The organism is Micromonospora sp. NPDC023869 (assembly GCF_055559695.1).
In genome coordinates, this window is the sequence record NZ_JBVHKD010000015.1 from 1 (window position 1) to 57,671 (window position 57,671).

General features: G+C 72.2%; 50 protein-coding genes and 1 pseudogene (1 of these 51 running past the window's edge). 45 read left to right on the forward strand and 6 right to left on the reverse strand.

The window, feature by feature from the left end; translation table 11 throughout:
- Positions 1-490: 490 nt before the first annotated feature.
- From ACZ31C_RS28675 to ACZ31C_RS28730, 12 genes are all read left to right on the forward strand, one after another.
- Positions 491-2,053, forward strand: a complete 1,563-nt coding sequence (locus ACZ31C_RS28675; protein WP_465797951.1) for an MFS transporter — start codon at positions 491-493, stop codon at positions 2,051-2,053.
- Positions 2,054-2,072: 19 nt separating this feature from the next.
- Positions 2,073-2,672, forward strand: a complete 600-nt coding sequence (locus ACZ31C_RS28680) for a TetR/AcrR family transcriptional regulator (RefSeq protein ID WP_465797952.1) — start codon at positions 2,073-2,075, stop codon at positions 2,670-2,672.
- A gap of 238 nt (positions 2,673-2,910) precedes the next feature.
- Positions 2,911-3,627 carry a DedA family protein gene (locus ACZ31C_RS28685; protein ID WP_465797953.1) on the forward strand — a complete coding sequence of 239 codons (717 nt, stop codon included), beginning with the start codon at positions 2,911-2,913 and terminating at the stop codon, positions 3,625-3,627.
- A 126-nt stretch (positions 3,628-3,753) separates the two neighbouring features.
- Positions 3,754-4,866 (forward strand): sodium:proton exchanger, encoded by a 1,113-nt coding sequence (locus ACZ31C_RS28690; RefSeq protein WP_396751308.1) that lies wholly within the window; start codon positions 3,754-3,756, stop codon positions 4,864-4,866.
- A 150-nt stretch (positions 4,867-5,016) separates the two neighbouring features.
- Positions 5,017-5,544 (forward strand): crossover junction endodeoxyribonuclease RuvC, encoded by a 528-nt coding sequence (ruvC, locus tag ACZ31C_RS28695; protein WP_465797954.1) that lies wholly within the window; start codon positions 5,017-5,019, stop codon positions 5,542-5,544.
- A complete protein-coding gene (ruvA, locus tag ACZ31C_RS28700) occupies positions 5,541-6,143 on the forward strand; it encodes a Holliday junction branch migration protein RuvA (RefSeq protein ID WP_131057678.1) in 603 nt (200 codons plus the stop codon). The genes ruvC and ruvA overlap by 4 nt, the downstream gene beginning before the upstream one ends.
- Complete coding sequence (ruvB, locus tag ACZ31C_RS28705) at positions 6,140-7,210, forward strand: Holliday junction branch migration DNA helicase RuvB (protein ID WP_350695039.1); 1,071 nt, start codon at positions 6,140-6,142, stop codon at positions 7,208-7,210. The genes ruvA and ruvB overlap by 4 nt, the downstream gene beginning before the upstream one ends.
- 136 nt (positions 7,211-7,346) lie before the next feature.
- Positions 7,347-7,685 carry a preprotein translocase subunit YajC gene (yajC, locus tag ACZ31C_RS28710; RefSeq protein WP_396751312.1) on the forward strand — a complete coding sequence of 113 codons (339 nt, stop codon included), beginning with the start codon at positions 7,347-7,349 and terminating at the stop codon, positions 7,683-7,685.
- 290 nt (positions 7,686-7,975) lie between these two features.
- Positions 7,976-9,859 (forward strand): protein translocase subunit SecD, encoded by a 1,884-nt coding sequence (secD, locus tag ACZ31C_RS28715; protein ID WP_465797955.1) that lies wholly within the window; start codon positions 7,976-7,978, stop codon positions 9,857-9,859.
- Position 9,860: 1 nt separating this feature from the next.
- The gene (gene secF, locus ACZ31C_RS28720) at positions 9,861-11,069 is read left to right on the forward strand and encodes a protein translocase subunit SecF (RefSeq protein ID WP_465797956.1); all 1,209 of its coding nucleotides are present in this window, start codon (positions 9,861-9,863) and stop codon (positions 11,067-11,069) included.
- A gap of 104 nt (positions 11,070-11,173) precedes the next feature.
- Positions 11,174-11,740, forward strand: coding sequence for an adenine phosphoribosyltransferase (locus ACZ31C_RS28725; RefSeq protein ID WP_350695032.1), 567 nt, complete (start codon positions 11,174-11,176; stop codon positions 11,738-11,740).
- A 197-nt stretch (positions 11,741-11,937) separates the two neighbouring features.
- On the forward strand, positions 11,938-14,382 hold the full coding sequence (locus ACZ31C_RS28730) for a RelA/SpoT family protein (protein WP_396751397.1): 2,445 nt from the start codon (positions 11,938-11,940) through the stop codon (positions 14,380-14,382).
- A 66-nt stretch (positions 14,383-14,448) separates the two neighbouring features.
- Here ACZ31C_RS28730 and ACZ31C_RS28735 read toward each other — a convergent pair whose 3' ends face one another.
- Positions 14,449-15,288, reverse strand: coding sequence for a peptidylprolyl isomerase (locus ACZ31C_RS28735; RefSeq protein ID WP_465797957.1), 840 nt, complete (start codon positions 15,286-15,288; stop codon positions 14,449-14,451).
- Between the two features lie 61 nt (positions 15,289-15,349).
- Positions 15,350-16,261, reverse strand: a complete 912-nt coding sequence (locus tag ACZ31C_RS28740) for a peptidylprolyl isomerase (RefSeq protein ID WP_465797958.1) — start codon at positions 16,259-16,261, stop codon at positions 15,350-15,352.
- A gap of 247 nt (positions 16,262-16,508) precedes the next feature.
- On the opposite strand from ACZ31C_RS28740, the gene ACZ31C_RS28745 reads away from it, so the two are divergent.
- Together ACZ31C_RS28745 and hisS are read left to right on the forward strand one after the other, a co-directional pair.
- Positions 16,509-17,228 (forward strand): MBL fold metallo-hydrolase, encoded by a 720-nt coding sequence (locus ACZ31C_RS28745; protein ID WP_465797959.1) that lies wholly within the window; start codon positions 16,509-16,511, stop codon positions 17,226-17,228.
- A gap of 54 nt (positions 17,229-17,282) precedes the next feature.
- Positions 17,283-18,611 (forward strand): histidine--tRNA ligase, encoded by a 1,329-nt coding sequence (gene hisS / locus ACZ31C_RS28750; protein WP_465797960.1) that lies wholly within the window; start codon positions 17,283-17,285, stop codon positions 18,609-18,611.
- A 73-nt stretch (positions 18,612-18,684) separates the two neighbouring features.
- On the opposite strand, the gene ACZ31C_RS28755 is transcribed toward hisS, so the two are convergent.
- A complete protein-coding gene (locus tag ACZ31C_RS28755; protein ID WP_465797961.1) occupies positions 18,685-19,191 on the reverse strand; it encodes a PaaI family thioesterase in 507 nt (168 codons plus the stop codon).
- Positions 19,192-19,246: 55 nt separating this feature from the next.
- Here ACZ31C_RS28755 and ACZ31C_RS28760 point away from each other — a divergent pair, with 55 nt between their 5' ends.
- Positions 19,247-19,717, forward strand: a complete 471-nt coding sequence (locus tag ACZ31C_RS28760; RefSeq protein WP_465797962.1) for a winged helix-turn-helix transcriptional regulator — start codon at positions 19,247-19,249, stop codon at positions 19,715-19,717.
- 129 nt (positions 19,718-19,846) lie between these two features.
- Here ACZ31C_RS28760 and ACZ31C_RS28765 read toward each other — a convergent pair whose 3' ends face one another.
- Positions 19,847-20,677 carry an SGNH/GDSL hydrolase family protein gene (locus ACZ31C_RS28765; RefSeq protein WP_465797963.1) on the reverse strand — a complete coding sequence of 277 codons (831 nt, stop codon included), beginning with the start codon at positions 20,675-20,677 and terminating at the stop codon, positions 19,847-19,849.
- 247 nt (positions 20,678-20,924) lie between these two features.
- Here ACZ31C_RS28765 and ACZ31C_RS28770 point away from each other — a divergent pair, with 247 nt between their 5' ends.
- From ACZ31C_RS28770 to ACZ31C_RS28790, 5 genes are all read left to right on the forward strand, one after another.
- On the forward strand, positions 20,925-21,977 hold the full coding sequence (locus tag ACZ31C_RS28770; RefSeq protein ID WP_465797965.1) for a S1 family peptidase: 1,053 nt from the start codon (positions 20,925-20,927) through the stop codon (positions 21,975-21,977).
- Positions 21,978-22,253: 276 nt separating this feature from the next.
- Positions 22,254-24,059, forward strand: coding sequence for an aspartate--tRNA ligase (gene aspS, locus ACZ31C_RS28775; protein WP_465797966.1), 1,806 nt, complete (start codon positions 22,254-22,256; stop codon positions 24,057-24,059).
- 79 nt (positions 24,060-24,138) lie between these two features.
- Positions 24,139-24,951 (forward strand): SDR family oxidoreductase, encoded by an 813-nt coding sequence (locus ACZ31C_RS28780; RefSeq protein ID WP_465797967.1) that lies wholly within the window; start codon positions 24,139-24,141, stop codon positions 24,949-24,951.
- Positions 24,952-25,039: 88 nt separating this feature from the next.
- Positions 25,040-25,633, forward strand: coding sequence for a helix-turn-helix domain-containing protein (locus tag ACZ31C_RS28785; protein WP_465797968.1), 594 nt, complete (start codon positions 25,040-25,042; stop codon positions 25,631-25,633).
- Positions 25,630-26,928, forward strand: a complete 1,299-nt coding sequence (locus ACZ31C_RS28790) for an MFS transporter (RefSeq protein WP_465797969.1) — start codon at positions 25,630-25,632, stop codon at positions 26,926-26,928. The genes ACZ31C_RS28785 and ACZ31C_RS28790 overlap by 4 nt, the downstream gene beginning before the upstream one ends.
- On the opposite strand, the gene ACZ31C_RS28795 is transcribed toward ACZ31C_RS28790, so the two are convergent.
- On the reverse strand, positions 26,835-27,626 hold the full coding sequence (locus tag ACZ31C_RS28795; protein WP_465797970.1) for a GNAT family N-acetyltransferase: 792 nt from the start codon (positions 27,624-27,626) through the stop codon (positions 26,835-26,837). The genes ACZ31C_RS28790 and ACZ31C_RS28795 overlap by 94 nt on opposite strands.
- Positions 27,627-27,743: 117 nt before the next feature.
- On the opposite strand from ACZ31C_RS28795, the gene ACZ31C_RS28800 reads away from it, so the two are divergent.
- The 9 genes from ACZ31C_RS28800 to ACZ31C_RS28840 all read left to right on the forward strand — a co-directional run bounded on the left by ACZ31C_RS28800 (position 27,744) and on the right by ACZ31C_RS28840 (position 39,918).
- Positions 27,744-27,950 (forward strand): hypothetical protein, encoded by a 207-nt coding sequence (locus ACZ31C_RS28800; RefSeq protein WP_117229288.1) that lies wholly within the window; start codon positions 27,744-27,746, stop codon positions 27,948-27,950.
- 75 nt (positions 27,951-28,025) lie between these two features.
- Positions 28,026-29,561: a replication-associated recombination protein A gene (locus tag ACZ31C_RS28805; RefSeq protein ID WP_465797971.1), complete on the forward strand. Its 1,536-nt coding sequence runs from the start codon at positions 28,026-28,028 to the stop codon at positions 29,559-29,561.
- A 3,539-nt stretch (positions 29,562-33,100) separates the two neighbouring features.
- Positions 33,101-33,727 (forward strand): hypothetical protein, encoded by a 627-nt coding sequence (locus ACZ31C_RS28810; protein WP_465798032.1) that lies wholly within the window; start codon positions 33,101-33,103, stop codon positions 33,725-33,727.
- A gap of 149 nt (positions 33,728-33,876) precedes the next feature.
- Entirely contained in the window at positions 33,877-34,338 is a 462-nt protein-coding gene (locus ACZ31C_RS28815; protein ID WP_131055269.1) for a DUF948 domain-containing protein, read from the forward strand.
- Positions 34,339-34,358: 20 nt separating this feature from the next.
- A complete protein-coding gene (locus ACZ31C_RS28820; protein ID WP_350695007.1) occupies positions 34,359-34,664 on the forward strand; it encodes a hypothetical protein in 306 nt (101 codons plus the stop codon).
- Positions 34,661-37,339, forward strand: coding sequence for an alanine--tRNA ligase (alaS, locus tag ACZ31C_RS28825; protein WP_465797972.1), 2,679 nt, complete (start codon positions 34,661-34,663; stop codon positions 37,337-37,339). The genes ACZ31C_RS28820 and alaS overlap by 4 nt, the downstream gene beginning before the upstream one ends.
- Before the next feature lie 73 nt (positions 37,340-37,412).
- A complete protein-coding gene (gene ruvX, locus ACZ31C_RS28830; protein WP_396751345.1) occupies positions 37,413-37,874 on the forward strand; it encodes a Holliday junction resolvase RuvX in 462 nt (153 codons plus the stop codon).
- A complete protein-coding gene (gene mltG / locus ACZ31C_RS28835; protein WP_465797973.1) occupies positions 37,871-39,067 on the forward strand; it encodes an endolytic transglycosylase MltG in 1,197 nt (398 codons plus the stop codon). Before ruvX ends, mltG begins: the two co-directional genes overlap by 4 nt.
- Positions 39,064-39,918, forward strand: coding sequence for a shikimate dehydrogenase (locus ACZ31C_RS28840; RefSeq protein ID WP_465797974.1), 855 nt, complete (start codon positions 39,064-39,066; stop codon positions 39,916-39,918). The genes mltG and ACZ31C_RS28840 overlap by 4 nt, the downstream gene beginning before the upstream one ends.
- A gap of 181 nt (positions 39,919-40,099) precedes the next feature.
- Here the strand turns inward: ACZ31C_RS28840 and ACZ31C_RS28845 are convergent, their stop codons facing one another.
- On the reverse strand, positions 40,100-40,519 hold the full coding sequence (locus ACZ31C_RS28845) for a hypothetical protein (protein WP_465798033.1): 420 nt from the start codon (positions 40,517-40,519) through the stop codon (positions 40,100-40,102).
- Positions 40,520-40,947: 428 nt separating this feature from the next.
- Here ACZ31C_RS28845 and ACZ31C_RS28850 point away from each other — a divergent pair.
- The 16 genes and pseudogenes from ACZ31C_RS28850 to aroB form a co-directional block, all read left to right on the forward strand.
- Positions 40,948-41,767: pseudogene (locus ACZ31C_RS28850) on the forward strand (helix-turn-helix domain-containing protein).
- Complete coding sequence (locus ACZ31C_RS28855; RefSeq protein WP_465798034.1) at positions 41,764-41,955, forward strand: DUF397 domain-containing protein; 192 nt, start codon at positions 41,764-41,766, stop codon at positions 41,953-41,955. Before ACZ31C_RS28850 ends, ACZ31C_RS28855 begins: the two are co-directional and overlap by 4 nt.
- Before the next feature lie 388 nt (positions 41,956-42,343).
- A complete protein-coding gene (locus ACZ31C_RS28860; protein WP_465797975.1) occupies positions 42,344-44,047 on the forward strand; it encodes a glycosyl hydrolase in 1,704 nt (567 codons plus the stop codon).
- Positions 44,048-44,311: 264 nt separating this feature from the next.
- Positions 44,312-46,213: a hypothetical protein gene (locus ACZ31C_RS28865; protein WP_465797976.1), complete on the forward strand. Its 1,902-nt coding sequence runs from the start codon at positions 44,312-44,314 to the stop codon at positions 46,211-46,213.
- Between the two features lie 93 nt (positions 46,214-46,306).
- Positions 46,307-46,849 carry an acyltransferase gene (locus tag ACZ31C_RS28870; protein ID WP_131054028.1) on the forward strand — a complete coding sequence of 181 codons (543 nt, stop codon included), beginning with the start codon at positions 46,307-46,309 and terminating at the stop codon, positions 46,847-46,849.
- Entirely contained in the window at positions 46,842-48,467 is a 1,626-nt protein-coding gene (locus ACZ31C_RS28875; RefSeq protein ID WP_465797977.1) for a lipopolysaccharide biosynthesis protein, read from the forward strand. Before ACZ31C_RS28870 ends, ACZ31C_RS28875 begins: the two co-directional genes overlap by 8 nt.
- A gap of 4 nt (positions 48,468-48,471) precedes the next feature.
- Positions 48,472-49,824: an O-antigen ligase family protein gene (locus tag ACZ31C_RS28880; RefSeq protein WP_465797978.1), complete on the forward strand. Its 1,353-nt coding sequence runs from the start codon at positions 48,472-48,474 to the stop codon at positions 49,822-49,824.
- Positions 49,821-51,404: a lipopolysaccharide biosynthesis protein gene (locus ACZ31C_RS28885; RefSeq protein WP_465797979.1), complete on the forward strand. Its 1,584-nt coding sequence runs from the start codon at positions 49,821-49,823 to the stop codon at positions 51,402-51,404. The genes ACZ31C_RS28880 and ACZ31C_RS28885 overlap by 4 nt, the downstream gene beginning before the upstream one ends.
- Before the next feature lie 7 nt (positions 51,405-51,411).
- Complete coding sequence (locus ACZ31C_RS28890; protein ID WP_465797980.1) at positions 51,412-52,314, forward strand: sulfotransferase domain-containing protein; 903 nt, start codon at positions 51,412-51,414, stop codon at positions 52,312-52,314.
- Complete coding sequence (locus ACZ31C_RS28895) at positions 52,311-53,573, forward strand: hypothetical protein (RefSeq protein WP_465797981.1); 1,263 nt, start codon at positions 52,311-52,313, stop codon at positions 53,571-53,573. Before ACZ31C_RS28890 ends, ACZ31C_RS28895 begins: the two co-directional genes overlap by 4 nt.
- Before the next feature lie 90 nt (positions 53,574-53,663).
- Entirely contained in the window at positions 53,664-54,140 is a 477-nt protein-coding gene (locus tag ACZ31C_RS28900; protein WP_396751405.1) for a UDP-N-acetylglucosamine--LPS N-acetylglucosamine transferase, read from the forward strand.
- A 110-nt stretch (positions 54,141-54,250) separates the two neighbouring features.
- The gene (locus ACZ31C_RS28905) at positions 54,251-54,826 is read left to right on the forward strand and encodes a glycosyltransferase (RefSeq protein WP_465798035.1); all 576 of its coding nucleotides are present in this window, start codon (positions 54,251-54,253) and stop codon (positions 54,824-54,826) included.
- Positions 54,823-55,743, forward strand: a complete 921-nt coding sequence (locus ACZ31C_RS28910) for a glycosyltransferase family 2 protein (RefSeq protein ID WP_465797982.1) — start codon at positions 54,823-54,825, stop codon at positions 55,741-55,743. The genes ACZ31C_RS28905 and ACZ31C_RS28910 overlap by 4 nt, the downstream gene beginning before the upstream one ends.
- A 96-nt stretch (positions 55,744-55,839) precedes the next feature.
- Positions 55,840-57,018: a chorismate synthase gene (aroC, locus tag ACZ31C_RS28915; RefSeq protein WP_465797983.1), complete on the forward strand. Its 1,179-nt coding sequence runs from the start codon at positions 55,840-55,842 to the stop codon at positions 57,016-57,018.
- Positions 57,015-57,536: a shikimate kinase gene (locus ACZ31C_RS28920; RefSeq protein WP_465797984.1), complete on the forward strand. Its 522-nt coding sequence runs from the start codon at positions 57,015-57,017 to the stop codon at positions 57,534-57,536. Before aroC ends, ACZ31C_RS28920 begins: the two co-directional genes overlap by 4 nt.
- 9 nt (positions 57,537-57,545) lie before the next feature.
- Positions 57,546-57,671, forward strand: the 5' portion of a protein-coding gene (gene aroB / locus ACZ31C_RS28925; protein ID WP_465797985.1) for a 3-dehydroquinate synthase. 951 nt of this gene lie beyond the right edge of the window; only the first 126 of its 1,077 coding nucleotides appear in the window; its start codon is at positions 57,546-57,548; its stop codon lies off the right edge, out of view.

Here is a 57,671-nt window from a genome sequence, read left to right on the forward strand (position 1 = left end):
CGCGGGTTGCGGCGGCGGGCGGGCGCTTGAGGCGGCCGGTCTTCGTTACAACGACGTCCGGCCGCCGAGAATTCCACCACCAAGCAGTGAATAGCAGACAAATAGCCCATATCTGGCCCCTGGTGGAACGGGTCCGGGCGGGCTCACCGGAGGTGGGTGGATTTGTTGCTGCCATAGCGACAACAAATCCACCCACCTCCTCGCTTTCCCCCGGGGCCGCGCGTCGAGATGTTAAGAGGGGACCCCTGCTTGCACGCCGGCCCGGCGGCAGGGGGGTGGGTGCAAGGAGGGGTCCCCTACTAACGCCTGGTGTATAGGAAGGGTCCCTTCCTTGCATGCGGCCGCGAGCTGCTGGAGCGGCAGTCGGGGTGGGTGGTGGCGGTGACGGGGGTCACAATGAATACGGATCGGTCCCGTATCGGAATGGGTCGGCCTAGGCTCGGGGTGATTACGGTACTCAGCCGTATCGAAATGTGAAGGGTGTCGGGGCATGCAGCCGAACGAGAACACCGGACACCCGAGGCGGTGGGCGATCCTCGCAGTGCTGGTCATCAGCCTGCTCGTCGTCGTCCTGGACAACACGATCCTCAACGTCGCCCTGCGTACGCTGGCCGATCCGGTGCACGGGCTCGGGGCCACCCAGGGCGAACTGGAGTGGTCGATCAACTCGTACACGCTGGTCTTCGCCGGGTTGCTGTTCACCTTCGGCGTGTGGGGTGACCGGGCCGGTCGACGGCGGATGCTGCTGGTCGGGCTGGTCCTCTTCGGACTGGCCTCGCTGCTCTCCGCGTACGCGCAGAACCCGGGCCAACTGATCGCGGCCCGCGCGCTGATGGGGGTCGGTGGCGCGGCCATCATGCCGGCGACGCTGTCGATCATCTCCAACGTCTTCGACCCGAGGGAGCGGGGCCGGGCCATCGGCATCTGGGCCGGTGCGGTGGGGCTGGCGGTGGCGATCGGCCCGGTGCTCGGCGGGTTGCTGCTGGAGCACTTCTGGTGGGGCTCGGTCTTCCTGATCAACGTGCCGGTGACGGCGTTCGGCGTGGTCCTGGTGGCGCTGCTGGTGCCCGAGTCGCGGGATCCGGCGCCGGGACGCGTCGACGTGGTCGGTGTCCTGCTCTCGGTGGTCGGTCTGGTGACCCTGACGTACGGCATCATCGACGGCGGTGAGCACGGCTTCGGTCGCCCACTGGTCTGGGCCACGATCCTCGGCGGCCTGGCGGTGCTGGCCTGGTTCGTCGCGTACGAGCGGCGCAGCAGCCACCCGTCACTGGACGTACGCCTGTTCCGGGTGCCGCGTTTCGCCGCGCCGGTGGCGATGATCGGGCTGGTCTTCTTCGCCGCCATGGGCGTGATGTTCTTCAGCTCGTTCTATCTGCAACTGGTACGCGGCTACAGCCCGTTGCAGACCGGCCTGCTCTTCCTGCCGTTCGCGGTGGCCCAACTGGTGTTCGCGCCCCGCAGCGCCACCATGGTCCGCCGGTATGGCGCGCGGGCCGTCTCGGCGGTGGGACTGCTGCTGACCACGGTGTCGCTGGGCGCGTTCGCCTTCGTCGACGCCACCACGCCGATCTGGGTGGTGCTGGTCGTCTTCTTCCTCCAGGGCACCGGGATGGCGAACATCATGCCGCCGGCCACCGAGTCGATCATGTCGGCGCTGCCCCGGGAGAAGGCGGGCGTCGGCTCCGCCGTCAGCAACACCATCCGCCAGGTGGCCGCCGCGCTCGGGGTCGCGGTGATCGGCTCGGTGCTGGCTGCCGGGTACCGCACCGGCATCGCCCCGGTGGTGGCCGACCTGCCGGCCGAGGCGCGGACGGCGGCCGGCGAGTCGATCTCCGGCGCGTACGGCGTGGCGGGTCAACTCGGACCGGCGGCGCCGCAGGTGATCGCGGCGGCCGACGACGCCTTCGTCTCGGCCATGCACCTGTCGGCGGTGCTGGCCGCGCTGGTCGCGGCGGCCGGTGTCGCGGTGGCGCTGCGGTGGATGCCGGGCCGGGCCGATGCCGCAGCGCCGGCACCGGTCGGCGAGCCCGAGTTGGCCGGTACGCCCTGATGTCAGGAACAATGCCGGCATGACGAGCAGCACGGACGCACCGCGACCGCCCGGGCGGCCGCGGAGCGTCCGCGCGGACGAGGCCATCGTCGAGGCGACCCTCGATCTGCTGGCGGAGGGCAGCACGATCGAGGCGATCTCGGTGGAGGCGATCGCGGCCCGGGCCGGCGTCGGCAAGGCCACCATCTACCGCCGGTGGCCGGGCAAGAACGCGTTGCTGAGCGACGCCCTGCGCACGCTCAAGGGCGACCCGCCGCAGCCGACCGGTCGGTCCGTCCGGGACGACCTGATCACCCTGGTCAGCGCCATCGGGGACCACATCGACCCGCGGGCCGCGAAGATCATGCCGTGTCTGGTGCCGGTGGTGAAACGAGACCCCGAGCAGTACGCGCTCTACCAGAACATCATCGAGCCGCGCCGGGCGGTGATGCGGGAGGTGCTGCGGCGGGGCGTACGCGACGGTGAACTCCGCGCCGACCTCGACGTGGAGGTGACGATGGCGATGCTCACCGGCCCGATGCTCATCCAGCGGGTGATGAACTGGAACCCGGACCTCGACACGACGACTCTCCCGGTGAAGGTCGTCGACCAGGTGCTGGAGGGCATCACCGCCCGTTGAGGCGGACGGGACACGACCGCGACCACGGCACGGTGTCGGGACGGACGCGCCCGGCACGGGCGGGACGCGCAAGAGCACGCCACGGCGGTACGAGAGACGGGCTCACGACCCGCCGCAACGCCCGTGACCTGCGCGGATCGGTGTGAGCTGATGTCGGGCACCGGGGCGTTCGGGGGCGGCCTAGACTACGGGCGTCCCGCGGCGGTCGGGACGACTACCGCGGTCTCCGGAGGTCTCCTTGTCGACGCCCATCACCACCACCCTGGCCCTCGGCCCGGACTGGCTCGATCCGGAGTGGTTGATCTCGACCTTCGGGTTGATCGGCATCCTGGTGATCGTCTTCGCCGAGTCGGGCCTGCTGATCGGGTTCTTCCTGCCGGGTGACTCGCTGCTGTTCACCACCGGCCTGCTGGTCGCCGACGGCCAGTACCTCAAGTATCCGCTGTGGCTGGTGTGCCTGCTCATCACCATCGCCGCCATCGCCGGCGACCAGGTGGGCTACCTCTTCGGCCGCAAGGTCGGCCCGGCGCTGTTCCGCCGCCCGAACTCGCGTCTGTTCAAGCAGGAGAACCTGCTCAAGGCGCACGAGTTCTTCGAGAAGTACGGTGCCCGGTCGATCGTGCTGGCGCGCTTCGTGCCGATCGTGCGGACGTTCACCCCGATCGTCGCCGGGGTGAGCCGGATGAACTACCGCACCTTCGTCATCTACAACGTGGTGGGCGGCATCCTCTGGGGCACCGGCGTGACGGTGCTCGGCTACTTCCTCGGCCAGATCCCGTTCGTCAAGACGAACATCGAGTTCATCCTGATCGCCATCGTGGGGCTGTCCGTGCTGCCGATCGTGTTCGAGCTGCTGCGGGCGCGGATGGCCGCCAAGCGGGGCGTCACCCCGCAGGAGCGCGCGGCGGCCGAGGAGGCGATCCGCGAGACCCGGGAGCACTACGGCAAGCACTGATCGTGGCTCGCGGTCGTCGGCGCGCGTACGCCCGCGACCGCTGGCGGTGACCCGGGCGCCGTCGTCCGGGTCACACCGGCCGCCGGAGATGTTGGCGCTGGTGGCCCCGCCCCATAGGGTTCGATCATGCAGACGTCGGCGGCCGAGATCGACCAGCCCCGCCGGGACGTCGGGCGCATCGTGGACATGCTCCTGTGGGGTGCGACCGCACTCGGCGCGATGCTCGCGGCGCTGGCACATCTCACCGGTGCGGCGCCGGTCCTGCGCTTCTTCGTCGCGCTGGTCGCGATCACCCTCGCCTCGGCGGTGCTCGGACGGTCGCTGGACCAGCTCGGTGGCCGGATGCGTCCGGCCGCCATCGGCACCTTCCAGGCCGTGGTCGGCAACCTGCCCGAGCTGATCATCTGCATCTTCGCGCTCCGCGCCGGCCTGGTGGCCGTGGTGCAGGCCGCGTTGATCGGGTCGGTGCTCAACCTGCTGTTGCTGGGCAACGGACTGTCCTACCTGGCCGGTGGGCTGCGCAACGGCACGATGAGCATCGACGGCCGGCACGCCAAGGTCACCCGGGTCATGCTCGTGCTGCTGATGGCCACCCTGATCACCCCGGCGATCGCGGTCAACCTCGGCACTCCCGCCGCCGAACACACCAGTGCGGTCTCCTACGTGGTGGCGATCGCCCTGCTCACCGTGTTCGTGGTGTCCCTGCCGTTCCGCCTCGGCAAGGACGCCGACGCGCCGCCGCCGGTGCACAACGGGGCCGGCGAGGCCAAGGTGGGCACCTGGCCGCTGCCGCGCGTCCTGCTGCTGGTGGCCGTGGCCGGACTGCTCATCGCGTTCGAGGCGGACTGGCTGATGGACGCCCTGCTGCCGGCGACCGAGGCGATGAACCTCAACGCCGCCTTCGTCGGCCTCTTCCTGGTGGCCACCGTCGGCAACCTGTCGCAGCTCGCCCCGGCGGTGCAGCTCAGCCTGCGCGGCGACGCCGACACCGCCACCGCGATCACCATGGAGGGCGCGCTCCAGGTCGCGTTGATGCTGGCCCCGGTGCTCATGCTGATCGCACCGCTGCTCGGCGCCGGTGAGTTCACGCTGATCTTCCCGCCGTTGCAGATCGTCGCGGTCATCGTGGCGGCCCTGCTCGTCGTCTTCGTGACCATCGACGGCACGGTCAACCACCTGGAAGGGCTGGCGCTGGTGGCGCTCTACACCGTGCTCGGCTCGCTGTTCTGGTGGGGCTGAGACCGGTTCGGGTGAGTGTGGGCGGACGATGCGGCCCAGGTGGCGCGGCGGGGCGAGCGGGCGCCGGGCGTGTCCCGGAGCACGGCTCGCAGACGGCATCGGTAGGGTGTCGAACACACGTACTGGCCGGTGGCCGGGGGAGGAGGCGGCGTGCGGGTGCTCGGCGTCGACCCGGGGTTGACCCGATGTGGGGTCGGCGTGGTCGAGGGGATGCCCGGCAGGCCCTGCACGCTGATCGCCTACTACGTCGTCTACACCGATCCCGGTGACGAGCTGCCGGCGCGCCTGCTGCACCTGGACCGTTCGCTGACCGACCTGGTCGCCGAGCACCGGCCGGACAGTGTGGCCGTGGAGCGGGTGTTCAGCCAGCACAACGTGCGTACGGTGATGGGCACCGCGCAGGCCAGCGGGATCGCCGTACTCGCCGGTGCGCGCGCCGGACTGCCGGTGCAGACGTACACCCCGAGCGAGGTGAAGGCGGCGGTGACCGGCTCCGGGAAGGCGGACAAGGCGCAGATCACGGCGATGGTCACCCGACTGTTGCGGCTGCCCGAGCCGCCGCGCCCGGCCGACGCCGCGGACGCCCTCGCGCTGGCCATCTGCCACGTGTGGCGGGGCGGCACCCGGTCCAAACTGGCCGTCGCGGCGGACCGGGCGAGACGAGGAGGAGCGAGATGATCGCCAGTGTGCGCGGCGTGGTGACCGCGACCGGCCCGGCCCACGCGGTGATCGAGGTGGGCGGGGTCGGCCTGGCCGTGCAGTGCGCCCCCGGCACCATCGCCGACCTGCGGGTGGGCCAGTCGGCCCGGTTGGCCACCAGCCTGGTGGTACGGGAGGACTCGCTCACCCTCTACGGCTTCGCCGACGACGACGCGAGGGCGCTGTTCGAGCTGCTCCAGACCGCGAGCGGGGTGGGGCCGCGCCTGGCCCAGGCGGTGCTCGCCGTGCACACCCCCGACGCGGTACGCAAGGCGATCGCCAACGCCGACACGGGCGCGCTGACCCGCGTACCCGGGATCGGCAAGAAGGGTGCCGAGCGCCTCGTGCTGGAGTTGCGCGACCGGATCGGCCCGGTGGCCGTCGGTGCCGACGGCGCGGCCGGGGTGACCGGCGGGGCCTGGCCGGAGCAGGTCCGCCAGGCGCTGATCGGGCTCGGCTGGACGGCCGGTCAGGCCGACCAGGCGGTCACCGCCGTCGCGGAGACCGTCGACGGGCCCACGCCGCCGGTGCCGGTGCTGCTCAAGCAGGCGATCCGGCTGCTGGGCCGGTCCCGGTGACCGCGCCCGACGGCGGGCTGGTCTCGGCGTACGTCAGCGAGGCGGAGCGGGACGCGGAGGTCAGCGTCCGGCCGAAGCGGCTGGACGAGTTCATCGCCCAGCACCGCGTCCGCGACCAGCTCGACCTGCTGTTGCAGGGTGCGATGCGGCGCGGCTCGCCACCGGACCACATCCTGCTCTCCGGGCCGCCCGGCCTCGGCAAGACCACCCTGGCCAACATCGTCGCCGCGGAGCTGGGCACCGGCATCCGGGTGACCAGCGGCCCGGCGATCGAGCGTTCGGGCGACCTGGCCGCGATCCTGACCAGCCTCGCCGAGGGCGATGTGCTCTTCATCGACGAGGTGCACCGGATCGCGCGGCCGGCCGAGGAGCTGCTCTACAGCGCGATGGAGGACTTCCGGGTCGACGTGGTGGTGGGCAAGGGACCCGGCGCCACCGCCATCCCGCTCGACGTCGAGCCGTTCACCCTGGTCGGCGCGACCACCCGGGCCGGGCTGCTGACCAGCCCGATGCGGGACCGCTTCGGCTTCGTGGCCCACCTCGACTTCTACGCCCCCGCCGAGCTGGAGCTGCTGCTGCACCGCTCGGCCCGGATCCTCGGCGTGCCGATCACCGACGACGGTGCGGTGGAGATCGCCGGCCGGTCGCGGGGGACCCCCCGGATCGCCAACCGCCTGCTGCGCCGGGTGCGCGACTTCGCCGAGGTACGCGCCGACGGGGTGGTCACCGTCGAGACCGCCCGCGCGGCGCTGACCGTGTACGACGTGGACGCGCTCGGCCTGGACCGGCTCGACCGGGCGGTGCTGACCGCCCTGGTGGACTCGTTCCGGGGTGGCCCGGTCGGCCTGTCGACCCTGGCCGTGGCGGTGGGGGAGCAGCCGGACACGGTGGAGGAGGTCTGCGAGCCGTTCCTGGTGCGGGCCGGCCTGCTGGCCCGTACGCCGCGCGGCCGGGTGGCGACCGATGCCGCCTGGCACCACCTGGGACGTAACCCCCCGAATGGTACATTTGGGGGCGAGGCTCCTGCCGTGCCCGACTTGTTCTCCGTGGACAGCGACCAGCCGTGATCTGTTCGTGATCTGTGCCGCATTCGGCGTTCCCAGATAGAGCGACTAGACTCGCCGCGGTCCGCACAGGATGTGAAAATCCGCCTCCGCTCTGGTGCCAGCACCGTGACGGAGGCCAATGGGAAGGTCTACAACCGTGCTCTACGCAGCAGAAGGCGGAGGAGCGGCGGGCTTCACGCCGATCCTCATGATCGCGCTGCTCTTCGGCGTCATGTACTTCATGATGATCCGCCCGCAGCAGAAGCGCCGCCGTGAGGCCGAGGCGATGCAGACTGGCCTCTCCGCCGGCGACGAGGTGGTCACCATCGGCGGGCTCTACGGCACGGTGACCGGCGTCGAGGACGACAGCGTCCTGCTCGAGATCGCTCCCGGAGTGCAGACCCGCTACGCCCGCCCGGCGATCGCCCGGGTGGTCACCAAGGCGGAGCGACCGATCGAGTCGCCCGTCGAGGAGAGCGACACCGTCAAGGACTGAACACCGCCCACCCGGTCGACCGCCGCGCGGCGGTCATCACGCCCGGGTGGGAGCCGCCCGCACGCGTCCCCGCGCGGGCGGTCGCCGCACGTGGCGCGAGTGCGACAACTGGATAGATGGCCGACGCCGGGCGTCGGTGCTCCGGCTCGGCCGGTCCACGCGCCCGCGTCGGCCACCCGAGGCGGCGGCACCGGCCCGGGCGCCGTCGGAAGGCAGACCGTGGGCCGGGCAGCCGGCCGACCCGCCGCCGCGCCCGCGGCGGCGCGACCGTACAGGGAGACAGGACAGCCGTGGCACCACCTCAGGGACAGATGCGCCCGGGACGGCAGTTGGCCGTACTCGGGGCCATCTTCGTCGTCCTCTATCTTTTGGTGTTCTTCTCGGCCGGCGCCAGCGGGGGCTGGAAGGATCGGCTCGAGCCTCGTCTCGGTCTTGACCTGGTCGGTGGTACCCGGCTGACGCTGGAGGCCACCAACACCCTCGACGGTCGGGCCCCGACGGCGGAGAACCTCGAGAAGGCCCGCCAGATCATCGAGAACCGGGTCAACGCGTACGGCGTGGCCGAGGCCGAGGTGATCACCGAGGGCGACCGCAACATCGTCATCTCCCTGCCCGGCGAGAACCGCGACCTCACCGAGGTCGGCAGCGCCGCCGAGCTGCGCTTCCGCAAGGTGCTGAAGATCGCCGACGGCAGCGGCACGGTCCGCACGCCGGCGCCGACCCCGACCGGGGCCGTCGAGCCGACGCCGTCCGGCGACGCCGCCGCGAGCCCGTCGCCCACGCCCGAGGCCGAGGTCAACTCCTCGCCGTCGGCCGGCGGCCAGGGCGGTAGCGCGCCGACCCCGACGCCCACCGAGTCGCCCGCCGCGACCCCCTCGCCGTCCCCGAGCGCGGACGAGGACGTGCCGCAGAGCGTCGAGGAGCAGCGGCAGGCCGTCGAGCAAAAGGTCGGCGCCGAGGCGTGGGCCGCCGCCAGCGGCCTCCAGGCCCCGGCGGACCTGGCCGCCGACCCGTCGCTGGCCGAGAAGCTCGCGCCCTTCGCCGAGCTGTCCGGCCGCGAGGCCGCGGTGCTGCCGACGCAGATGCAGTTCAACGTGCCGACCATCAGCTGCCTCCAGCTCGACGACCGTCCGCCGGCCTCGATCTCCGACCCGGAGCAGCAGGCGGTCTCCTGCGAGGCCGGTTCCATCAAGAACCTGCTGGACGTGGCGAAGGTGCTCGGCACCGACGTCAGCAGCGCCACCGCGGTGCGCGACCAGACCAGCCAGTGGGTGGTCAGCCTGGACTTCACCCGCAGCGGCGGGGACAAGTGGACCGCGCTGACCCGCGAGGCGTTCAACAACGAGGGCCAGGCCTGCGACGCCTCCGCGCTCGGTGACGAGGGCCGGTGCCGGGTCGCGGTGGTGCTGGACAACCAGATCATCTCGTCGCCGCAGATCCAGGGCGTGCTCGTCGGCAGCTCGCAGATCACCGGCAACTTCACCAACGCCGAGGCCAGCGAGCTGGCCGGCTACCTCAGCTACGGCGCGCTGCCGGTCACCTTCGAGCCGCAGGAGCAGCAGAACGTCACCGCCACGCTGGGCGCCAGCCACCTGCGGGCCGGTCTGCTCGCGGCCGGCATCGGCATGCTGCTGGTCATCATCTACTCGTTCTTCTACTACCGCCTGCTCGGCTCGGTCATCTTCCTGAGCCTGGTCGCGTCGGCGCTGCTGCTCTTCGGTGCCATGGTGTTCCTCGGCCGGCAGATCGGCTTCACGCTCACCCTCGCCGGCATCGCCGGCATCATCGTCTCGCTCGGTGTGGCGGCGGACTCGTTCGTCATCTACTTCGAACGGCTCAAGGACGAGATCCGCGAGGGCCGCAGCCCGCGCAGCGCGGTGCCCCGAGCCTGGATCCGGGCCCGCCGGACGATCATCTCGGCGAACGCCATCACGATCCTGTCGGCGGTGGTGCTCTACATCGTCTCGGTCGGCACGGTGAAGGGCTTCGCCTTCGCCCTCGGCCTCGCGACGGTGCTCGACCTGCTCGTGGTGTTCCTGTTCCGACACCCGATCATGACGATGCTCGCCAGCACCAAGGCGTTCCTGTCCCCGCGGGTCAGCGGGCTCGGCCGGGTGCTGCCCGCCCGCTCGACGCCGACCCAGCCTCGCAACCAGCGCGCCAAGGAGGCGTGACATGTCCGCTGAGAACGGTCTGGCAGCTCGCCTCTATCGGGGTGAGGCCGGCCTCAACATCGTCGGCAAGCGCAAGATGTGGTTCACCGTCGCCGCGGTGCTGGCGACGATCGCGCTGGCCAGCGTCATCTTCAACGGGTTCAAGCTCGGCATCGAGTTCGCCGGCGGCAACTCGTTCCAGATCCCGACCAGCGTCGGCACGCTCCAGGACGCCGAGACGGCCACGCAGAGTGCACTGTCGGCCCAGGGCGGCACGGTGGTCACCGCGCAGCAGGTCGGCGGTGGCAGCGGCAACTTCTACGAGCTGCGCACCACCGAGCTGGACGGCGAGCAGGTCCAGGCGGTCAAGACCACCCTGGGCCAGCAGTTCAACATCGATCCCGAGTCGATCAGCAGCAACCGGGTCAGCGAGGCGTGGGGCAGCCAGGTGACCAACCGGGCGTTGCTCGGTCTGGTCATCTTCCTCGCGCTGGTCACCGTCTACCTGGTCCTGCGCTTCGAGCTGAAGATGGCCATCGCGGCGATCTTCTCGCTGGTGATGAACCTGATCCTCACCGCCGGCCTCTACTCGATCGTCGGCTTCGAGGTCACGCCCTCGACGATCGTCGGATTCCTCACCATCCTGGGCTTCGCCCTGTACGACGTGGTGGTGGTCTTCGACAAGGTGCAGGAGAACACCAGAGGTATCACCGCGAACAACAACCAGACGTACGGCGAGGCGGCCAACCTGGCCGTCAACCAGAGCCTGATGCGGTCGATCAACACCTCGGTGGTCGCCCTGCTCCCGGTCGGCGGCATCCTGTTCATCGGTGCCGGCCTGCTCGGCGCGGGCACCCTGAAGGACCTCGGTCTGGTGCTGTTCGTCGGTATGGCGATGGCCTTCGTCACCTCGATCACCCTGGCCACGCCGCTGCTGGTCGTGCTCAAGAACCGTGACCCGCGGATCGACGCGCACAACAAGCGGGTCCAGGCCCGTCGGGCCGGGATCACCAAGGGCGAGACGTCCGCCAAGGGCTCCCGCAAGGCGGAGTCGACCGAGGCGGTCGAGACGGACGAGGAGCCGGTGGCCGCCGAGACGGGTGCCGCCCTGGCCGGCGCCGCCGCGCCGAAGGTGGGCGCGCGTCCGGCCGGCAAGCGCTCCGGTGGGGCCCGTGGCGGCCGCCCCGGCGGCGGGGGCGGTAACCGCCCGGGTGGCGCCAAACGGCGCTGACCGGGCCGGGACGGACCCGGTAGGGACGAACACGACGGCGTCCTGCATGCTGTGCGAACAGCGTGCAGGGCGCCGTTGTCTGGTGGAAGGGGACGGGAACCGTCGTGACGGAGACCCACAGCACCGCGGTACGCGGCGACAGCGGCCCGGAGACCGCCCGGCTGGTGGCCAGCCGGGTGCTGGACGTGCCCGACTTCCCGAAGCCGGGCGTCATGTTCAAGGACCTGATGCCGCTCTTCGCCGACGGTGAGACCTTCCGGACGGTGATCGACGGGATCGTCGCGCACCACGGGCGGGACTCCTTCGACACCGTGGTCGGCATCGAGGCGCGTGGCTTCGTGGTCGCCGCCGCGATCGCGTACGCGACCGGGGTCGGTGTGGTGCCGGTGCGCAAGGCCGGCAAGTTGCCCCGTCCCGCGTACGCGGCCTCGTACGAGCTGGAGTACGGCGAGGCGACGCTGGAGGTGCACCAGGACGCGTTCACCGCGGGGCACCGGGTGCTGGTGGTCGACGACGTACTCGCCACCGGCGGCACCGCTGCCGCAACGCTCGACCTGGTGGAACGGGCCGGTGGCACGGTCGCCGGATTCACCGTGCTGCTGGAGCTCTCGTTCCTGGGTGGGCGGGCGAAACTGGCGCCGCGTCCCGTCCATGCCCTGCTGACCGTTTGAACCGACCCGCCCCCGGCGACCGAGGCGGCACGGTACGTCCGGCGGAGCGGCAGGGCACCGTCGGTACGGGTAGCATTGCCCATTGCTGACCGGACGGTGAGTCGTCCGAGAGGCGCGAGACCAGACCGGCCGACGCACGGTCGGTCTTTCCCCGGCGAGCGGTGAGGAGGCCGGTGTCCCACGATGTCGTCCCTCCGGTGGAGGGCACGGTGCACCCGACAGGTGACGCGAACGGCTCGCTGACCGACCCCGACGGTGCCACACCGGCCGTGGCCGGGGCACCCGGTGCGGTACGCCCCACCGGCGACGTGGCGGTCCCCAGCGCGGCCGACGGCGGGTCCGTCGCGGCCACCGGTGACCCGGCGCCGAGCAGCGGGTTCGGGCTCTCCAACGCGCCCACCGGGCGGCGGGTCCGGGCGCGGCTGGCGCGGTTCAACGCGCCATGGCAGTCGTCACAGGTCAGCGAGGTGCTGGAACCGCTGATCTCGTCCCATCGGGAGAACCACCCCAAGGCGGACGCCCGGCTGCTGCAACGTGCCTTCGACACCGCCGCGCGGTGGCACTCGGGTCAGTACCGCAAGTCCGGCGACCCGTACATCACCCATCCGCTGGCGGTGGCCACCATCCTGGCCAACCTGGGCATGGACACCACCACACTGGTCGCCGCGCTGCTGCACGACACCATCGAGGACACCGAATACTCGCTGGACCAGATGCGCACGGACTTCGGTGGCGAGGTCGCGCTGCTGGTCGACGGCGTCACCAAGCTCGACAAGGTCAAGCTCGGCGACGCGGCGAAGGCCGAGACGATCCGCAAGATGGTCGTCGCCATGGCCAAGGACCCGCGCGTCCTGGTGATCAAGCTGGCCGACCGGCTGCACAACATGCGGACGCTCTCCTTCCTGCCCGCGCCCAAGCGGGAGCAGAAGGCCAAGGAGACGCTGGAGATCCTCGCCCCGTTGGCCCACCGCCTGGGTATGAACACCATCAAGTGGGAGCTGGAGGACCTCGCGTTCGGGACGCTGTTCCCGAAGCGGTTCGAGGAGATCAACCGGCTGATCGGGGAGCACCAGCCGCAGCGTGAGGCGTTGCTGCGACAGGTGACGCAGAAGGTGCAGGTGGACCTGAAGGCCGCCAAGATCAAGGCGGAGACGACGGGTCGGCCGAAGCACCTGTACTCGATCTACCAGAAGATGATCGTGCGGGGTCGGGACTTCAACGACATCTACGACCTGGTGGGTGTGCGGATCCTGGTCGACACGGTGCGGGACTGCTATGCGGCGTTGGGTGTGATCCACGCGAACTGGCAGCCGGTGCCGGGGCGGTTCAAGGACTACATCGCGATGCCCAAGTTCAACATGTACCAGTCGCTGCACACGACGGTGATCGGGCCGACCGGCAAGCCGGTGGAGATGCAGATCCGCACGTACGCGATGCACCGTACGGCGGAGTTCGGTATCGCGGCGCACTGGAAGTACAAGGAGAAGGGCACCCAGATCGTCGGGCCGCCGGCGCACATCGACGAGATGACGTGGCTGCGGCAGTTGCTGGACTGGCAGCGGGAGGCGGCGGACCCGAGCGAGTTCCTGGACGCGTTGCGGTTCGACCTGTCCAGCCAGGAGGTGTACGTCTTCACCCCGAAGGGCGACGTGATCCCGTTGCCGACGGGGTCGACGCCGGTGGACTTCGCGTACGCGGTGCACACCGAGGTGGGGCACAAGTGCATCGGGGCGCGGGTCAACGGCAAGTTGGTGCCGTTGGAGTCGACGCTGTCCAACGGCGACGTGATCGAGATCTTCACCTCGAAGTCGGAGACGGCCGGCCCGACGCAGGACTGGTTGGGCTTCGTCAAGAGCCCTCGGGCGCGGACGAAGATCCGGCAGTACTTCAACAAGGAGCGGCGCGAGGAGGCGATCGAGGAGGGCAAGGACGCGATCGTCAAGGCCATGCGCAAGCAGGGCATGCCCTTGCAGCGGATGCTCACCTCGGACGCGTTGATGGCGATCGCCCGGGACCTGCACCTGGCCGACGTGGCGTCGCTGTACGCGGCGGTCGGGGACAGCCAGGTCTCCGCGCAGTCGGTGGTGCAGAAGCTGATGGCCACCTACGGCGGCGAGGAGGGTGCGGCCGAGGACATCGCGGAGACCGCGGTGGCCACCCGGCCGCCGCGCAGCCGGGCCTCCAGCCACGACCCGGGCGTGGTCGTGCGGGGCGTCAGCGACGTCTGGATCAAGCTCGCCCGCTGCTGCACCCCGGTGCCGCCGGACACGGTGTTCGGCTTCGTCACCCGTTCCGGCGGGGTCAGCGTGCACCGCGACGACTGTGCCAACGCCGAGGACCTGCGCGCCCAGGGCGAGCGGGTGGTCGAGGTGAGCTGGAAGCTGACCTCCGCCTCGACGTTCCTGGTCGCCATACAGGTGGAGGCGCTGGACCGGCACAAGCTGCTCGCGGACGTCACCCGGGTGCTCTCCGAGGAGCGGGTCAACATCCTCTCCGCCACCGTCACCACCACCCGGGACCGGGTGGCGGTGAGCCGGTTCAGCTTCGAGATGGCCGACCCGAAGCACCTGGGGCACCTGCTGGCCGCCGTCCGCAAGGTCGACGGGGTCTTCGACGCCTACCGGGTCACCTCCGGCGCCTGAGGCGTACGCGCGACAACGGAAAGCGCCCGCCGGCTCAGCCGGCGGGCGCTTCGTCGTGCGCGGGGATCAGCCCGTCGCCGCGCTCATGGTGAGGTCGGTGATGACGATCTCCTTCTTCGGGTGACCGCCGCCGGCCGACTGGGCGAACGCGCCGTCGTCACCGGCTTTGGCGACGTCGTTGACGATGTCCATCCCGCCGGTGATCGTGCCGAGCACGGTGTAGTTCGGGTCCAGCGGCGAGTCGCCGTAGACGATGAAGAACTGGCTGCCGGTGCTGGACGGCTGGCCCGAGTTGGCCATCGCGATGACGCCGGCCTCGTACGGCGGACGCTTGTCGGTGGGCAGGTTCTCCTCCGGCATGCGGTACGCCGGGCCGCCGGTGCCGTCGGTCTCCCGCCAGCCGTCACCGGTGGAGCTCGGGTCGCCGCACTGGAGCACCTTGATGCCCTCGGTCACCAGGCGGTGGCACTTGGTGTTGTCGAAGAAGTTCTGCTCGGCCAGGTGGGTGAAGCTGCCGGCGGTGCAGGGCACCGCCGCCCGGTCGATCCGCGCGGTGATCGGGCCGAGGTTGGTGGTGATCGTCATGGTCTGGGTGCCGACCCGGCTCTGCTGGGCGTCCGGCAGCCCGACGTCCTTGGTCGTCGGGGTCCGTTCACCCGCCGGGATCTCCACCCAGCCGCACTCCGCGGTGCTGCCGCCCTGGGCCGCGGTGTCGCCGCCGCTGTCGTCGCCGATCAGGTTGGTGGCGAGCCAGGCCGTGCCGGCGACCACCAGCAGCAGGACCACTCCGGCCCCGACCACCGCCTGGGTCTGGCGGCGCTTGCGCGCCCGCGTCGACCGCTCGGCCATCTCCTTCTCGAGCCGGGCGCGGGCCGCCGCGCGCTGCCGCTCTCTGGTGGACGTCACGCCTCGATCCTCCTGGACTGTATGTGGATCCCGCTGCGGTGGGTGAGACCGCCGAGTTCGGTCAGCCGGCGCTCGCGCTGGCCTCGGGTGCGCCGGAGGCCGCCGGGCTTGCCGTGCCCGCCGGCGTCGGCTCTGGCGGGGACGCCGGGTCGAGCCCCGGCTCGCCGACGGTCAGGCTCTGGATGACCACGTCGTCGTCCTTCGGCTTGACCTTCTCGCCAGCCTCATTCTCCACGGTCGGCAGCGCGCCGATCTTCTCCACCACGTCCAGGCCGCCGGTGACCCGGCCGATGACCGGGAAGGCCGGCTCGGCGGTGGTGAAGTCCTCGAAGAAGATCAGGAACTGGCTGCCGTTGGCGCCCGGCGGGTTGCTGATCATCGCCACCGTGCCCTTGGGGTACGTGGGCGGCTGCTCCGGCGACGGGCTGGGCGACGCCTCCGGCGCGGTCGGCACGTTCTCGTTGTAGAACGAGTACGACGGGCCGCCGAGGCCGGTGCCGCTCGGGTCGCCGCAGCGCACCGCGCCGTCGGCGGTGATCTCGTGGCACTTGGTGTCGTTGTAGAAGCCCTGTCCGGCCAGGTGGGCGATGCTCGCGGCGGCGCACGGGGCGTTCGCCAGGTCCAGCTCGACCGAGATCGGGTCGCCCTGGTTGGTGGTGATGGTCATGGGCCGGGTGCCGGTCACCGGCAGGCCGGTGGTGGCCGGCTCGCCGAGCTGGCGGAGGTTCGGGTTGCCCTCGGTGTTCTGCGGGGTCCAGAGGCAGACCTCGTCGTTCGCGGTGTCCCGCGTCGGCTCGCTGTCGAAGGCGCCCAGCGCCCACGCCGAACCGGCGACGACCAGCACGAGGATCAGGGCGGTGCCGACACCGGCTCGAATGCGCCGACGGCGCCTGACGGTGGCGGCCCGGCGGGCCTGTTGCCGGTCGAGCTTGGCCCGCGCCAGTTTGCGCTGCCGGTCCCTGCTGGAAGCCACCCGTGCTCCCCTTTCCTCTACCCTGGTCGTCACCTGGTGGTTGCGTACCCGTCGGGCGGCAGGTGCGCCACGCCACACGCCCGCCAGAGTGTACGGGTACCGGCTGGGAAAGTCGTGTACGAGGTCGTTGCACATCCGCATCGGAATCCGTCACTGCCCCTACGCGCCGGTGGGACCGAGCGGTCCGGGCCCGACCGGAACGCCGGTAGGCTGCTGGCGAGGACGACTCGACGGAAGGGGAGCGGACGTGCTCGTGGCCGGCTTTCCCGCGGACGCCTTCGGCACCAACTGCTATGTGGTCGCCGCCGCGCCGGGGGAGCAGTGCGTGGTGGTCGACCCCGGCATCGGGGTGATCGACCGGCTCGACGCGCTGCTCGCCGAGCACCGCCTGCACCCGGCGGCCGTGCTGCTCACCCACGGGCACCTGGACCACACCTTCTCCGTGGCGCCGGTGTGCGGGGCGCGGGGCATCACCGCGTACGTGCACCCGGCCGACCGGGAGCTGCTGGCCGACCCGACGAAGGCCCTGTCGATGGACCTCACCCAGCTCTTCGGTGGCCGTCTGCCCTACGCCGAGCCGGAGGACGTCGCCGAACTGGCCGACGGCACGACGCTCAGCCTCGCCGGGTTGGAGATCACCGTCGACCACGCACCGGGCCATACCGGCGGGTCGGTGCTGTTCCGGCTGCCCGGCGCCGGCTCGCCCTGGGAGGCGGAGCAGATCTGCCTCTCCGGTGACGTGCTGTTCGCCGGCTCGATCGGCCGCACAGACCTGGCCGGCGGCGACATGCCGACGATGATCAGCAGCCTGCGGGACAAGATCCTCCCGCTCGCCGACGACACCGTCGTGCTGCCCGGCCACGGCCCGACGACCACCATCGGCCGCGAGCGCGCCACCAACCCGTACCTCGTCGAGGTGGCCGGGACGGGCGGCGGACGACCGGCGGCCCCCACCCGCGGCCTGTAGTCGCCGCGGACCAGGACCTCCCCGCGCCTGCCGCGCGGGTGCCGAAGGAGCATCATGAGCAAGCCCACGCCCATCTCCGGCTTCCCGGAGTGGACGCCCGCCCAGCGGATGATCGAGCAGTACGTCCTGGACCGGATCCGGTCCACCTTCGAGCTGTACGGCTTCGCGCCGCTGGAGACCCGCGCCGTCGAGCCGCTGGACCAGTTGCTGCGCAAGGGGGAGACCTCCAAGGAGGTCTACGTGATCCGGCGCCTCCAGGGCGATGCGGAGGGTCCGGCCGGTGACGACGCCCTCGGGCTGCACTTCGACCTGACCGTGCCGTTCGCCCGGTACGTGCTGGAGAACGCCGGCAAGCTCCAGTTCCCGTTCCGCCGCTACCAGATCCAGAAGGTGTGGCGGGGCGAGCGTCCGCAGGAGGGGCGGTACCGCGAGTTCCTCCAGGCCGACATCGACATCGTCGACCGGGACACCCTGGCCCCGCACCACGAGGCGGAGATGCCGCTGGTCATCGGCGACGCGCTGCGGGCGCTGCCGATCCCGCCGGTACGCATCCAGGTCAACAACCGCAAGATCTGCGAGGGGTTCTACCGGGGCATCGGGCTGACCGACCCGGAGGCGACGCTGCGCGCGGTCGACAAGCTCGACAAGATCGGTCCGGCCGGTGTGACGGAGCTGCTCGCGACCACGGCCGGGGCGAGCGAGGCGCAGGCCAAGGCGTGCCTGGCGCTGGCCGAGATCTCCGCGCCGGACGCCTCGTTCGCCGACGCGGTCCGCGCGCTCGGGGTCAGCGACCCGTTGCTCGACGAGGGCGTCGCCGAGCTGACCGCCGTGGTGGAGACCGCCGCCGCGCACTCGCCCGGCCTCTGCGTGGCCGACCTGCGCATCGCCCGGGGCCTGGACTACTACACCGGCACCGTCTACGAGACGCAGATGATCGGGTACGAGAGGTTCGGCTCGATCTGCTCCGGCGGCCGGTACGACAACCTCGCCAGCGCCGGGACCACCCGCTTCCCCGGGGTGGGCATCTCGATCGGGGTGACCCGGCTGCTCGGGCTGCTCTTCGGCACCGAGGCGCTGACCGTGTCCCGGTCCGTGCCGACCTGCGTGCTGGTGGCGGTCACCACCGAGGAGCTGCGGCCCGCCAGCAACCGGGTCGCCGAGGCGCTGCGGTCGCGGGGCGTACCCACCGAGGTGTCGCCGAGCGCGGCCAAGTTCGGCAAGCAGATCCGGTACGCCCAGCGGCGCGGCATCCCGTACGTCTGGTTCCCGGGCGCGGAGGGTGCCCCCGACGAGGTGAAGGACATCCGCTCCGGTGAGCAGGTCGTCGCGGTGGCGGGGGAGTGGACGCCACCTGCGGCGGACCTGCGGCCGCTGGTGAGCTGAACCCCGGGCGGCCTTGGTGTAAGGAAGGGCCCCTTATTAACGCCTGGTGTATAGGAAGGGTCCCTTCCTAACCTCATTCCAGGGGGAGCAGCAGACAGCTCGACGTGGCGTGCGCGACGAGGCGGGACTGCCCGTCGGTGAGCCGGGCCTCGGCCAGGGCGGTCCGCCGACCGCGTTGCAGCACGGTGCCCTCGCAGCGCAGGGTCCCGGAGCGGACGGTCACCGGGCGGAGGAACTTCACGTTCAGGTCCAGCGAGGTGTAGCCCACGCCGATCGGCAGCGTGGTGTGCACGGCGCAGGCGGCGGCGGTGTCCAGCAGCGTGGAGAGCACGCCGCCGTGCACGGTGCCGAGCGGGTTGTAGTGGAACTCCTGCGGCTCCAGCTCGACGACGACCCGGCCCTCCTCGGCCTCCATCCGGGACATGTCGATCAGGTGCATCACCGGTGGGGCTGCCAGTTCTCCGGCGATCATCGCGCGGAGTAGTTCCAGTCCGCTGCGCCGGCCGACCTGGGCGGCGTTGAGACCCGGGTCGGACCAGGTGAAGGTGCGGCTGCGCGTCGCACCCTGCGTCTGCGTCATGGACGCAGCCTTACAGTGCTTGCTGGGTCTGTCAATCAGACCTAGCCTGTCGGGCATGAGACCCGTGGCCCTGGACTGGTCGATCGACAACTGCACGGTCGCCCGCGCCATGGAGATCCTCGGCGAGAAGTGGACCCTGGTGGTGCTCCGCGAGGTGTTCAGCGGGGTCCGCCGCTTCGACGACATGCGAGTACGCACCGGTGTACCCCGGCAGGTGTTGACCAATCGGCTGACCACACTGGTCGCGCAGGGTGTGCTCCGGCGCGAGCCGTACCGTGAGCCGGGCAGTCGGCTGCGGCACGAGTACCGCCTCACCGCCAAGGGGATGGACCTGTGGCCGGTACTGGTCGCCGTCCTGGCCTGGGGGGACCGGTATCTCGCCGACCCGGAGGGGCCGCCGCTGCGCGTCGGACACCGCGACTGCGGCGCCGACATCCGGGCGGAACTGCGCTGCGCGGACGGGCATCACGTCACCGAGCCGCGTGACGTGATGCCGCGTCCGGGGCCGGGCGCCCGTCGACGGTGACGCCCGACCGGTTGCCGGCGGTGAGGCTCGGCAGGCTTCCGGCGGTGACGCCCAGCCGGGTCTCGGCGGTGAGGTCTGGCCGGGTCCCGGTGCCCGGCTCGGCGCTGCCGCCGGACCGGTCTTCGGTGGCTACCAGGCGAAGCCGGCGGGGTAGGAGACGTTCGCCAGAACCTGCTGGCCGGCGGCGTTCGGGTGGAAGTAGTCCCAGCCGGAGAGCTGGGAGAGGGCGAACGGGTAGCCGAAGACGGCGTTGCCGTCGTATCGGCAGTTCGACCCGTACGCGGCGCAGGCCGCAGCGAGCTGGCCGTTGAAGTCGACCACCCGCTGCCGGACCCGATTGCGTCGGTCCACGTCGGCCTGTGCGGTGGAGGTCGGGTTGGCCAGCAACGACTGGCAGATCCCGAACAACGACCAGGCGGTACGCGCGCTGCCGCTGTCCTTGCCGACCGTCCAGAGCCGGTGCACGTCCGGAATGCTGATCACGAAGACACGTGCGTTCGGCAGGCCGGTCCTGAGTCGGTTCAGCGCGGAGTCGATGTTGGCCCGGAAGGTGGCCACCGAGGTCATGCCCGACTCCGAGCCGGTGCAGGCGTCGTTCGCGCCGATCAGGATGGTCACGTACCCGGCTCCCTGGCTGACCGCGGTGCCGGCCTGGCCGGTCAGGTCGGCGGACTTCGCGCCGGTGCGGGCGGCGTTGTGGTTGCGGCCGTTGATCGTCGGCTCGACCCGGCGGATCCGCAGGTAGTGGCTGGTGACGGTGGTGTCGTCGCCGGTACTGAACGACCGGCTGGTGCAGTCGACGTACCACCCGCAGGCGTTGAAGCCCCGGGTGATCGAGTCGCCGAGGCTGGCCATCGAGGTCGGTGGCGGGCCGGGTGCGGCCAGGGCGGGGGCGGTGGTGAGCAGGACGAGGGCGGTGACGCCGGCGAGGGTGGCCAGCGCGCGTCGGACGAGGGTCATGGGTGGCCTCCGGTTCACGGTTGCCGGGTGGCGGCGGTGACCAGAGCGTATAGATGACCGTCTGTGTCCACAATGTTGCGCAGCGATTGCTTGGGGATGGTTGGTCGATTCGGCCGGACTCGGGGGTTGTTGACGATCTTAAATGTGTGAATACTTTCCCTCGCTTGGCCATTTCCCCAGGTGGCTGAGTTGCCCCCGCCCCTGTCGACGTGACAGGGCGCGAAATCCCCTACCGGGAGGCTGTTACATGCGACCCACAAGGTCAATGCTTCGCCGCGTCGTCTCCGTCGCCGCCGCCGGAACCCTGGCCGTCGGCGTACTGGCCGGCGCCCCGGCCCAGGCGGCGCCCGCGTCCGCCACACCCGACGCCGCGGCCGCCCTCGCCGACCGTCTCGGCGACCGCGCGGCCGGCGCCTACGCCGACGCCAGCGGCGCCATGGTCGTCGCGGTGACCGACGCCGTCGCGGCCCGCCAGGTGGCCGCCGCCGGCGCCACCCCGAAGCTGGTCACGCGCGGTGCCACCGAGCTGAACCGGGCCACCGCCGTGCTGGAGCGTTCTGCCGCGATCCCGGGCACCGCCTGGTGGACCGACCCGGCCACCAACCAGGTCGTCGTCTCCGTCGACAGCACCGTCACCGGCGCCAAGCTGGAGCGGGTCAAGGCCGCCGCCGCCCGCACCAACGGCGCCGTCCGCATCGAGGCCCAGGCCGGTGTGCTGAGCACCCGCATCTCCGGTGGCGAGGCGATCTACGCACAGGGCGGCGGACGCTGCTCGCTCGGCTTCAACGTGCGCGCCGGCAGCACCTACTACTTCGTGACCGCCGGCCACTGCACCAACATCGCCGCGAACTGGTACAGCAACTCGGCGCAGACCGCGCTGCTCGGTTCGCGTACCGGCAGCGTCTTCCCGGGCAGCGACTACGGCATCGTCCGCTACGCCAACCAGAGCGTCGTGCAGCCGGGCAACGTCTACCTCCACAACGGCACCTACCGGGAGATCACCGCTTCCGGCAACGCGTACGTCGGCCAGTCGGCGCAGCGTTCCGGCAGCACCACCGGTGTCCGCAGCGGCTCGGTGACCGCCCTCAACGCCACCGTCAACTACGCCGAGGGCCAGGTGCGCGGCCTGATCCGGACCAACATCTGCGCCCAGCCGGGTGACAGTGGCGGCTCGCTGTTCAGTGGCACCATCGCGCTCGGCCTCACCTCCGGCGGCAGCGGCAACTGCAGCATCGGCGGCACCACCTTCTTCCAGCCCATCGGGCCAGTGCTGAGCCGGTACGGCGTCAGCGTCTACTGATCCTCCTTCCGCAAACCTTCTCCTCCGCCAGCGGGCCGCCGGATTCCTCCTCCGGCGGCCCGCCCGGCTTGTAAGCAGGGGTCCCCTGCTAACGCCTGCGGTATAGGAAGGGTCCCCTGCTAACGCCGCCCGGCGCGCTGCTGTTAGCAGGGGACCCCTGCTATGCACGAGGCGTTAACAGGGGGCCCTTCCTTACACCCGGGGAACGAGGGCGGGTGCGGGCTGACAGAATGCCGGGAGCAACGGACGTAGAGCCAGACGAGGGAGACGCACGTCGTGATCCGTACCCATGACGCCGGCAGCCTGCGCGCGACGGACGCCGGCACCACGGTGACGCTCGCCGGGTGGGTGGCCCGCCGGCGCGACCACGGCGGTGTCATCTTCGTCGACCTGCGCGACGCCTCCGGCGTGGTCCAGGTGGTCTTCCGCGAGGAGGACGCGCACGCGTTGCGCAACGAGTACTGCGTGAAGGTCGTCGGTGAGGTCACCCGCCGCCCGGAGGGCAACGAGAACCCGGAGTTGCCCACCGGCGAGATCGAGGTGACCGCCGCCGAGCTGGACGTGCTCTCCGAGGCCGCCCCGTTGCCGCTGCCGATCGACGACCAGGTGGTGGCCGGCGACGACGTCCGCCTGAAGTACCGCTACCTCGACCTGCGCCGGGGCGGTCCGGCCCACGCGATGCGCCTGCGGTCCCGGGCCAACCAGCTCGCCCGTGGCGTGCTGCACGAGCGGGACTTCCTGGAGATCGAGACGCCGACGCTGACCCGGTCCACCCCGGAGGGCGCCCGCGACTTCCTGGTCCCGGTCCGCCTGCAACCCGGCAGCTGGTACGCGCTGCCGCAGTCCCCGCAGCTGTTCAAGCAGCTGCTCATGGTCGGCGGCATGGAGCGGTATTACCAGATCGCCCGCTGCTACCGCGACGAGGACTTCCGGGCCGACCGGCAGCCGGAGTTCACCCAGCTCGACATCGAGATGTCCTTCGTCACCGAGGACGACGTGATCGACCTCGGTGAGGAGATCGCCGCCGCCCTCTGGTCCGACCTGGCCGGGTACGAGATCCCCCGGCCGATCCCGCGGATCACCTGGCACGACGCCATGGCCCGGTACGGCTCAGACAAGCCGGACCTGCGCTACGGCGTGGAGCTGACCGAGCTGACCGACTACCTGCGCGGCACCCAGTTCCGGGTCTTCGCCGGGGCGATCGACGCGGGCGGCTACGTCGGCGCGGTGGTGATGCCCGGCGGCGCGAGCCAGACCCGCAAGGAGCTGGACGGCTGGCAGGACTGGGCCAAGGCGCGCGGCGCCAAGGGACTGGCGTACGTGGTGCTGGACGCCGAGACCGGCGAGCCGCGCGGGCCGGTGGCGAAGAACCTCTCCGCCGAGCACCTGGCCGGGCTGGCCGACGCGGTCGGCGCCAAGCCGGGCGACGCCGTCTTCTTCGCGGCCGGCCCGGAGGCCCGTGAGGCCCAGGAACTGCTCGGCGCGGCCCGTATCGAGATCGCCAAGCGGGCCGGCCTGGTCGACGAGAGCGCCTGGGCGTTCTGCTGGGTGGTGGACGCCCCGATGTTCGAGAAGACGGACGATGGTGGCTGGACGGCCGTGCACCACCCGTTCACCTCGCCGAACGCCGAGTGGATGGACCGCTTCGAGGAGGCGCCGGACCGGGCGCTGGCCTACGCGTACGACATCGTCTGCAACGGCAACGAGATCGGCGGCGGCTCGATCCGTATCCACCGCCGCGACGTGCAGCAGCGGGTCTTCGAGCTGCTCGGCATCACGCCCGAGGAGGCGCAGGACAAGTTCGGCTTCCTGCTGGAGGCGTTCAGCTACGGCCCGCCCCCGCACGGCGGCATCGCGTTCGGCTGGGACCGGGTCTGCATGCTGCTCGCCGGTGTCGACTCGATCCGCGAGGTCATCGCCTTCCCGAAGACGCGGGGCGGTTTCGACCCGCTGACCGGCGCGCCCACCCCGATCACCGGGCAGCAGCGTGCCGAGGCCGGCATCGACGCCAAGCCCAAGCCCGCCCAGGTCCCGCACACCGGCACCGCCGGCCCGGCCGCCCCGGTCGCCGACCCCACCTGACCGACGTCGCGTGAGGTCGGTGGGGCAGCACCCCGCCGACCTCACGACGCGTCGCGGAGCGGTCCAGAGGAGCAGGCCGTTGCGGTTACTGGTGGTGGGTGGCAGCGGGTTCCTCGGCCGTGAGGTGTGCCGCCGGGCGGTCGCTGCCGGGTGGGACGTGGTCGGCACGTACCACTCGGGGCAGGTCGAGGTCCCCGGTGTGGCGTCACACCGGGTCGACGTTACCGACCGGGCCGCCATGCGCGAGCTGGTCACCCGGGTACGCCCGGACGCGGTGGTCGGCACCCCCTACCGGTACGCCGACTGGGCGGTCACCGCCGACGGGGCGGCCCATGTCGCCTGCGCGGCCGTCGAGGTGGGTGCGCGGTTGGTGCACCTGTCCAGCGACGCGCTGCACGCCGGCCGCCCCGAGGCGTACGCCGACGACGACCCGCCCAGCCCGGTCTACCCGTACGGTGCGGCGAAGGCGGCCGCCGAGACGGCGGTACGGGCCGTCGACCCGGGCGCGGTGCTGGTGCGTACCTCGCTGATCCTGGGGGAGGGGAGTCCGCAGATCCGGCTCTGCCGGGACGCGCTGGCCGGGCGGGCCGCCCTGTTCAGTGACGAACTCCGCTGCCCGGTGGACGTCGGCGACCTGGCGGCGGCCGTGCTCGAACTGGTGGAGTCCGACTACGCCGGTCCGTTGAACGTGGCGGGTGCCGATGCGGTCAGCCGGGCCGAGCTGGGTCTGCTGGTGGCCCGGCGGGACGGGCTGGACCCGAGCGCCCTGCGGACCACCACCGGGGCCGCCGCCGGGGTGCTCCGTCCCGGCGAGGTGCGCCTGGACTCCACGCGCGCCGCCACGCTCCTGCGAACGCGGTTGCGTGGCGTCACCGAGCTTCTCGCCGTCTGAGTCGAACCACGAATACCGCTCCGTCTGGATGCACGATCTCTATGCACAATACTTGTGCATAAGAACTGTGCACCGCTACGGTGTGGTCATGGGAGACGTGCAGAAGCCGGCACCGCGACGGGTGCGGATCGACCATCGGCAGGTCCGGGCGTTGGCGCACCCGCTGCGTAACCGGCTGCTCGGTGCGCTGCGGGTGAAGGGGGCGGCGACCGCCACCACCCTCGCCGAGCTGCTGGACACCAACACCGGTGCGACCAGCTACCACCTGCGCCAGTTGGCCGAGGTCGGTCTGGTCGTCGAGGAGCCGGACCGGGGTAGCGGGCGGCAACGCTGGTGGCGGGCCGCGCACGACGTCAGCAGCTTCGAGAGCACCGACTTCGACGACGACCCGGACGCGCGGGCCGCGATCGAGTGGATCCAGGCCGACCAGGTACGCCTCTTCGTCGAGCACGCGGAGCGATGGTTCGCCGTCCGCGACCGGTGGTCGCCCGAGTGGCGCGAAGCCTTCGGCATGAGCGACGTCTTCATGACCATCCCGGCGGCCCGGCTCAAGGAACTCCAGGCGGAACTGTTGCAGATCCTTCAGCGCTACCACGCCGAGGCGGACCCCGAGGTGCCCGACGCCGAGCAGGTGCAGATCGTCCTGGCCAGCCACCCGCTGTTGATGGGTGGGAAGCGGTGACGAGCGACCTGTCCGTACTCCAGATCCGCCGTCGGTTCCTGGTCCTGCACGGGCTCCGGTGGCTGCCGGTCGGTCTGATGATCCCGGTGACCATCCTGCTCATGCAGGAGCGGGGCCTGACCCTGACCCAGATCGGCCTGGCCGTCGCCGCCCAGGGGGCGGTGGTGCTCGCCCTGGAACTGCCGACCGGAGGGTTCGCCGACGCGCTGGGCAGCAGGCCGGTGCTGGTGGTGGCGAACGTGGTCGGGCTGGTGTCGCTGGCCCTGCTGGTGATCGCCGACTCCTTCGCCCTGCTGGCCGCCGTCTGGGCGTTGCAGGGCGTGTTCCGTGCCCTGGACAGCGGCCCGCTGGAGTCCTGGTACGTCAACAGCACGCTCGCCGTCGACCCGGACGCCGCGTACGAGAAGGGGCTCGGTCAGGGGGGCACGGTCCTCGGCCTGTCGATGGCGGCCGGCGCCCTGCTCAGCGGTGGGCTGGTGGCCCTGGGCCCGGTGGGTCCGGTCAGCGCGCTCACCACGCCGATCGTGGTCGCGGTCCTGTTGCAGGCGGTCGCGCTGGTGGCGTTGCTGGCGCTGCTGGTGGAACAGCGACCGGCGGCCGGCGTGGGCGCGCTGCGGTCCTCGGTCCGCGCGGCGCCGCGCATGGTGGGCGAGGCGTTCGGCCTGCTGCGCCGGTCCCGGGTGCTGCTCGCGTTGGTCGCGGTCGAGCTGTTCTGGGGCTTCGGCATGATGACCTTCGAGGGTCTGCTGCCGGTGCGGCTGGCCGAGGTGGTGGGTGACCCCGACCGGGCCGCCGCCCTGCTCGGCCCGGCCAACACCGTGGCCTGGTTGGCCTCGGCCGGTGGTGCGGCGCTCACCCCGCTGCTGATCCGCTGGCTGGGGGCCGCACCCGGTGCCGCCCTGCTGCGGATCGTGCAGGGCGGCACGGTCGTCGGCATGGCCCTGTTCGCCGGTCCGGTCGGCGTGCTGATCGCCTTCTTCGCCTGCTACGCCGTGCACGGCGCGTCCAATCCGCTGCACATGGGACTGCTGCACCGGCAGGTGGACGGTCCCTACCGCAACAGCGTGATCTCGGTGAACTCGATGGTGGCCATGCCGGCGGGGGCGTTGGGCGGGGTCGTGCTCGGCTTCGTCGGCGACCGGGCCGGGGTGGGCACGGCGATGCTGGTCGGCGCGGCGGTGCTGGCCGTGGCCGCGCCGCTCTACCTGCCGGCCTGGCGGGCCACCCAGGCGTCCGGCGGGGGGTCCGCCCCGCCGGCGAGGCGGACCGAGGTGAGCGGGAAGGCGCCGGTGTAGCCGAGCCGCCGGTACAGCCGGATCGCGCCGACGTTGTCCGGATAGACGCCCAGCGCCACCGTGTCGTACCGGGACGACAACGCCCGCGTCATGCCGGCGGTCAGCGCCGCGCCCAGCCCCCGGTTGCGGTGCGTCGGGGCGACCACCAGCCCGGCCAGGAAACCGACCTCCTCGCGGGTGCGGTCGGCCCCGGCGGCGATCAGCCGGTCGCCGTCGCGGACGCCGTACCAGTCGACGATCCCGGTGCCGCCGGGCCGCGCCGTACTGGTGGGGAACGCCTCGTCGATCAGCTCGGCCAGGGCCGGGTGGTCCGCCGCGCGCAGGCGGACCACCCGCTCCTCGCCGGGCTGCGGCGGCGGCGCACCGGTCGTCCAGAGGAAATCCCAGTCCTGGTACGCCGCCACGGCCGCACCGGCGCGGTCGGCGGCCGGATCCAGCCGGGGCAGGTGCACCCACTGGCCCGGGTCGAGCGTCCGCTCCGCGGCGAGCGCGCCGACCAACTCGACGGCGGCGTCCGGCGCCCCGACGGCGGCGCAGATCGTCAACCGGGCGGACGACAGCAGCCAGCACACCGCCCCGTCGTGTCGCCAACCGCGCACCGGGGCGTGGCGCGGCACCGTGTGCCGAAAGAAGGGGTGGTGGTCCACGGCGGCCAGGATCGCCTCCCGGCCGACCAGCGCCTCGGCAGCGATGAGCACGGGAACAGCCTAGGTGGGCACGCTGCGGGGCGGCCGGCATCCACGGTGGAGATTGGCGAGCCGACCGATCGGGTACATCCCGCGCCGAACCTACTGGAACCCCACCGGAGGAACGACATGCTCGCCATCGCCGCCGCCGCGGTCTTCGGCTTCGCCCTGTTGCTCGACCTGCTGGACAGCAAACTGGGAGCACCGGATCTGTTCAACTGGAACACCCTCGTGCTGATCGGCCTGCTGCTGCTCGCGCTCCACCTGGCCGGCTTCGGCAGCCGGGGCGGCGGCGGTGGCCGCTGGTACCGGGGCCGCCGACCCGGGCGCGGCTGACCGAGAACGATCATCCCGGGCTCGGCCGGCAGCGCGATTCCGGCGTTGTCGGCCGAGCCCGGTACTGTTCGGGTGATGGAGTCCGACGCCCTGTTCACCCTCAGTGAACCCACGGCCGCACCCGGTGCGCCGACGGGTTCCGACGGCGTCGGCGGCTTCACCCCGGTCGGTCCGGACGCGCCGCTTCCGGTCCGGATGCGCCCGGCCACCCTGGACGAACTCGTCGGCCAGGACCACCTGCTCGCCCCGGGAGCGCCCCTGCGGCAACTCGTCGCCGGCAGCGCGCCGATGTCGGTCATCCTCTGGGGCCCGCCGGGCAGCGGCAAGACGACTATCGCCCACCTGGTGGCCGCCGCCACCGACCGGCGGTTCGTGGCCATGTCGGCGCTCTCGGCCGGGGTCAAGGACGTCCGGGCCGTGATCGACACCGCCCGGCGTCAGCGGCGTACCGGCGGCCCGCCGACCGTCCTCTTCATCGACGAGGTGCACCGGTTCAGCAAGACCCAGCAGGACTCCCTGCTCGCCGCCGTCGAGGACCGTACGGTCACCCTGCTCGCCGCCACCACGGAGAACCCGTACTTCTCGGTCATCTCCCCGTTGCTGTCCCGGTGCGTGCTGCTCACCCTCCAGCCCCTCGACGACGCGGCGGTCCGCGCACTGCTGCGTCGCGCCCTGACCGACGAGCGTGGCCTCGGCGGCGCGCTCGACTGCGAACCGGAGGCGGAGGACCATCTGGTCCGGCTGGCCGGTGGGGACGTCCGCAAGGCGCTCACCGCGCTGGAGGCGGCGGCCGGGTCGGCGACCGCACTGGGCACCGGCCGGATCGACCTGGCCACCGCCGAGCGGGCGGTGGACACCGCAGCCGTGCGCTACGACCGGGCCGGTGACGCCCACTACGACGTGACCAGCGCGTTCATCAAGAGCATGCGGGGGTCGGACGTGGACGCCGCGCTGCACTGGCTGGCCCGGATGCTGGTCGCCGGTGAGGACGCCCGGTTCATCGCCCGTCGGCTGGTCATCTTCGCCAGCGAGGACGTCGGCATGGCCGATCCGAGCGCCCTCGGCGTCGCCACCGCCGCCGCGCACGCCGTCGAGTACGTCGGGCTGCCCGAGGTCCAGCTCAACCTCGCCCAGGCGGTGATCCACCTGGCCACCGCCCCCAAGTCGAACTCGGCCACCACCGCGATCGGCGCGGCGATCGCCGACGTACGGGCCGGTCGGGGCGGCCCGGTCCCGCGCGGTCTGCGCGACGGCCACTACGCCGGTGCCCGAGGGCTCGGCCACGGCATCGGATACCGCTACCCGCACGACGACCAGCGGGGCGTGCTCACCCAGCAGTACGCGCCGGACGACCTGGTCGGCGCCGACTACTACCAGCCGAGCCAACACGGTGCGGAACGATCGGTGGCCACCCGGCTGCCACTGCTGCGCCGGATCGTCCGCGGGCTGCCCGCGCCCGCCCGCGTACCGGCGGAGACCACGGCCGACCGGGCGACGACGGGTCGGGCCGAGACGCCGCCGTCCGGAGTCGACGGCGGTCCGTCCACGGTCACGGACGCCCACGCGGCGGATGAGGTCGGCCGCAGCGCCGACGGGAAGGGTCAACAGTGAAATCGTCGGAGCGACCGGAGGACGGCCCGGACGAACGGCGTCCCAAGGCCCGCCGCTGGGGCCGGAGCAAACCCGAGGCCGCTCCGGAGGAACCGGCCGCCGGTGAGGACTTCGGCTGGATCGACGACCTGCGCTCGGCCAAGCAGCAGCGCGGCGAACTGGGCCCGGACGGGGTCGCCCCGGTTCCGGACGGCCCCGGCGCCCGCCCCGGCCCGTCCGCGCCGCCGGTCACCGACCGGCCCGGCCAGGTGCCTCCGGTCCGTCCGGGCCAGCCGCCCGCCGGGCGCCCGGCGCCACCGCCCGGGTCCGCCCCGCCGCCACTGTCCGGGTCGGTCCCGCCGCCGCCTCCCGGTGGCCGGGCCCCGATGCCGTCCGGCCCCGGTGGGCCGGATCCGGCCGTCGGACCCCCGGCCACGCCGCCACGCCGGCTGCCGACCGAACCACCACGCTCCCGCCCGGCCGACGGGCCGTGGCCGGGCGCACCGGCCCCCCGGCCGCCCGCCGGCCCGCCGCCGCACGCTGCTCCGCCCGCCGGTCCGCCGTCCCACGCTGGTCCGCCGCCGCACGCTGCTCCGCCCGCTGCCGGGCCCCGGCCTCCTGCCGCTGCGCCGCCGGCCCCCGGCCCCCGGCCGCCCGCTGCGCCGCCGGCCCCCGGCCCCCGGCCGCCCGCTGGGCCGGGCGACCGTGCGCCAGGTGGGCCGCCCTTCACGGGCGGTCCGTCGGCCCCGGGTCCAGGCGGGGGGCCGCCCTTCGCCGCCGGTCCGTCGGCTACGGGTCCCGGCGATCGTGCGCCGAGCGGTCCGCCGTTCGCCGCCGGTCCGACGCCTGCGGGTCCTGGCGACCGTGCTCCGAATCCGCCGCCGTCCGGCGGTCGACGGGAAGCCGGCCCGACGGGCGAGCCGACCGGTGGTTGGTCGGCCGCCGACGCGGGCGGTCCGCCGGGCTGGCGAGGGCGTCCCGGGCCCGCCGAGCCCGTCTCGGGAGCGCCGGGCGGCCCGGTCTCCGGTGCGCCGACCGGCCAGGTCCCGGGTGTGCCGAGCGGCCAGGTCCCGGGTACGTCGACCGGCCAGGTCGCGGGCGGGACCGGTGGACCGACCGGCCCCGCGCCGAACCAGGCCACGCCACGGCGGAACCCCTCCGGTCGGCCCGGCGGGATTCCGGCCAGCGCGCGCCGGACCGTCCCGCGCGGTCCCCAACGGGGCACGACGCCGCCGGAGTCGGGCGCGGGTCCGCGTACCGCTGACCACACCGACCCCGACGTGACCGCCGGCGGCCGGGCGGGACGCTTCGGTGGCCCCGCCGGGCCCCGCCCGACCGCGCCGCACGCGACCGACGGTCCCACCCATCCGGCCGTGCCGCATCAGGTCGGCGCGCCTGCGCCCGACACCACCGGCCCGGTGCCCCGTCGGGGCCGCCGAGCGGCGGACGGGAGCGGGCCGGACACCGACGCGGGTACCCGCCCGTCGCTATCGGGCGTGGCGGGGCCGACCGGTGGTCCCGCCGTCCCCGGTGGGCCCTCCGCCGTGCCGGCGGGCGGCCGTCGGGGTGGACGGCGCCGCGCCGCCGAGCCCGAGGAAGAACAACCGATCGTCCCGCTGTCCGGCAACGCGCCGGCCATCCCCGGAGTGCCGTCCGGCGACCCGTCGGCGATGCCCGTCACCCCGCCGGAGGCTCGCACCGCGACGCCCGAGCGTGCCGACGGCTCGTTCCGGGGCCGCCGCGCCGCGCCGGAGGAACCGGCGACGCCACCGGCCGGCCGCCGGTCCGCCGAGCCGACCGAGACGCCGGTACGCAGCCGCCGCGCGGCCGACACCGAAGAGGCGCCGTCCCAGGGCCGGCGGGCCGCCGACGAATCCGGACGCGCTCCCGCGACCGGCGACACCGGCGAGCGACCGTTCGCGGCCCGGCCCGGCGACACTGGCGAGCGACCGTTCACGGTCCGTCCCGGCGACACCGGTGAACGACCGTTCGCCGCACGGTCGGGTGACACCGGTGAGCGGCCCTTGGCGTCGCGGCCCGGCGACACGGGTGAACGGCCGTTCGCGGCCCGGCCCGGTGACGGTCGGGCCGGGCGTCCGGAACGGCCGGCCGACTGGCTGCGGCAGGCCGGACGCGGACACCACACCGATCCGGCACTACCGACGGTCAAGCGGCGGCCCGGCACCCCGCCCGGTGGTCCGGCTAGGCACACGGGCGGCACCCCGTCCGGCGGTACGGCGATGCTCGGTGGTCGTCGTGACGCGGACGGCTCCGCCCGCGCGATGCCGGACGACCAGACCGAACCGGGCGGGATCCCCGGCTGGCCCGCCGCGGCCATCCCGGGAGCCGGCAACTCCGCGCCGGTACGCCCCGGGGGCGGCCGCCCCGACGCACCGCCGACCGACCGTGGTCGACCTGACGGTGCGCCCACCGATCGCGGTCAACCCGACGGACCACCTGCCGAACGTGGTCGACCCGACGGACCGCCGGCCGAACGTGGCCGACCCGATGGGCCGCCGGCCGGGCGGGGCCGGGCCGAACCGCCCGGCGGGCCCGGCCCGGCGGGCCCAGGGGCGGCAACCGGCCGACCTGGACCCGAGGCGCCCACCGGCCGTTCCCGGCCGACCGGTCACCCGGACGGTGGTCCGGCCGGTCCGCCGCGCGGCACCGCGCCGACGGACGGCATGCCGCCTGGTCCGCCGCGTGGGACCGCCCGCCCCGAGGTCGGTCCTTCGTCGCGTGGACCGCTGCCCCCGGACGCCGGTGCGCCGCGAGGTCCGGTGCCTCCGGACGGCGCGCCCGCGCGTGGTGCCGTACCCCCCGACGTCGGTCCTCCGCCGCGCGGACCGGTGCCTCCGGACGGCGCGCCCCCGCGTGGTGCGGCGGGCCCCGACACGATGGCGGCAGGCCCCGGCGCGGGACCGGTCCGTCCCGGCGGCATGCCACCGGGACCCGCTCGCGGTGCCGCCCGGCCCGCTGGCCCGACCCACCCGGAGGGGGGACCGCGCCGCCCCGACGGCGGCCCGGCGCGCCCCGACGGCGGTCCTCGTCGCCCCGACGGCGCTCCGGCACGGCCCGAGGCCGGTCCGGCACGGCCTGACGCTGGTCCGGGACGACCCGATGGTGGTCCGGGACGACCTGACGCTGGTCCGGGACGATCTGACGGTGGGCAAGGGAGGCCGGACGCCGGCCCGGCGGGCGGTGCTGTTGCCGGCCACCCGTCGCCGCCCGCCGCAGGTCCCGGCGAACCGCCGGCCGCGGTGGCCCGCGCCGCCGCGTCGGCCCCACGCCCCGACGACCGGCCGTCCGGTCGGGCCGCTCCGCCCCAACGGGACCCGGCCCGCCCGGAACCGTCCGGTGCCGCACCGGTGCCCCCGCCACCCCGCGCCGGGGAGGCGCCGGCGGTGGCCCGGGCTGCCGCCGTGGTGCCGTCCGCCGACCCGACCGGGCCCCGGCCCGCACCCGATGCGGCGGTACGGCGACCCACCGACCCGGACGACTCCGACGGTGACCGTCCCGACGACGAGGCAGCGGACGCCGACCCGGAGACTCGTCGGCAGATCGGTGCCGGTCAGCGTCGCCGTACGCTGCTGTTGGCCCTGGTCAGCGTGCTCCTGTTGGCTGGCGTACCGGCCTTCTTCGGCGTGCAGGCGATGAACCGGGACCCGGTCTTCGTCTCGCTCGACGAACTGGAGGTGCCGGAGTGGGCCGCGGCGCAGCCGGAGGACTTCACCAGCGGCAGCCGCTGGTGCCTGCTCGACTGCCGGCTGCGCGAGCGGACCGTCACCTCCGAGCGGTCGCCGGATGAGACCGCCCAGGTGTACGAGGCCGCGCTGAGCCGCGACGGCTGGCAGCCCTGGCGGCCCGCGTACTGCCCGGAGCAGGAGGAGAAGGGCAGCTACACCTGCTGGCGGCGGGACGAGTTGACGCTGGACCTGTGGGTCCGGGAGCCGACCTGCGTACCGCCGCCGGTGGACGGTGAGCCGGCGGTCGTACCCTCGCTCGACCCGTCGACCGCAGCCGAAGAGTGCTCCGGTTCGTTGGTGTCGGTGAAGGTCCGCAACGCGATCGACGACGAGCGGACCAGGCCACAGCCGGAAACCGATCCGTCACTGACCGGTGAGGATCCCTACCCGACGCTGACCGAGGATCCGCTGGGCGAGTTGACGCCGTCACCACCGTCCTGAGCCGATTGTCATCACGGACGGTAGGGTCTGCATCTGGCGGCCCGCCCGCTGCCGAAGGCGCGGGGCGGGCCACCGGTGACGGCGTTGGGCGAGAAGGTCGTACGTCTCGTGGGCCGTGATGTCCCGGGACCGTGTTGAGGAGGACAGGCGTGGGCTTTTTGGAGGTCGCGGCATTGATCGCGGCTATCGCGTTCGCGATGCTGGTGCTGATCCTGACGCTGCCCATCCTGCGGCTGCGGCACACCGTGGACGCGACCACCCAGATGATCAACGACCTCAACGACCGGACCGGCCCGTTGCTCGGTGACGTCAACACCACCGTGCGGAACGTCAACGTCACCCTCGAACAGGTGCAGACGTCACTCGACGGCGTGAACCTCCAGCTCGCCAAGGTCGACACCATGACCAGTCACGCGCAGAACATCAGCGCCAACGTCGCCAACCTGGTCACCGTCGTCTCGGCCGCCGCCGCCAACCCGCTGGTCAAGGTGGCCGCCTTCGGCTACGGCGTGCGCAAGGCCGCCTCGGCCCGGCGCAGCGCCGAGACCGAGCGCGAGGTCCGCGACACCATCAAGTCCCAGCGGCGCGCCGCCCGGCGCGGCAACCGCTGACCGACGGCGGAGGTACGAGCATGAAGCGGCTGTTCTGGCTGGGTATCGGTCTGGCCGTCGGCGTGGTGGTGGTGCGCCAGGCGACCCGTGCCGCGCACGCCTACACTCCGGCGGGCATCGCCGACAACCTGTCACAATCCGCTGGCGGTCTGGTCGAGGAACTGCGTAGCTTCGTGGCGGACGTACGCGCCGGGATGGCCGAGCGGGAACACGAGATCCACGAGGCGTTCGCCCAGGGCGAGGCGTTCGACGACCAGTTCGCCGAGGTGCGCGACGAGCCGCGTATCGGTGACAGAGACATCTTTCCGGAGGAACCCCAGCGATGAAGACGGCGGAGATCAAGCGGCGGTATCTCGCCCACTTCGAGGCGAACGGCCATGCCGTGGTGCCGTCCGCTCCGCTGCCCGCCATCAACGACCCGAACCTGCTGTTCGTCAACGCCGGCATGGTGCAGTTCGTCCCGTACTTCCTGGGCCAGCAGACGCCGCCGTTCTCCCGCGCGGTGAGCGTGCAGAAGTGCATCCGTACGCCGGACATCGACGAGGTCGGCAAGACCAGCCGGCACGGCACGTTCTTCCAGATGAACGGCAACTTCTCCTTCGGCGACTACTTCAAGGACGGGGCGATCCCGTTCGCCTGGGAGTTGGCGACCAAGTCGGTCGAGGCCGGTGGCTTCGGGCTGGATCCGGAGCGGATCTGGGCGACGGTCTACCTGGACGACGACGAGGCGCGGGACATCTGGCTGCGTACCGGCGTGCCGGCGGAGCGGATCGTGCGTCGGGGCAAGAAGGACAACTTCTGGTCGATGGGCATTCCCGGCCCGGCCGGCCCCTGCTCCGAGCTGTACTACGACCGGGGGCCGGAGTACGGCGCCGAGGGCGGCCCGGAGGTCGACGAGGACCGGTTCCTGGAGTTCTGGAATCTCGTCTTCATGCAGTACGAGATCGCGGACGTGCTCAACAAGGAGCAGTTCCGGATCGTCGGTGAGCTGCCGAAGAAGAACATCGACACCGGCATGGGCCTGGAGCGGATGGCCTCCATCCTGCAGGGCGTCGACAACCTGTACGAGATCGACGAGGTCCGGCCGATCCTGGACCGCGCCGCCGAGCTGACCGGCAAGCGGTACGGCGCGCACTCCGGGCACGCGGCGAACCAGTCGCACCCCGACGACGTCCGGCTGCGGGTGGTCGCCGACCACGTGCGTACCGCGTTGATGCTGATCGGTGACGGGGTGACCCCGTCCAACGAGGGCCGTGGCTACGTGCTGCGGCGGATCATGCGCCGGGCGATCCGCGCGGTGCGGCTGCTCGGCTGGCAGGAGCGGGCGTTGCCCGAGCTGCTGCCGGTGGCCCGGGACTGCATGGCCCCGTCGTACCCGGAGCTGGCCGCCGACTTCGACCGGATCTCCGCGTACGCGTACGCGGAGGAGGACGCCTTCCTGGCGACCCTGCGGGCGGGCACCACGATCCTGGACACCGCGATCACCGAGACGAAGTCGGCGGGCCAGCCGGCGCTCACCGGTGACAAGGCGTTCCAACTGCACGACACGTACGGCTTCCCGATCGACCTGACCCTGGAGATCGCGGCCGAGCAGGGCCTCGACGTCGACCAGGAGGGCTTCCGGCGGCTGATGGCCGACCAGCGGTCCCGGGCCAAGGCCGACGCGCTGGCGCGTAAGACCGGGCACACCGACCTGTCGGCGTACCGGTCGGTGCTCGACGCCGGTGGACCGGTGACCTTCACCGGGTACACCGAGGTCTCCCGCGAGTCGACGGTGCGGGCGGTGCTCGGCACCGACGGGCCGCGCGCGGCGGCGGTCGAGGGTGACCTGGTCGAACTGGTCCTGGACACCACGCCGTTCTACGCCGAGGGCGGCGGGCAGCAGCCCGACGTCGGCATGATCACCGTCGGTGGCGGGCAGGTCGAGGTGCTCGACGTGCAGCAGCCGGTGCCGGGGCTGATCGTGCACCGGGCCCGGGTGGTCCGGGGCGAGGTGCGGGCCGGCGAGACCGGGTACGCCGAGATCGACACCAGTCGTCGGCGGGCCATCTCCCGGTCGCACACCGCGACCCACCTGGTGCACCAGACCATGCGGAACTTCCTCGGCGAGTCCGCCACCCAGGCCGGTTCGCTGAACGCCCCGGGTCGGCTGCGGTTCGACTTCAACACCGCCACCGGGGTGGCGCCGAGCGTGCTGCGCGACGTGGAGCAGCAGGTCAACGAGGTGCTCCTGGCAGACCTGGAGGTGCACGCCTTCGTCACCTCGCTGGAGGAGGCGCGCCGGATCGGCGCCATGGCGTTGTTCGGCGAGAAGTACGGCGACCAGGTCCGGGTGGTCGAGGTCGGCGACTACGCCCGGGAGCTGTGCGGCGGTACCCACGTGGCCCGCTCCGGCCAGCTCGGCCTGGTCAAGATCCTCTCGGAGTCGTCCATCGGTTCTGGCGTACGCCGGGTCGAGGCGCTGGTCGGCATGGACGCGTTCAACTTCCTGGCCCGTGAGCACCTGCTGGTGTCCCGGCTCGCCGAGCTGTACCGAGTCCCCTCCGAGCAGGTGGCGGACCGGGTCGAGCAGACGGTGACCCAGCTCCGCGACGCGGAGAAGGAGTTGGAGAAGCTGCGCGCCCAGCTCGTACTCGGCGGTGCGGCGGCGTTCGCCGCGCAGGCCCGGGACGTGCGCGGGGTGGCCTACGTCGGCATCGAGGCGCCCGAAGGGGCGGCCGGCAACGACGTCCGCACGCTGGCCCAGGAGATCCGGGGCCGGATCGACGCGGCCCGGCCGGGCGTGGTCGCGGTGGCGGCCCGCGCGAACGGGAAGGCGTCCCTGGTGGTGGCGGTGAACTCGGCCGCCCGCAACCGTGGCCTCGCCGCGAACGACCTGGTCAAGGCGGCGTTCTCCGGGCGGGGTGGTGGCAGTCCGGACCTGGCCCAGGGCGGTGGGCAGCCGGCCTCGGAGGTCCCCACACTGTTGCTCACGGTGGAGAAGGCGGTCGCCGAGGCGTGAGTCCTCAGAACCTCAGGGCAGGGCGGGCCGCGCAGGTCCGCCCTGCCGTGTATATCGGGCGAGGTGACGAAGCGTGACCGGGTTGTCCCGGGGTGTGCGGTTGGGCGTGGACGTCGGACAGGTGCGGATCGGGGTCTCCCGGTCGGATCCGCACGGGGTTCTCGCCACCCCTCTGGTCACCCTCTCGCGGGAGCAGAATCCCAGCTCAGACGCGGTGCCGAGGGACATGGCGGAGGTGGCCGCACTGGTCGCCGAGCACGAGGCGGTCGAGGTGGTCGTGGGCCTACCGGTGAACCTGGCGGGTAAACACGGCCCCGCAGCGGAACACGTGAAGGCGTACTCTCGACAACTGGCCGATGTGATAGCGCCTGTTCCGGTGACGCTGACTGACGAGAGGATGTCCACGGTCGTGGCGAGTCGTAGGCTTGCCGAGCGCGGTGTCCGGGGGAAGAGACAACGGGCGGTGGTCGACCAGGCCGCCGCGGTGGAGATTCTGCAGAGCTGGCTGGACGCGCAGCGGAGGCGGACCGAATGACTGACGATCTGGACCTCGGGTTCGACGAGCAGGACCGGGGGGAGAAGGGCAAGCACCGTCGGGGACGGCGGCGCGGTGGCCGTTCCGGTGGCGGTAAGGGCAAGACAGTCCTCGCCCTGATGCTGGCGCTGGTGCTGCTCGGCGGCATCGGCGGCGGCGCCTTCTACGGCTTCGACCGGATCCAGAGCTACTTCGTCACACCGGACTTCGACGGCGACGGCACCGAGGACGTGACGGTCCAGATCCCGCAGGGCGCGTTCCTGGCCGACATGGCCGTGGTGCTCCGCGACGCCGGCGTGATCAAGAGCACCAAGGCGTTCGTCGAGGCGGCGCAGGACAACTCCCGCAGTCGCAACATCCAGCCCGGCACGTACAAGCTGCGCAAGGAGATGAGCGGCGCGAACGCCCTGGCCGCGATGCTCGACCCGCAGAACCGGATCGTCAACGGGCTCACCATCCCCGAGGGGCGCACCGCCAAGAGCATCTTCAAGCTGCTCAGCGACCAGACCGACATCCCGGTCAAGGAGTTCGAGGCCGCCGCCAAGGACCCGGAGAAGCTCGGCGTACCGGACTGGTGGTTCAAGCGCGAGGACGGCAAGAAGGTCACCAAGTCCATCGAGGGCTTCCTCTTCCCGGACACCTACGAGATCCCGCCGAACGCCACCGCCGAGGTGATCCTGGGGCAGATGGTCGACCACTTCCTCTCCGTCACCGGGCAGATGGACTTCGCCGACCGGGTGCAGAAGGAACGCGGCGGGATCAGCCCCTACGAGGCGTTGATCGTGGCGTCGCTGGCCCAGGCCGAGGCCGGCACCAAGAAGGACCTCGGTCGGGTCGCCCGGGTCGCCTACAACCGGGTCTACTCAGGCACGTTCCCCTGTGACTGCCTGGAGATGGACGTCACGGTCAACTACTACTTCGAGTCGATCGGGCAGGAGGGCAAGACCTCTGGCCAGATGACGCGCAGCGACCTCGACAACCCGGACAACCCGTACAACCGCAAGTTGCGCGGCATGGTCCCGACGCCGATCAACAACCCGGGCAAGGAAGCGCTGGAAGGCGCGATGGACCCGCCGGCCGGTGACTGGCTCTTCTTCGTGGCGATCGACAAGGAAGGCAACTCCGCCTTCACCAAGGACTACAGCCAGCACGAGCGCAACATCGAGAAGGCCAAGGAGAACGGCGTCCTGTGACGGTGGCGCCACGGCGGGCGGCAGTGCTGGGCAAGCCGATCGCCCACTCCCTCTCCCCGGTGATCCACAACGCCGGGTACGCCGCCGCCGGGCTCACCGGGTGGTCGTACACCCGGATCGAGTGCGCGGCGGCGGAGTTGCCGGACCTGGTCGCCGGGCTGGGCCCGGAGTGGGCCGGGCTGTCGGTGACCATGCCCGGCAAGGAGGCGGCGCTGACCGTCGCCGCCGAGGTCTCGCCGGTCGCCGCCGCCGTCGGCGCGGCCAACACGCTGGTACGCCGTCCCGACGGCACCTGGTACGCGGACAACACCGACGTCACCGGCATGGTCGACGTGCTGACGTCCGCAGGCGTGGGCGCGAGTGCCCCCGGCGTGGTGCCGGCCGTCACGGTGCTGGGTGCGGGTGGCACCGCGCGGGCGGCGCTGGCGGCGGCGGCTCGGCTGGGCGCGACCGGGGTGACCGTGGTGGCCCGTCGCACGGCAGCGGTCGACGAGCTGGTGCCGGTGGCGAGCGCGCTGGGGCTGGCCCTCACCGCCGCCCCCTGGGCGGACGCGGCGGCGTTGGCCGATGTCGACCTGCTGATCTCCACGGTGCCGAAGGGCGCTGCCGACGAGCTTGCCGGTGTGGTGCGCTGGCGTCCCAGCACGGTGCTCTTCGACGCCATCTACGATCCGTGGCCGACCCCGCTGGCCGCCTCGGCCGCTGCCGCCGGCTGCCCGGTCGTCTCCGGCCTGGACCTGTTGTTGGCCCAGGCGGTAGGCCAGTTCGAGCAGTTCACCGGCGTCCCCGCGCCCCGAGCCGCGATGGCCGCCGCGCTGACCGCCGCCCGGGTCGCTGCTCGGGTCGACTGACCGCCGTGCGATCCGCTTGACGGTCGCCCGGTCCGCCTGGCCGTCGCGCGGTCGGCTTGGCCGTCGCGCGCTTACCGCATCTCGGGTCGCCTGACCGCCGCGCTGACCGCCGCCCGGGTCGCTTCGGGTCGACTGACCGCTCGATCCAGGATCGAGTGGCCTTCTTCCCCTCGCGAAGCCACTAAATCCTGGATCGAGTGCCTTCGCCGCCTGGGGTCGGGGCGTCTGGGGGCGGGTCGTCGGGGGTGGGGGGATCGGGGTGGCGGCGTGGGGCTGCCCAGCCGAGGAACCGACTGAAGAGGGCGGCCGGGTCGGGGCCGTCGTGCGGGTTGAGGCGGTATAGGTCGCGCATCGCCTCGTACATCAGGCCGGCGAGGTAGATCGACAGGCCGGTGGTGTTGCCGTCGTACTCGACGCGGAGCAGCAGTCGGGCCTCGCCGCAGGGCCAGGGTTGCCCGTCGGCGCGGCAGCACCACATCGGCCGTAGCGGGGTGTGCGGTACGTCGGCGGCGCGGGCGTGCGGTCGCACCGGAGGTGGGCCACCCCCGGGCGCGAAGAGTCGAGTGGCGAAGAGTCGTGTGGCGAAGGGGCGCGTGGCGATCACGGGCGACCCCCGTTCGCCCGCCACTGTTGCCCTGGCGTCAGCCAGCCGGGGCGGCCGGGGCGTTGCCGGGGCAGTGGCCGGGTCGGCTGACGCATCCACTCGGGCAGGTGCGTGCCGCGTCGGCGTCGTGGCAGCGACAGAGTCGGCAGAACTGTCGTCGGGCATTGGTACCAAGTGACCGGGGTACGCATGTCGTCCTCCATTTCCTGAGCTGGACGGGGCCGCCCGGGTGTGGGGGATCCACGGGCGGCCCCGGTATGCGAAACCACCCCGTCCCTTCCTGGATGGGAGCGGCTCCGCCAGGTGACAGTTTGGATAAGAGCGCACTAGCGTCGATACGTGCGCGTGGCATCCGCGCACGTCATCGGTGCAAGCGGGTGGGTTTGGCGAATCCGCGAGCGAGATCGGGCAGAGATGGGGAATTGATGGGGACCGCTATCGACTACGTACGCGAGGAACTGCGACTGCTGCGTGTCCAGGTCAAGCTGAGTCAGGATGACTTCGGGCGGGGGATCGGCTATTCCGGCTCGCATGTCAGCTCGGTGGAGACCGGTGGTCGACCGCCGACGAAGGAGTACATGTTCGCGGTCGACCGGGCGCACGATCCGGCCTTCGACCCGCAGGCGGGGGGAGGGCAGGTTCACCCGCATGCTGCGGGAGTTGTCGAAGCTGGAGCAGACGCCGTCCTGGCTGCGGGAGTGGATCGAGCTGGAGCGCGACGCGACGTTATTACGCTGGTACGAGCCCGCGTTCCTGCCCGGCCTTCTCCAGACGGAGGCATACGCGCGAGGCATGATGAACAACGGCCTGCTCCTGCCCGACGAGATCGACCACCGGGTGGCCTCCCGACTCGACCGGCAGTCGGTCCTCACCCGCGACGCGCCGGTGCCGTTGGTAACGGTGATCGACGTGATGGCGCTCCGGCGGCAGGTCGACGGGCAGCCCGAGATCATGCGGGAACAGCTCGACCACCTGGTCAAGATGTCCGAGCTGCCGCACGTGCAAATCCTCGTGGTGCCCGAGGACGCGGCAATTTACCCTGGCCTACAGGGTGGGTTCATCCTGGCGACCATCAGCGACGGCTCGGTGGTGGGACATCTCGATCATCAGGTGCGTGCGCAGGTGGTCAGCCAGACCGAGGACCTTGTTACGCTCCAACGGACGTGGGAGGCGGTCCGGGATGAGGCGCTCCCGCGCAGGCAGTCACTCGAACTGATCAAGGAAGTGGCGCAGACATGGACATGACCGGTGCCAGGTGGCGCACGTCGAGCTATTCGGGAACCAACGGTGGGTCGTGCGTGGAGGTCGCCGACAACCTCTCCGGCGTCGTGCTGGTCCGTGACACCAAGGACCGGGACGGCGGCACCCTGCGGTTCGCGCCGGCCGCCTGGCAGTCGTTCGTCACGCTGGCGAAGCAGGCCGCCCCGAACTGAGCCGCACGTGCGGCACCGAAGGCCCCCGACCACGTCGGGGGCCTTCGTCGTGCTCGTGCCGCTGGATCGTGCTCGTGCCGCTGGATCGCGGCGTCGATCGGCGCGGACTTGCGCATTGGTCGTCACTGGGGTAGATCATCGATCTCCGCTGCGGTGCGGCACCGCTCCGGCGGGCAGATGTGGCACCCGATGCGGCGCTGACCTGCGGCTCGGTGGATGTGCAGCCGCAGCGTCGTCGACAGCCTGCCGCAGCTCCGGCCGGGTGCGGTGTCGCAGCATCCGCTTAGGTGAACTTTAAGACCCGCTTAGGTCCCCCGGTCATTCGCACGCTCTGTTGTGTACGCCGCTACGCTCCACAGCGTTATCGCCGAATTCACAAGGAGTCTGAGTGACCAGGCGCGGACTGCACCGCCTCATCCGGCACCGCGGCCCCCGGCGTAAGGCCGTGGTGCTCGGTGTCCTCGGTTCCACGGTCGTGCTGGGTCTCGGCGCGACCATGGTGCCCCTGATCGCCGACGACGACCTCTCCATTCCGGTGGTGTTCGACACCACCGCCACGGCCGTCCCCCAGGACGGCGACAACAGCGTCAAGACGACGCTGGCCACCTGCGCCGCCCCGTGCGACGGCAACCCCCGTGGGGCCCGGGACGCGGTCCTCGCCTTCTCGGTCACCTCGCTGCCCGCCAACGCGGTGAACGTCCGCGCGACGCTGCGGGTACACGCCTGGCAGGCGTTCGAGGCGACGGTGACCGCGCACGAGTCCGGGCTCGACGCCCGGGCCGCCCGGCCGGCTCTCGGCCAGGTCGGCAGCGCCCTGGACGTGGTGGCCGGTGTCGGTAAGGGCTTCAACGAGTGGGACGTCTCGAAGCTGGTCACCGGCAACGGCACCTGGACGGTGTCGCTGGCGCAGACCGGCCTCGGCAGCCGGATCTACTGGGCGTCGGGGGAGAACCGCAACCCGGACGTCCGTCCCCGGCTGGTGTTGAGCTACGACACGGGTACGCGTCCGACGCCCGCGCCGTCCAGCGCCTCGCCGACCCCGTCGGCCGCGTTGCCGACCCGTCCACCCGCCTCGCCGAGCGTCTCGCCCACCCCGACCCCGACCCGGCCCAGCCCGACGCCGACCAAGCCACCGGCGGACCCGGGTGCGTGTGGTCAGGTGTCGGCGAAGCTGGTGCCCTCCTGCGGTGCCTGGTGGGGGATGTACTCACCCTCCGGCGCGGGCAGCGGATGGGATCACGGCAAGGCGATCACCGACGTGGAGAAGCAGGTCGGGCGGACCTTCGACATCGTGCACCGCTACCACGACTTCTCCAACTCCGGCAGTAACGGCGCCTTTCCCGACGCGTACCAGCAGCAGCAGATGCGCGAGGGCCGGCTGATGTTCTTCGCCTGGGAGAGTCGGGTCTTCTCGTCCGGGACGGTGCTCACCTGGCGGGACGTCTACAGCGGCCGGTACGACCAGACGATCGACGAGGTGGCCGGCCGGATCAAGGCGACCGGGGTGCCGGTGTTCATGGGTTTCGACCACGAGCCGGAGGACGAGCCGGAGAAGGGCAGCGACGCAGAGTTCGTCCGCGCCTGGCGGTACGTGTACGACCGGTTCGCCGCGGCGGAGGTCCGCAACGCGGTGTGGGTCTGGACGATGATGGGCTGGTCCGGCCACTACGACAGGTACGCCGGCCTGTACCCGGGTGACGACTACGTCGACTGGGTGGCCTGGGACCCGTACAACTTCCACGTCTGCAACGGCAGTACGACCTGGAAGAGCCCGAGCACCACCATCGGTTCGTTCTATCGCTGGCTGGACGACACCGGCATCGGCAAGGGCAAGCCCCGGATGCTGGCCGAGTTCGGCACGAACTTCGACAGCGCCGACCCGAACGCGAAGCGGCGGTGGTTCGAGGAGTTCCCGGCGGCGTTGAAGGCCCATCCGAAAATCAAGGCCGCGATCTACTTCAACTCGCCGGGCATGACGAAGACGACGAACGTCTGCAACATGACAATGAACCAGGACGCCTCGGCGGTGGCCGGCTTCGCCGCCGCCGGACGGGACAGCTACCTTCGGCAACCCACCGGAGGGAGCCGCTGACCTCAGGTAACCCGCGGGCGGTCGGATGCCGCACAGGTGCTGTCCGACATACGACCGCCCGCGGTGATATCCGCAACTGGAGGAACTGACCGCCCAATCGGCGGATATCGCCTCTGGGGCGAACGGGAGAAGCTACGCAACGCACATTCCCGTCCACCCTGGAGGCGCAGCGTGCCCATAATCTCCTTCCCGTGGCGGAACACCCGCCGAAAGCGCGTACGGGCAGGGGCTGTCGCATTAGCAACCGTCGCGGCCGTCCTGGCCGTGCCCAGCGCGACATCCGCCGCCGTGGTGCCGGTTCCCGAACCGGCGACTCTGGTGTCCGCGAACCCCGCCGACGAGACCCCGCACGCGCGGGACGGTGAGGCCCGTGCCTTCGCACAGGTCGGCAACACGGTGTTCGTGGGAGGCAGTTTCACCCAGATCCGGCAGACCGTCAGTACGCCGTGGATCACCCAGCGCTACCTCTTCGCCTACAACCGCACCACCGGCACTATCTCCACCACCTTCCTGCCGGTGCTCGACGGGGCGGTCAACTCGCTCATCGCCGGTCCCGGCGGGACGCTGATCGTCGGCGGCGTCTTCAAGAACGTCAACGGGGTGGCCCGCCGCAACCTGGTGGCGCTCGACCCCTCCACCGGCATGATCATCGACAGCTGGGTGGGCCGCTCCGACGGCGGCACCGTGCGCGACATGGTGCTGCACGACAACTGGCTGTACGTGGCCGGGGCGTTCAACTGGCTCAACGGCACGGCGCACGCCGGGCTCGGGCGGCTGAACGCGACCACCGGTGCGATCGACCCGACCTTCAACATCAACACCTCGGTCGGTCGGCACGACACCAGCATGTACGCGTGGACCATCGACGTGTCGCCGGACGGCAGCACGCTCGTGGTCGGTGGCAACTTCATGTTCGTCAACGACCTGCCGCGCAACCAGATCGCGCTGATCGACCTGACCGGTACGCCGAGCGTGATCGACTGGAGCAGCGAGCGGTTCGTGGCGCCGTGTGCGGCACCCACCACCTTCGTGCACTACGTGCAGGATGTGCGGTTCGGTGCGGACGGAAGCTGGTTCGTCGTCGGCACCAACGGCGGCTCGGGCTGGCCGGCGGCGTACTGCGACGTGCTGGTGCGCTTCGAGACCGCCGCCCGGGGCAGCGGCCAGAACGCCACCTGGGCCAACTTCACCGGCAACGACACCATCACCTCGGTCGAGGTGGCCGACAACGTCATCTACCTCGGCGGGCACTTCCGCTGGCTGAACAACCCGAACGCCAGTGACAGCGCCGGCAACGGGGCGATCGACCGACTCGGTATCGGTGCGGTCAACCCGGCCACCGGCATGCCGGTGAACTGGAACCCGCGTCGCAGCGGCGGTTCGGCCCTGCCGTCGGGCGCCAGCTCGTGGGGCTCGACCGTGCCGGTGCTCTGGCGGGGCCCCGACGGCCTGTACTTCGGACACAACTCCGACGGCATGGGCAACGAGTACCACGGCCGGCTGGGCATGTTCCCGGTCAGCGGTGGCCGCACCATCACCCCGCGCAACCCTCCGACGGCCGCCAGCGGCCACCTGTACCTGAACGTCGGTAGCGGTGAGCTGGCGAAGGTGCCGTTCGACGGCAGCACCCTCGGCACCGCCGCCACGGTGAGCCAGGCCAACTACACCGGTGCCGGGGCGACCTGGCGGGTGGACGACCGGATCTACTGGTCGCGGTTGGTCTCCGGCTCGCGTACGGGTAGCCGGATCGACATCTCGATGTTCAACGGCACCACCATCGGTGCGCCGTGGGAGGCATCCGGCTACAACGACTGGTTCAACCCGGCGCAGTTGACCGGGGCCTTCTTCCTCGACGGGCGGCTCTACTACACCCGGACCGGGCAGAACAACCTGTACTACCGGTTCTTCGAGATCGACGGCAACTACCTGGGTGCCACCGAGTTCACCGTGCCGACCACGGGCGTCAGCTGGTCCACCGTGCGTGGCATGGCGTGGGTGAACGGGAAGATCGTCTTCGGTGCGACGAACGGATCGCTGCGTAGCGTGCCGTTCGATCCGACCCTGGCCCCCGCTGCGGCGGTCACCGGTGCCGAGGCTACGGTGATCGCCACTGCTACCGCGGAGCTGACCTGGTCAACTCCGTCGATGTTCTTCTCCGTACAGTAGCGTTCACTGTTCGTAATGTAGTCTCGGTAAATTGTTCACGTTGGGCCGGCGGCGGATCCACCGTCGCCGGCCCACGGAACGTGGGGAGGACCGTTGACCGGCATCCGGCGTGGCTTCGTGGTGCGCATGGTCTTCGCGATCAAGCGTCGCTGGTACGCCCTGCGCTATCCACGCCTGACGCTCGGGCGGGATGTCGAGATCCGTGGCCGGATCCGCCTGCGGCGCGGGGTGCGGGTGACCATCGGTGACCGGACCAGAGTGAACAAGCTGGTCCGCTTCGCCGGGCCCGGTGAGGTGCGCGTCGGGGCCGACTGTCTGCTCAACGCGACATGGGTGGGCACGTGGACGTCGGTGACGATCGGGAATCGGTGCCTGTTGTCCGACTGCGAGTTGCTGGACAATGACTTCCACAACCTGCCACCGGCTCAGCGGCACGATCCGCCCACTCCGGCCACGCGTGCGCCGATCACGGTCGAGGACAACGTCTGGATCGGCGCACACGCGCTGGTGATGAAGGGCGTACGGATCGGCCGGGACAGCGTGGTGGGGGCCGCGACAGTGGTGCGGACGGACGTGCCGCCCGGGGTCGTGGTCATCGGCAACCCACAACAAACGGTGAAGAAGTTCAATGACTGATGCCGCTCCCAGCCCCTGGGCCAACGACGGTGCGAACGCCGAGACGTCGCCTCGGTCCGTCACCATCACCGACGTGCTGCGCGTGCCGCTGCACCGGATCCGGCAGGTCGCCGCAGTAGCGGTGTTCGGGCTGGTGGCCGCCGCGGGCTACGCGTTCCTGGCACCGTCGGCGGTGACCGCCAACGCGGTCGTGGCGGTCCGTCCGGTGGTCACCGACGCGTTCACGCCCAGCGGCGCCAACGCCGACCGCGCGGTGAACATGAACGTGGAGAGCCGCATCGCCACCGGCACCGAGGTGGTCGGCAAGCTGGCCGACGAGTTCGGTTCGGACCAGCGTTCGGTCCGCGACGCCCTCGAGGTCGAGGTGCCCACCGGTGGGCAGATCCTGCGCTTCGTCTACCAGGCCCGCAACGCCGACGACGCGGTGCTCGGCGCCAACCTCGCCGCCGAGAGCTACCTCAACGTCCGGCGGGCCATGTACGAGCGGCAGCGCGAGGAGATGCTCCGCTCCTACGACGAGAGCATCGAGAAGGTCGCCACCCAGCAGGCGGCGGCGCAGCGACGGGTGAACAACTCCCGGGACACCGCCGCCAGCAACGTGGCGGTCGCCGAGCTGAGCGCGATCAACAACCAGCTCACGCAGCTCAACTCCGCCCGCACCGAGATCGCCGCCGTCGACGTGAACCCGGGGTGGGTCACCCAGTCCGCCGAGCGGGCGCTGACCTCGGCGGCCGGCAACGCACCCATGCTGATGGCCGCCGGGCTGCTCGGTGGCGCCCTGATCGGTCTGGTGCTCGCGTTCGCCTGGGAGTCCTTCGACCGGCGGGTACGTACCGTCGTCGACGCCAAGGACAACACCGGCCTGCCGTTGCTCGGCACCATCCGGTACACCGGCCTGCGTGGTCGGGCCGTCGACGCGGACGTGCGCTACGTCGCGATGGCCATCGCCGAGCGGGTACGCCATCCCGCCCGGGTCGCCGTGGTCACCGCCCGGGAGGACGCCAGCGCGATCACCGCCGGCCTGGCCGTGGCGCTGGCGGTGGCCGGTCGCGAGGTGTTCGTCGCCGACGACAGCGGCCGCATCGATCGGCTGCGCGCCGCCGTGCAGGCCGACCGGGACCGGCTGCCGCCCAGCATCGACCCGAGCCGGCCCACCGTGCCCAAGCCGCGGACCGCGCCGGCCCGGCCGGTCAGCATGGAGGGGCCGGACGACTCGCCCACCGAGGTCATCCGCCGGCCCTCGCCGCACCCGCCGGGCGCGCGCCCCTCCACCGACCCGGAGGCGACGATCACGATTCCCCGGGTCACCTCGGCCAAGGCGAGCGTCAGCCCGACCGCGAACGGCCAGGTGAACGGTGGCGACAAGGTGACCGTGGGCGCCGGCAGCGTCCGCTTCGGCACCTGGCGGCAGGGTGCCGACCAGCGCCTGGTGCTCTACAACGCCCCGCCGGCCGAGGCCGACGAGCGGGGTGTCGCGGTGGCCCGGCAGGGCACCGCGGTGGTGGTGGTCGAGCGTGACCGGACCCGGCAGACCGACCTGCGTCGGCTCGCCGAGCGACTGCGGGCGGCCGGGGTGAATCCGCTCGGCTTCGTGCTCTCGCGCAGCGGCCGAGGCTGAGGCGGTGCCGGTGATCCAGGCACCGCCGGCCACCGAGCCGGCGCCGCCGGCAGCCGGCGGTACCCCGTCGGTGGTCGCTCCGCCACCACGGCTGCCGGTGTGGCCGCTGATCGCGATGTTCGGGCTGGTGCCGATCTGGTGGCTGGCCGGCTTCTTCTATCTCGGCTGGCCGCTGCTGGGCGCGTTGCTGTTCGTGCTGCTGGTCACCCGGGGACGGGTGCCGCTGCCGCCCGCGACCGGGATCTGGCTGTTGTTCCTGGCCATCGTGCTGGTCAGCGTCACCCAGTTGCAGTCGCCGGTGTCGCTGCTGACCTTCGCCCTGCGGCTGGGTTTCTACCTCACCGCGGCGGTGGTCGGCGTCTACGTCTACGCGGTCGCCCGGGAACGCCCCGACCAGACCGCCGTCCTGGTGCCGCTCTGCGCGTTCTGGTTCGCCCTGGTCGTGCTGGGCTGGCTGGGTGTGGTGATTCCGCGCTTCGAGATGGCCACGCCGGTCGAGGTGCTGCTACCGGGTGGGGTGGCCGGCACGCCGTTCATCAACGACATGGTGCACCTGTCCACCGCCGAGTTCAGCGAGCGGTCGCTCAACCCGATCTTCCGACCGGCGGCACCGTTCGCGTACACCAACAACTACGGCAGCGCGTACGCGATCACGCTGCCCTGCGTGGTCGCCTTCACCATGCTGCGCCGACGGGGGCTGCTGCGCTGGGCGCTGCTCGCCTCGCTGCCGCTGTCGCTGGTGCCGGCCTTCCTCACGCTCAACCGCGCGATGTTCCTCAGCCTCGGCGCCGGCCTGGCCGTGCTCGGTCTGCGCGCCGCGCTGCGCGGCAACGTCCGGGTGGCCGCCTCGATCGTCGGCGTGGTGCTGGTCGGCGGCCTGGTCACGCTCTTCATCCCGGTCACCGAGTTGATCGGGAACCGGGTCGAGTCCAGCGACACCAACACCGACCGGTTCTCGCTCTACTCGGAGGTGCTACGTCGGGTGGGCGACTCACCGTGGCTGGGCTACGGCGCCCCGGTGAACGTCGACACCGTCTCCGCCGACGCGCCGATCGGCACCCAGGGGCAGCTCTGGATGGTGCTGTTCAGTCACGGCATCCCCGCGTTGCTCTGCTTCCTCGCCTGGTTCGTCGTCGCCGCGTTCGTCTGTGCCCGCGCCACCTCGGCGGCCGGGCAGTGGCTCTCCATCGTCCCGGTGATCTGCCTGGTGCAGGTGCCGTTCTACGGAATGGCCAACCAGAACCTCGCCGTCGCCTTCTTCGCGGTCGGCTTCGCGATGGCGCTCACCGAGCGGGAAGTGCACCGCGCCGGTGGGCGGTCCCGACCACGACAACGACCGGCGGTGCAGCCGACATGACCGTCACCACCAGTTCCCCGGCCGAGGACCGGCCCGCCGGGGCGGACCCGGGCCGGGACGACGGCGCGACCGAGACCCGGCGCAGCGTCCGCAGTGGCGTCGCCGGGCTGGTCGGGGCCGCCACCAGCGGGCTGTTCGGCTTCGTGCTGGCGGTCGTCATCACCCGGGGGTACGGCACGACCGGGTCCGGCGCGTTCTTCGCCGCGATCGGCGTGGTGACCGTCGCCGCCGCGGTCTGCACCCTGGGTGCGGAGACCGGGCTGATGTGGGCGCTGCCCCGGCGGCGGGCCGGAACGAGCGGCGACGCCGCCCGGGTGCTGCCGGTGGCCCTGGTGCCGCCGCTGCTGTTCGCGGTGCTGATCGCGATCGGTGGTGCGTTGCTCGCCGGTCCCCTGGCCGGGCGGTTGCTCGGCCCGGCGGGGGAGCCGCTGCTGGTGGTCACGTTCGTCGCGGTGCCGGTGGTGGTCGCGATGAACCTGCTGCTGGCCGTGGTGCGCTGCGTGCGCCCGATCCGCTCGTACGTGGCGGTGCAGTTCCTGCTGCTGCCGGTGGCCCGTCCGGCGCTGGTCGGCGCGGCGCTGCTGGTCGGCGGCGGGCTGGTCGCCGGCATGACCGGGTGGCTGGTGCCGGCCGCCGTCGGGTTGCTGGTCTGCCTGATGATGGTCGCCCGGCCGCTCGGCGTGGGCCACGGCGCCCGGCTGCGCCCGGAACGGACCGACTGGACGACGTTCTGGCGGTTCGCGTTACCCCGGGCCGCCTCCGCCGCGATCGACGCCGGCAGCATGTGGGTCGGCGTCCTGCTCACCTCGGCCCTGGCCACCCAGGCAGACGCCGGTGTCTTCGGCGCGGTCGGCCGGTACGTGCTCGCCGGGCAGTTGGCGATGCAGGGCCTACGGGTGGCGGTCTCGCCGCAACTGTCGCGGTTGCTCGGGCGGGGCGACCGGGTCGCCGCAGCGGCCGTGCACCGGCAGTTGACCACCTGGGGGCTGGTGCTGTCCTGGCCGGTCTATCTGCTGCTGGCCGTGTTCGGGCCGGCCTTCCTGGCGCTGTTCGGTCCCGAGTTCACCGCCGGTGCCGCCGCGTTGACCGTGCTCGCCCTGGCGATGCTGATCAACACCGGCGTCGGCAACGTGCAGAGCCTGTTGCTGATGGGCGGGCGCAGCGGTCTGCACCTGGCCGGCGCGCTGGCCGGACTGGTGGTCACCGTCGGTCTCGGCCTGGTGCTGATTCCGGCGTACGGCGCCACCGGCGCGGCTCTGGCCTGGGCGACCGGTATCGCCACCGAGAACCTCACGGCGGTCACCTGCGCCCGGCTGGTGGTGGGCCAGCCGTTGGTCGACGCGGGGATGCTGCGCGCGGCGGCGGCCACCGTCGGCGGCGTCGGGCTGGCCTCGGTCGCCGGCCTGGTGGTGGGCGGGCGGGGCATCCCCGGCCTGCTGGTGGCGGTGGCCGTGCTGGCCGCCGGCTGCGTCGGCTTGTTGACGTTACCCCGGGTGCGACGTGGCATCCGGGCGACCATGGTGCAGATTCGGGGCGGGTCGCCGCAGGGCACCCCGCCCCCGCCGTCGAAGGGCAGGTGAGGTCGTCGTGTCGTCCATCCGGGACCGGGTGAAGCAACTGGTGCCGACCCAGGTGACGAACCGGGTACGGGAGAGCCTCGTCGACTACGGGGTCCGCACCAGCGACCGGCGTCCGTTGCCGGACTTCCTCATCATCGGCACCAAGCGGGGCGGGACCACCTCGCTGTGGAACTACCTCATCCAGCATCCGCTGGTGCCCCGGCTCTTCCCGGCCTGGAACACGAAGTCCTCGCACTACTTCGAGGAGCACTGGGGTCGCGGTGAGGCGTGGTACCGCTCGCACTTCCCGACGCTGCGCCAGCGGGAGGCGCTGGAGAACCGGCACGGCGGCCCGGTCCGTGTCGGTGAGGCGGCGCCGCTGTACATGTTCCACCCGCTGGCCGCCGAGCGGGTCGCCGCGCTGATGCCCACGGTGAAGCTGATCGTGCTGCTACGGGACCCGGTCGAGCGGGCGTACTCGCACTGGAAAGAGCGGCGGACCAACGGCGTGGAGCCGCTGGACTTCGCCGCCGCGCTGGCCGCCGAGCCGGAGCGTACGGCGGGGGAGCGGGAACGGCTGATCGCCGAACCGGAGTACTTCAGTGAGGCGTACGACTGGCACACCTACCGGGCCCGGGGCCGCTACCTGGAGCACCTGGAGCCGTGGCTGGACCGGTTCGACCGTTCGCAGGTGCTCTTCCTGCCCAGCGAGGACCTGTACGGCGACGCGCGGGCCACCTACCGCCGCACCCTGGACTTCCTCGGCCTGCCCGCGTTCGACCTGCCGGACTTCAAGGTCTACAACGACCGGCGGTCGGCACCGCTGGAGGCGGACCTGCGTGCCGAGCTGACCGAGTACTACCGCCCGCACAACGAGGCGCTGCGGCAGCGGCTGGGGCTGTCGCTCGACTGGCCGGACCGGGTCGCGTGACCACGGCCGCCACCGCGACCGCCGACCCCCGTTCGCGCGGCGACGGGCTGGGCTGGGTCACCCGGGCGGTCTTCGGCGACGAGCGCATCGCCCTCTCGGTGGACGCCGGGCCGCCCGCCGGGCACACCGTGGTGGCCCGGTACGCGGTCGTCCCGTCGATCGCCCGGGCCCGGTTCCTGCTGCCGCTGGGCGCGCCCCGGGTGACCGCGGCGGCGCTGCTGGCGTACAACGCGTTGCGGCCGGCGAAGGTGCGGGCGATGCGGGCGGCGCTGGGTGCGGCGGCCCGGGTCGGCATCGTCGACCGGGCCTCGTTCCCGGTGCTCACCGTCGCGGTGCCGACCGGGCTGGACCCGGCCGAGGCGCTGCTGGCCGCCCGGGTCGCCGCCGCGCTCGGCGACGAGCCGCTGTACGCGGCGTGCGGGGTACGCCCACCGGATCCGAACCACAAGCCGACGCTGCAACTGTTCGACCGCACCGGCGCCCCGCGCGGCTACGCGAAGATCGGCTGGAACGACGCCACCCGGGCACTGGTCACCACCGAGGCGGCGGCGCTGCGGGAGGTGGCCGCCTCAGCCGGGGTCGGCGGGCACCCCGGGACTCCTCGGCTGCTCACCGAGCTGCGCTTCGCCGGGCAGGTGGTGGCGGTGGTCGAGCCGCTGCCGGCACGGATCCGGGGCGTACCGGTCGACGGGCCGCCGGAGATCGGCGCGCTGCTCGCGGTGGCCCGCCGGGGCGGGCCGGCGACCGCGTCGCGGCCGTTGGCCGGTTCGGCGTTCCTGGCCCGGCTGACCGAGCAGGCACAGCGGTCCGCCGCGACCGAGGGAGTCGGCGAGCGTGCGGTGACCGTCGTCGCCGCGTTGGCCCGGCGGCACCGCGACGTGGACGTGGAGTTCGGCCACTGGCACGGCGACTGGGTGCCGTGGAACCTCGGTCGGCACGACGGTGAGCTGATCGCCTGGGACTGGGAGCACAGCGGGCCGGAGGTGCCCGTCGGGTTCGACCTGGCCCACGACGCGTTCCAGCGCGCGGTGGTGCTGCGCGGCGAACCGGCCGCCCAGGCCGCCGGGCAGGTCGACGCAGCGTTGGCCCGGCACGGTGCCGCCCTCGGGCTGGACCAGGCCCGGCAGCGGTTCGTCGCCGACGCCTACCTGGTGGAGATGTGGCTGCGTACCTGGCGGCTGGCGGACGCCGGGGCCGGGTGGAATCCGGCGCTGCATCCCGCGCTGCTGGACATCATCGAGAAACGACATCGCTCGTGATCCGTACACCTGCGATGACCGTCGGCATCCGATGGTGACGAGTTGACCAGAATGCCAAGCGAACTTGTGGGGAGTCGCGTGGACGCGAAGATCGACGAACCCGGGTCCGACCAGCAGCCGGTGATACTGCTGGTCGGTTCGAGCGGCGGGCACCTCGCCCAGTTGCTGGCCCTGCGGCCCTGGTACGAGACATGGCGACGGTGCTGGGTCACCTTCGACACCCCGGAGGCGGTGTCGCTGCTCGCCGGTGAGGACGTGGTGCCCGCTCACCACCCGACCACCCGCAACGTGCGCAACCTGCTGCGCAACGCGGTGCTGGCGGCCCGGGTGCTGCGGCGACGCAACGTGGCGGCGGTGGTCACCACCGGCGCGGGCGTGGCCGTCCCGTTCGTGGTGCTCGCCCGGCTGCGCCGCATCCCGACCGTCTACATCGAGGTCTACGACCGGATCGACACGCCGACGCTGACCGCCCGGCTGTGCCGCCCGTTCCTGTCGGCGATGCTCGTGCAGTGGGAGGAGCAGCGCCGCCAGTACCCGGAGGCCACCGTCGTCGGGACGCTGCTGTGAACGCGGCCGGCGACGCGCACCGGGTCGCGCCGGTACGCCCACGCCCCACCCGGGTCGAGCCGGGCCGGGTACCCGCGCCGCGTGGGCCGCACCCGGACGGCCGTACCCGCATCCTGGTCGCGGTCGGCACCGACAAGCACCCCTTCGACCGGCTGGTCGACTGGCTGCGGGACTGGCACGGCGAGGCAGCCGGCGAGGTGGTGCTGACCGTGCAGCACGGGCACACCCGCGCCGACGGGCTGCCCGACGCGGTGCCGTTCCTCGGCCACGCCGAGTTGCAGACCGCGATGGGCGAGGCCGACCTGGTGGTCTGCCACGGCGGGCCGGCCACCATCCTGGAGGCGCGCCGGCACGGGCACCTGCCGATCGTGGTGCCCCGCGACCCGACCCGGGGCGAGCACGTCGACGACCACCAGTTGCTGTTCGCCCGCCGGCTCGGCGCGGCCGGGCTGGTGGCGCTCTGCGAGTCCCGGCAGGAGTTGCTCGACGCGCTCGCCGCCGGTCGGGCCGACCGGTCCCGGTTCGCCGTGACGGTCGACGCCGCGGCCGTCGAGGGGCAGCGGGCCGCGGTCCGCCGGGTGGGAACCATCGTCGAGGAGTTGGTGGCCGAGGCCGCGCAGCGGCGTCACCGGCCGTGGTGGCGGCCGTGGCGTGGGCCCGGTCCGAGCGGAAGGCGGAACCGATGACCTCCTACCCGAGCGTGAGCGCCGTGGTGCCCACCCGGGACCGCCCCGAGCTGCTGCGGGCCGCGGTCCGCGCGATCGTGGCGCAGGACTATCCCGGCCCGGTCGAGGTGGTCGTGGTCTACGACCAGTCCGAGCCGGACCCGTCGCTGGTCAACCTGTCCGGCCCGGACCGGACGGTCCGCGTGGTGACCAACACCCGTACGCCGGGTCTGGCCGGCGCCCGCAACTCGGGCACGCTGGCGGCCGTCGGCGAGCTGATCGCCTTCTGCGACGACGACGACGAGTGGCTGCCCGGGAAACTGCGGGCACAGGTCGACGCGCTGAACGCGGTGCCCGGCGCCGAGTTCGTGAGCTGCGGAATCCGGGTCACCTACGACGGGCGCACCGTCGAGCGGGTGCTGGACCGCGACTCGATCAGCCTGGCCGACCTGCTGCGGGACCGGATGACCGAGCTGCACCCGTCGACCTTCGTGATCCGCGCGGCGGCGTTGCGCGACGGGTTCGGGCTGGTCGACGAGGAGATCCCGGGCAGCTATGCGGAGGACTACGAGTTCCTGCTCCGGGCCGCCCGCAGCGCTGCGCTGGTCAACCTGCGCACCCCGTACGTGACGGTGCGCTGGCACAAGCGGTCGTACTTCGCCCAGCGCTGGGACACCATCTCCGAGGCGTTGCAGTGGCTGCTGGAGCGCTATCCCGAGTTCGCCACCCAGCCGGCGGGGGAGGCCCGGGTCGCCGGGCAAATCGCCTTCGCCCAGGCCGCCTCGGGGGACCGTCGCGGTGCCATGCGCTGGGCCCGGCGCACCATCCGCCGCAACCCGCGCGAACCCCGGGCGTACCTGGCCCTGGCCGTGGCCGGGCGGGTGGTCCGCGCCGACGCCGTGCTGCGCACGCTGCACAAGCGCGGCCGAGGCATCTGACCGACCGGCACCCACCGCACCGTTCGCCGCGTCCGCAGGGCGGGACGCGGCGGGCGGTGCGCGTCGGCGGGCACCCGGCGTGACAGACTGGCCGCTGTGTTGCGCTGGTTGACCGCAGGGGAATCACACGGACCCGCTCTCGTCGCGTTGCTGGAGGGGGTGCCGGCCGGGATCGAGGTGACCTCCACCGAGATCGCCGGGGAGTTGGCGCGCCGCCGGCTCGGCTACGGCCGAGGTGCGCGGATGGCCTTCGAGCAGGACGAGATCGAGATCATCGGCGGTCTGCGCCACGGCGTGACGCTGGGCAGCCCGGTCGCGATGCGGGTCGGCAACTCCGAGTGGCCCAAGTGGCGCACCGTGATGGCCGCCGACCCGGTCGACCCGGAGGAGCTGGCCCGGCAGGCCCGCAACGCGCCGCTGACCCGACCCCGGCCCGGTCACGCCGACCTGGCCGGCATGCAGAAGTACGGTCACACCGACGCCCGGCCGATCCTGGAGCGGGCCAGCGCGCGGGAGACCGCCGCCCGGGTGGCCGTCGGCACGGTGGCCAAGGCGCTGCTCCGCCAAGCCCTCGACGTCGAGATCGTCTCGCACGTGGTCGAGCTGGGTCCGGTCGCCGTCAAGCCGGGGCTGCGCCCCCGCCCCGAGGACGCCGAGCGCATCGACGCCGACCCGCTGCGCTGCCTCGACCCCGAGGCCAGCGCCCGGATGGTCGCCGAGGTCGACGCCGCGAAGAAGGCCGCCGACACCCTCGGCGGTGTGGTCGAGGTGCTGGCGTACGGCGTACCGCCGGGCTTGGGCAGCCACGTGCAGTGGGACCGCAAGCTCGACGCCCGACTGGCCACCGCGCTGATGTCGATTCAGGCGATCAAGGGTGTGGAGATCGGCGACGGCTGGCAGCAGGCCCGGTCCCGGGGCTCCGAGGCGCACGACGAGATTCTGCCCACCGCCACCGGCGTCCGCCGGGTCACCGACCGGGCCGGTGGTCTGGAGGGCGGCATCACCACCGGCGAGCCGCTGCGGGTGAAGGCCGCGATGAAGCCGATCTCCTCGCTGAACCGTGCCCTGGCCACGGTGGACGTGACCACCGGCGAGCCGGCCACCGCGATCAACCAGCGCTCCGACGTCTGCGCGGTGCCCGCCGCGGCCGTCGTCGCCGAGGCGATGGTGGCGCTGGTGCTGGCCGAGGCGGCCGTGGAGAAGTTCGGTGGCGACTCGGTCGCCGAGATGCGGCGCAACCTGGCCGGCTACCTCGACGCACTGGTGATCCGGTGACCGCTTCGACCCGCCCGGTCTGCGTCCTGGTCGGCGCGCCCGGCTCGGGCAAGACCAGCGTCGGGCAGGGGCTGGCGGAGGTGCTCGGGGTCGAGTTCCGCGACACCGACGCCGACATCGAACGCCTCGCCGGCAAGCCGATCCCGGAGATCTTCGTCGACGAGGGCGAGCCGCACTTCCGCGCCCTGGAACGCGCGGCGGTGGCGGCGGCGCTGACCTCCTGCCCCGGCGTGCTGGCCCTGGGCGGTGGCGCGGTGCTGGCCGAGGAGAACCGGGCCGCACTGGTCGGGCACCGGGTGGTGCACCTCTCCGTCGAGCTGCCCGACGCGGTCAAGCGGGTCGGTCTGGGTGCCGGGCGGCCGCTGCTGGCGATCAACCCCCGCGCCACCCTGAAACACCTGATGGACCAGCGCCGGCCGCTCTACACCGAGGTGGCCACCCACACGGTGGTGACCGACGGCCGCACGCCGGAGGAGATCGTCGCCGAGATCGCGCAGCTGCTGCGCACGGATGGTTAGGTTCCCGCGATGGACGAGGTGACCCGGATCCCGGTCGGCGGCGAACGGCCGTACGACGTGCTCGTCGGGCGGGACCTGCTCGACGCGCTGCCGGGCCTGCTGCCCGAGGCCACCCGGGTGGCGGTGCTGCACACC

What these genes read in the sequence shown, in the direction of transcription:
- ACZ31C_RS28910 (WP_465797982.1), top strand. Translation starts at nt 54,823, where the DNA reads ATGACCTCCTACCCGAGCGTGAGCGCCGTGGTGCCCACCCGGGACCGC.
- alaS (WP_465797972.1), top strand. Translation starts at nt 34,661, where the DNA reads ATGAAGACGGCGGAGATCAAGCGGCGGTATCTCGCCCACTTCGAGGCG.
- secF (WP_465797956.1), top strand. Translation starts at nt 9,861, where the DNA reads ATGTCCGCTGAGAACGGTCTGGCAGCTCGCCTCTATCGGGGTGAGGCC.
- ACZ31C_RS28820 (WP_350695007.1), top strand. Translation starts at nt 34,359, where the DNA reads ATGAAGCGGCTGTTCTGGCTGGGTATCGGTCTGGCCGTCGGCGTGGTG.
- ACZ31C_RS28805 (WP_465797971.1), top strand. Translation starts at nt 28,026, where the DNA reads ATGGAGTCCGACGCCCTGTTCACCCTCAGTGAACCCACGGCCGCACCC.
- ruvA (WP_131057678.1), top strand. Translation starts at nt 5,541, where the DNA reads ATGATCGCCAGTGTGCGCGGCGTGGTGACCGCGACCGGCCCGGCCCAC.
- ACZ31C_RS28855 (WP_465798034.1), top strand. Translation starts at nt 41,764, where the DNA reads ATGACCGGTGCCAGGTGGCGCACGTCGAGCTATTCGGGAACCAACGGT.
- ACZ31C_RS28690 (WP_396751308.1), top strand. Translation starts at nt 3,754, where the DNA reads ATGCAGACGTCGGCGGCCGAGATCGACCAGCCCCGCCGGGACGTCGGG.
- ACZ31C_RS28885 (WP_465797979.1), top strand. Translation starts at nt 49,821, where the DNA reads ATGACCGTCACCACCAGTTCCCCGGCCGAGGACCGGCCCGCCGGGGCG.
- hisS (WP_465797960.1), top strand. Translation starts at nt 17,283, where the DNA reads ATGAGCAAGCCCACGCCCATCTCCGGCTTCCCGGAGTGGACGCCCGCC.
- ACZ31C_RS28875 (WP_465797977.1), top strand. Translation starts at nt 46,842, where the DNA reads ATGACTGATGCCGCTCCCAGCCCCTGGGCCAACGACGGTGCGAACGCC.
- ACZ31C_RS28675 (WP_465797951.1), top strand. Translation starts at nt 491, where the DNA reads ATGCAGCCGAACGAGAACACCGGACACCCGAGGCGGTGGGCGATCCTC.
- ACZ31C_RS28765 (WP_465797963.1), bottom strand. Translation starts at nt 20,677, where the DNA reads ATGACCCTCGTCCGACGCGCGCTGGCCACCCTCGCCGGCGTCACCGCC.
- ACZ31C_RS28800 (WP_117229288.1), top strand. Translation starts at nt 27,744, where the DNA reads ATGCTCGCCATCGCCGCCGCCGCGGTCTTCGGCTTCGCCCTGTTGCTC.
- ACZ31C_RS28680 (WP_465797952.1), top strand. Translation starts at nt 2,073, where the DNA reads ATGACGAGCAGCACGGACGCACCGCGACCGCCCGGGCGGCCGCGGAGC.
- mltG (WP_465797973.1), top strand. Translation starts at nt 37,871, where the DNA reads ATGACTGACGATCTGGACCTCGGGTTCGACGAGCAGGACCGGGGGGAG.
- ACZ31C_RS28770 (WP_465797965.1), top strand. Translation starts at nt 20,925, where the DNA reads ATGCGACCCACAAGGTCAATGCTTCGCCGCGTCGTCTCCGTCGCCGCC.
- ACZ31C_RS28760 (WP_465797962.1), top strand. Translation starts at nt 19,247, where the DNA reads ATGAGACCCGTGGCCCTGGACTGGTCGATCGACAACTGCACGGTCGCC.
- ACZ31C_RS28755 (WP_465797961.1), bottom strand. Translation starts at nt 19,191, where the DNA reads ATGACGCAGACGCAGGGTGCGACGCGCAGCCGCACCTTCACCTGGTCC.
- ACZ31C_RS28785 (WP_465797968.1), top strand. Translation starts at nt 25,040, where the DNA reads ATGGGAGACGTGCAGAAGCCGGCACCGCGACGGGTGCGGATCGACCAT.